Annotated in this window: 48 protein-coding genes (1 of these 48 running past the window's edge); 21 read left to right on the top strand and 27 right to left on the bottom strand. The window is 68.8% G+C overall.

Annotation, left to right across the window (positions count from 1 at the left end; all coding sequences use genetic code 11):
- Together QZ814_RS15265 and QZ814_RS15260 are read left to right on the top strand one after the other, a co-directional pair.
- Positions 1–1,278 carry the 3' portion of a helicase HerA-like domain-containing protein gene (locus QZ814_RS15265; RefSeq protein WP_294333911.1) on the top strand. The gene continues 321 nt to the left of window position 1, outside the view, so 1,278 of the gene's 1,599 nt are visible here — the last part of the coding sequence; the start codon falls outside the window, past its left edge; the stop codon is at positions 1,276–1,278.
- A 290-nt stretch (positions 1,279–1,568) separates the two neighbouring features.
- Positions 1,569–3,515 carry an oligopeptide transporter, OPT family gene (locus QZ814_RS15260; protein ID WP_294333910.1) on the top strand — a complete coding sequence of 649 codons (1,947 nt, stop codon included), beginning with the start codon at positions 1,569–1,571 and terminating at the stop codon, positions 3,513–3,515.
- A gap of 156 nt (positions 3,516–3,671) precedes the next feature.
- On the opposite strand, the gene QZ814_RS15255 is transcribed toward QZ814_RS15260, so the two are convergent.
- From QZ814_RS15255 to QZ814_RS15245, 3 genes are all read right to left on the bottom strand, one after another.
- Entirely contained in the window at positions 3,672–5,105 is a 1,434-nt protein-coding gene (locus QZ814_RS15255; protein ID WP_294333906.1) for a mannitol dehydrogenase family protein, read from the bottom strand.
- Between the two features lie 32 nt (positions 5,106–5,137).
- Positions 5,138–6,118: a retroviral-like aspartic protease family protein gene (locus tag QZ814_RS15250; RefSeq protein WP_294333903.1), complete on the bottom strand. Its 981-nt coding sequence runs from the start codon at positions 6,116–6,118 to the stop codon at positions 5,138–5,140.
- A 74-nt stretch (positions 6,119–6,192) separates the two neighbouring features.
- Positions 6,193–8,604 carry a ligase-associated DNA damage response DEXH box helicase gene (locus QZ814_RS15245; protein WP_294333900.1) on the bottom strand — a complete coding sequence of 804 codons (2,412 nt, stop codon included), beginning with the start codon at positions 8,602–8,604 and terminating at the stop codon, positions 6,193–6,195.
- 96 nt (positions 8,605–8,700) lie between these two features.
- Between QZ814_RS15245 and QZ814_RS15240 the strand changes: the two genes are divergently transcribed.
- Positions 8,701–10,107: a M20/M25/M40 family metallo-hydrolase gene (locus QZ814_RS15240; RefSeq protein ID WP_294333897.1), complete on the top strand. Its 1,407-nt coding sequence runs from the start codon at positions 8,701–8,703 to the stop codon at positions 10,105–10,107.
- A 3-nt stretch (positions 10,108–10,110) separates the two neighbouring features.
- Here QZ814_RS15240 and recF read toward each other — a convergent pair whose 3' ends face one another.
- Complete coding sequence (recF, locus tag QZ814_RS15235) at positions 10,111–11,178, bottom strand: DNA replication/repair protein RecF (protein WP_294333895.1); 1,068 nt, start codon at positions 11,176–11,178, stop codon at positions 10,111–10,113.
- A 75-nt stretch (positions 11,179–11,253) separates the two neighbouring features.
- Here recF and QZ814_RS15230 point away from each other — a divergent pair, with 75 nt between their 5' ends.
- Together QZ814_RS15230 and QZ814_RS15225 are read left to right on the top strand one after the other, a co-directional pair.
- Positions 11,254–12,057, top strand: a complete 804-nt coding sequence (locus QZ814_RS15230) for a hypothetical protein (RefSeq protein ID WP_294333892.1) — start codon at positions 11,254–11,256, stop codon at positions 12,055–12,057.
- Positions 12,054–12,794, top strand: a complete 741-nt coding sequence (locus QZ814_RS15225; protein ID WP_294333889.1) for a hypothetical protein — start codon at positions 12,054–12,056, stop codon at positions 12,792–12,794. The genes QZ814_RS15230 and QZ814_RS15225 overlap by 4 nt, the downstream gene beginning before the upstream one ends.
- Here QZ814_RS15225 and QZ814_RS15220 read toward each other — a convergent pair.
- The 3 genes from QZ814_RS15220 to QZ814_RS15210 form a co-directional block, all read right to left on the bottom strand.
- Positions 12,791–13,555, bottom strand: coding sequence for a Coq4 family protein (locus tag QZ814_RS15220; protein ID WP_294333886.1), 765 nt, complete (start codon positions 13,553–13,555; stop codon positions 12,791–12,793). The genes QZ814_RS15225 and QZ814_RS15220 overlap by 4 nt on opposite strands.
- A 262-nt stretch (positions 13,556–13,817) precedes the next feature.
- Positions 13,818–14,930: a DNA polymerase III subunit beta gene (gene dnaN, locus QZ814_RS15215; RefSeq protein WP_294333884.1), complete on the bottom strand. Its 1,113-nt coding sequence runs from the start codon at positions 14,928–14,930 to the stop codon at positions 13,818–13,820.
- A 148-nt stretch (positions 14,931–15,078) separates the two neighbouring features.
- On the bottom strand, positions 15,079–15,699 hold the full coding sequence (locus QZ814_RS15210) for an outer membrane beta-barrel protein (protein WP_294333882.1): 621 nt from the start codon (positions 15,697–15,699) through the stop codon (positions 15,079–15,081).
- 268 nt (positions 15,700–15,967) lie between these two features.
- Here QZ814_RS15210 and QZ814_RS15205 point away from each other — a divergent pair, with 268 nt between their 5' ends.
- The 3 genes from QZ814_RS15205 to QZ814_RS15195 all read left to right on the top strand — a co-directional run bounded on the left by QZ814_RS15205 (position 15,968) and on the right by QZ814_RS15195 (position 18,416).
- Positions 15,968–16,615, top strand: a complete 648-nt coding sequence (locus tag QZ814_RS15205; protein ID WP_294333880.1) for a histidine phosphatase family protein — start codon at positions 15,968–15,970, stop codon at positions 16,613–16,615.
- A complete protein-coding gene (locus tag QZ814_RS15200) occupies positions 16,612–17,067 on the top strand; it encodes a hypothetical protein (protein WP_294333879.1) in 456 nt (151 codons plus the stop codon). Before QZ814_RS15205 ends, QZ814_RS15200 begins: the two co-directional genes overlap by 4 nt.
- Before the next feature lie 209 nt (positions 17,068–17,276).
- A complete protein-coding gene (locus QZ814_RS15195) occupies positions 17,277–18,416 on the top strand; it encodes a GNAT family N-acetyltransferase (RefSeq protein ID WP_294333878.1) in 1,140 nt (379 codons plus the stop codon).
- A gap of 40 nt (positions 18,417–18,456) precedes the next feature.
- Here QZ814_RS15195 and QZ814_RS15190 read toward each other — a convergent pair whose 3' ends face one another.
- From QZ814_RS15190 to ppc, 5 genes are all read right to left on the bottom strand, one after another.
- On the bottom strand, positions 18,457–18,684 hold the full coding sequence (locus tag QZ814_RS15190; protein WP_294333876.1) for a DUF6434 domain-containing protein: 228 nt from the start codon (positions 18,682–18,684) through the stop codon (positions 18,457–18,459).
- An 85-nt stretch (positions 18,685–18,769) separates the two neighbouring features.
- Positions 18,770–20,458: a hypothetical protein gene (locus QZ814_RS15185; protein ID WP_294333874.1), complete on the bottom strand. Its 1,689-nt coding sequence runs from the start codon at positions 20,456–20,458 to the stop codon at positions 18,770–18,772.
- Between the two features lie 9 nt (positions 20,459–20,467).
- The gene (locus tag QZ814_RS15180) at positions 20,468–21,985 is read right to left on the bottom strand and encodes a hypothetical protein (RefSeq protein WP_294333870.1); all 1,518 of its coding nucleotides are present in this window, start codon (positions 21,983–21,985) and stop codon (positions 20,468–20,470) included.
- On the bottom strand, positions 21,982–23,679 hold the full coding sequence (locus QZ814_RS15175) for a hypothetical protein (protein ID WP_294333867.1): 1,698 nt from the start codon (positions 23,677–23,679) through the stop codon (positions 21,982–21,984). Before QZ814_RS15175 ends, QZ814_RS15180 begins: the two co-directional genes overlap by 4 nt.
- An 80-nt stretch (positions 23,680–23,759) precedes the next feature.
- Positions 23,760–26,426: a phosphoenolpyruvate carboxylase gene (gene ppc, locus QZ814_RS15170; protein WP_294333863.1), complete on the bottom strand. Its 2,667-nt coding sequence runs from the start codon at positions 26,424–26,426 to the stop codon at positions 23,760–23,762.
- 114 nt (positions 26,427–26,540) lie between these two features.
- Here ppc and QZ814_RS15165 point away from each other — a divergent pair, with 114 nt between their 5' ends.
- The 3 genes from QZ814_RS15165 (at position 26,541) to QZ814_RS15155 (ending at position 28,181) form a co-directional block, all read left to right on the top strand.
- The gene (locus tag QZ814_RS15165) at positions 26,541–27,344 is read left to right on the top strand and encodes an oxygenase MpaB family protein (protein ID WP_294333861.1); all 804 of its coding nucleotides are present in this window, start codon (positions 26,541–26,543) and stop codon (positions 27,342–27,344) included.
- Between the two features lie 79 nt (positions 27,345–27,423).
- Complete coding sequence (locus tag QZ814_RS15160) at positions 27,424–27,867, top strand: hypothetical protein (protein WP_294333859.1); 444 nt, start codon at positions 27,424–27,426, stop codon at positions 27,865–27,867.
- On the top strand, positions 27,864–28,181 hold the full coding sequence (locus tag QZ814_RS15155) for a transcriptional regulator (RefSeq protein WP_294333857.1): 318 nt from the start codon (positions 27,864–27,866) through the stop codon (positions 28,179–28,181). Before QZ814_RS15160 ends, QZ814_RS15155 begins: the two co-directional genes overlap by 4 nt.
- Here the strand turns inward: QZ814_RS15155 and QZ814_RS15150 are convergent.
- A complete protein-coding gene (locus QZ814_RS15150) occupies positions 28,165–28,830 on the bottom strand; it encodes a YoaK family protein (protein ID WP_294333856.1) in 666 nt (221 codons plus the stop codon). The genes QZ814_RS15155 and QZ814_RS15150 overlap by 17 nt on opposite strands.
- 81 nt (positions 28,831–28,911) lie before the next feature.
- Here QZ814_RS15150 and QZ814_RS15145 point away from each other — a divergent pair, with 81 nt between their 5' ends.
- The gene (locus tag QZ814_RS15145) at positions 28,912–29,544 is read left to right on the top strand and encodes a trimeric intracellular cation channel family protein (protein ID WP_294333854.1); all 633 of its coding nucleotides are present in this window, start codon (positions 28,912–28,914) and stop codon (positions 29,542–29,544) included.
- 4 nt (positions 29,545–29,548) lie between these two features.
- Here the strand turns inward: QZ814_RS15145 and QZ814_RS15140 are convergent, their stop codons facing one another.
- Both QZ814_RS15140 and QZ814_RS15135 read right to left on the bottom strand, forming a co-directional pair.
- On the bottom strand, positions 29,549–29,881 hold the full coding sequence (locus QZ814_RS15140; protein ID WP_294333853.1) for an HNH endonuclease signature motif containing protein: 333 nt from the start codon (positions 29,879–29,881) through the stop codon (positions 29,549–29,551).
- Entirely contained in the window at positions 29,881–30,939 is a 1,059-nt protein-coding gene (locus QZ814_RS15135) for a mannose-1-phosphate guanylyltransferase/mannose-6-phosphate isomerase (RefSeq protein WP_294333852.1), read from the bottom strand. The genes QZ814_RS15140 and QZ814_RS15135 overlap by 1 nt, the downstream gene beginning before the upstream one ends.
- A 157-nt stretch (positions 30,940–31,096) precedes the next feature.
- On the opposite strand from QZ814_RS15135, the gene QZ814_RS15130 reads away from it, so the two are divergent.
- Genes QZ814_RS15130 through prsR form a run of 3 tightly spaced genes read left to right on the top strand, consistent with a single transcriptional unit; the run spans position 31,097 to position 35,873 of the window.
- Positions 31,097–32,485 carry a TIGR03013 family XrtA/PEP-CTERM system glycosyltransferase gene (locus tag QZ814_RS15130; RefSeq protein ID WP_294333849.1) on the top strand — a complete coding sequence of 463 codons (1,389 nt, stop codon included), beginning with the start codon at positions 31,097–31,099 and terminating at the stop codon, positions 32,483–32,485.
- On the top strand, positions 32,485–34,524 hold the full coding sequence (prsK, locus tag QZ814_RS15125; RefSeq protein WP_294333846.1) for an XrtA/PEP-CTERM system histidine kinase PrsK: 2,040 nt from the start codon (positions 32,485–32,487) through the stop codon (positions 34,522–34,524). Before QZ814_RS15130 ends, prsK begins: the two co-directional genes overlap by 1 nt.
- Positions 34,521–35,873 (top strand): PEP-CTERM-box response regulator transcription factor, encoded by a 1,353-nt coding sequence (gene prsR, locus QZ814_RS15120; protein WP_294333842.1) that lies wholly within the window; start codon positions 34,521–34,523, stop codon positions 35,871–35,873. The genes prsK and prsR overlap by 4 nt, the downstream gene beginning before the upstream one ends.
- 54 nt (positions 35,874–35,927) lie before the next feature.
- Here the strand turns inward: prsR and QZ814_RS15115 are convergent, their stop codons facing one another.
- The gene (locus QZ814_RS15115; RefSeq protein WP_294333840.1) at positions 35,928–36,605 is read right to left on the bottom strand and encodes a cytochrome c family protein; all 678 of its coding nucleotides are present in this window, start codon (positions 36,603–36,605) and stop codon (positions 35,928–35,930) included.
- A gap of 102 nt (positions 36,606–36,707) precedes the next feature.
- On the opposite strand from QZ814_RS15115, the gene QZ814_RS15110 reads away from it, so the two are divergent.
- The gene (locus tag QZ814_RS15110; RefSeq protein ID WP_294333838.1) at positions 36,708–37,598 is read left to right on the top strand and encodes a prephenate dehydratase; all 891 of its coding nucleotides are present in this window, start codon (positions 36,708–36,710) and stop codon (positions 37,596–37,598) included.
- A gap of 144 nt (positions 37,599–37,742) precedes the next feature.
- Here the strand turns inward: QZ814_RS15110 and nudC are convergent, their stop codons facing one another.
- From nudC to QZ814_RS15095, 3 genes are read right to left on the bottom strand one after another with little or no spacing between them, the layout of a single operon-like run.
- Positions 37,743–38,612: an NAD(+) diphosphatase gene (gene nudC, locus QZ814_RS15105; protein WP_294333836.1), complete on the bottom strand. Its 870-nt coding sequence runs from the start codon at positions 38,610–38,612 to the stop codon at positions 37,743–37,745.
- A complete protein-coding gene (locus QZ814_RS15100; RefSeq protein ID WP_294333833.1) occupies positions 38,609–39,880 on the bottom strand; it encodes a serine hydrolase domain-containing protein in 1,272 nt (423 codons plus the stop codon). The genes nudC and QZ814_RS15100 overlap by 4 nt, the downstream gene beginning before the upstream one ends.
- The gene (locus QZ814_RS15095; protein WP_294333830.1) at positions 39,877–40,920 is read right to left on the bottom strand and encodes an A/G-specific adenine glycosylase; all 1,044 of its coding nucleotides are present in this window, start codon (positions 40,918–40,920) and stop codon (positions 39,877–39,879) included. Before QZ814_RS15095 ends, QZ814_RS15100 begins: the two co-directional genes overlap by 4 nt.
- Before the next feature lie 28 nt (positions 40,921–40,948).
- On the opposite strand from QZ814_RS15095, the gene QZ814_RS15090 reads away from it, so the two are divergent.
- From QZ814_RS15090 to smc, 4 genes are read left to right on the top strand one after another with little or no spacing between them, the layout of a single operon-like run.
- Positions 40,949–41,485 carry a DciA family protein gene (locus QZ814_RS15090; protein WP_294333828.1) on the top strand — a complete coding sequence of 179 codons (537 nt, stop codon included), beginning with the start codon at positions 40,949–40,951 and terminating at the stop codon, positions 41,483–41,485.
- A gap of 2 nt (positions 41,486–41,487) precedes the next feature.
- On the top strand, positions 41,488–42,183 hold the full coding sequence (locus QZ814_RS15085) for a thioredoxin domain-containing protein (protein ID WP_294333826.1): 696 nt from the start codon (positions 41,488–41,490) through the stop codon (positions 42,181–42,183).
- A gap of 24 nt (positions 42,184–42,207) precedes the next feature.
- The gene (locus QZ814_RS15080; protein WP_294333825.1) at positions 42,208–42,975 is read left to right on the top strand and encodes a thioredoxin domain-containing protein; all 768 of its coding nucleotides are present in this window, start codon (positions 42,208–42,210) and stop codon (positions 42,973–42,975) included.
- Positions 42,976–42,985: 10 nt separating this feature from the next.
- Positions 42,986–46,393, top strand: a complete 3,408-nt coding sequence (gene smc, locus QZ814_RS15075; RefSeq protein WP_294333822.1) for a chromosome segregation protein SMC — start codon at positions 42,986–42,988, stop codon at positions 46,391–46,393.
- Between the two features lie 319 nt (positions 46,394–46,712).
- Here the strand turns inward: smc and QZ814_RS15070 are convergent, their stop codons facing one another.
- The 5 genes from QZ814_RS15070 to truB form a co-directional block, all read right to left on the bottom strand.
- Positions 46,713–46,967 carry a hypothetical protein gene (locus QZ814_RS15070; protein ID WP_294333819.1) on the bottom strand — a complete coding sequence of 85 codons (255 nt, stop codon included), beginning with the start codon at positions 46,965–46,967 and terminating at the stop codon, positions 46,713–46,715.
- Between the two features lie 86 nt (positions 46,968–47,053).
- Complete coding sequence (locus tag QZ814_RS15065; RefSeq protein WP_294333816.1) at positions 47,054–47,491, bottom strand: hemerythrin domain-containing protein; 438 nt, start codon at positions 47,489–47,491, stop codon at positions 47,054–47,056.
- 160 nt (positions 47,492–47,651) lie between these two features.
- Complete coding sequence (pnp, locus tag QZ814_RS15060) at positions 47,652–49,997, bottom strand: polyribonucleotide nucleotidyltransferase (protein WP_294333814.1); 2,346 nt, start codon at positions 49,995–49,997, stop codon at positions 47,652–47,654.
- A 182-nt stretch (positions 49,998–50,179) separates the two neighbouring features.
- A complete protein-coding gene (gene rpsO / locus QZ814_RS15055) occupies positions 50,180–50,449 on the bottom strand; it encodes a 30S ribosomal protein S15 (protein ID WP_010544825.1) in 270 nt (89 codons plus the stop codon).
- A gap of 23 nt (positions 50,450–50,472) precedes the next feature.
- Positions 50,473–51,501: a tRNA pseudouridine(55) synthase TruB gene (gene truB / locus QZ814_RS15050; RefSeq protein WP_294333808.1), complete on the bottom strand. Its 1,029-nt coding sequence runs from the start codon at positions 51,499–51,501 to the stop codon at positions 50,473–50,475.
- 210 nt (positions 51,502–51,711) lie between these two features.
- Here truB and QZ814_RS15045 point away from each other — a divergent pair, with 210 nt between their 5' ends.
- Complete coding sequence (locus QZ814_RS15045; protein WP_294333806.1) at positions 51,712–53,982, top strand: TonB-dependent receptor; 2,271 nt, start codon at positions 51,712–51,714, stop codon at positions 53,980–53,982.
- 81 nt (positions 53,983–54,063) lie between these two features.
- Here QZ814_RS15045 and QZ814_RS15040 read toward each other — a convergent pair whose 3' ends face one another.
- From QZ814_RS15040 to infB, 3 genes are all read right to left on the bottom strand, one after another.
- Positions 54,064–54,648, bottom strand: coding sequence for a thymidine kinase (locus QZ814_RS15040; RefSeq protein ID WP_294333804.1), 585 nt, complete (start codon positions 54,646–54,648; stop codon positions 54,064–54,066).
- Positions 54,649–54,708: 60 nt separating this feature from the next.
- Positions 54,709–55,110 carry a 30S ribosome-binding factor RbfA gene (rbfA, locus tag QZ814_RS15035; protein ID WP_294333802.1) on the bottom strand — a complete coding sequence of 134 codons (402 nt, stop codon included), beginning with the start codon at positions 55,108–55,110 and terminating at the stop codon, positions 54,709–54,711.
- A gap of 347 nt (positions 55,111–55,457) precedes the next feature.
- Positions 55,458–57,083, bottom strand: a 1,626-nt coding sequence (gene infB / locus QZ814_RS15030) for a translation initiation factor IF-2 (RefSeq protein ID WP_294333798.1), incomplete at its 5' end; no start/stop codon positions are given.

Here is a 57,083-nt window from a genome sequence, read left to right as displayed (position 1 = left end):
GGCGAACAGGGCCACCCGATCCGCGCCACCGTTTCCGAAATGGGGCCGCTGCTGCTCGCCCGGCTGATGGACCTCAACGAGGTGCAGGAAGGGGTGCTGACCATCGCCTTCCATGTTGCCGATGCCGAGGGGCTGCTGCTGCTCGACCTCGACGACCTGCAGGCGATGCTCGCCCACTGCGCGGAGCGGGCCGAGGAACTGAGCACCACCTACGGCAATGTCTCGAAGCAGAGCGTCGGCGCGATCCAGCGCCAGCTGCTCCAGCTGCGGTCCCAGGGCGGCAGCCATTTCTTCGGCGAGCCGGCGCTCAGCATGCAGGACTTCCTGGCGCACGACGACACCGGCCGGGGCGTGATCAACATCCTCGCCGCCGACAAGCTGATGGCGAGCCCACGGCTCTACGCCAGCTTCCTCTTGTGGATGCTGTCCGAGCTGTTCGAGACGCTTCCCGAGATCGGCGATCCGGACAAGCCGGTGCTCGTCTTCTTCTTCGACGAGGCGCATCTGCTGTTCGACGATGCGCCCAAGGCGCTGCTCGACAAGATCGAGCAGGTGGTGCGGCTGATCCGCTCCAAGGGCGTCGGCGTCTATTTCGTGACGCAGAACCCGATCGACATTCCCGAGGATGTCGCCGCACAGCTCGGCAACCGCGTCCAGCATGCGCTCCGCGCCTTCACCCCGCGCGACCAGAAGGCGATCCGCGCCGCCGCCGAGACGTTCCGGGCCAGCCCCGGCCTCGACGTGGCGACCGCGATCACCGAGCTGGCGGTGGGCGAGGCGCTGGTCTCGCTGCTCCAGGCGGATGGCGCGCCGGCGCCGGTATCGCGCACGCTGATCCGGCCGCCCGCCTCGCGCGTCGGCCCGCTGGCGGCGGACGAGCGGAAGGTGCTGATCGAGACCGATGCGATCGGCGCGAAATACGACACCGCCATCGACCGTGAATCCGCCGAGGAACTGCTCGCCGCCAAACGCGCCGAGGCAAGCGCCGCCGCCGCCGAGGCTCAGGCGCGCGACGCCGCCGAAAAGGCGGCCGCCGCCCAGGCAAAGGAAGATGCCCGCCGTGCCAAGGAAGAGGAGCGCGCCCGCATCGCCGCCGAACGCGAGGCCGCGAACAACCCGCTCAACCGCGCGATCCGCTCCGCCACGCGCTCGGCCTCGTCGGCGGCCGGGCGCGCGGTGGCGAACGAGGTCAGCAAGGCGGTGTTCGGCAGCAAGGGCGGCGGCGGTGTCCTGGGCCAGGTGGTGCGCGGCGTGCTGGGCGGGCTGTTCCGCGGCTGATCCGCGGGAAAGGCCTGTCTTTTCGCGGCCGCCGGTGCCACCATGACGGCAATGCGATGGCGAGGGTGCCCATGCTGATCCCGAACGACTGCGGCCGAAAGCCGCGGGGACGGTGGTTGCGCGCGCCCTCCTCCCCGCCCCGCGTCATCCCCGCGAAGGCGGGGATCCATCGGCGCTGGTCTGTCGGTTCTTTCCCCGACCGGCACGGCGAATGGATTCCCGCCTCCGCGGGAATGACGATGGTTTTTTCGGGCGCGACCGCCCTCCCCCCCATTCGGAGCCTCTAGCGCATGGCCACTGCCCCTGCCCGCGCGCCGCTTGAACTCACGCTGCGCGGCGTGCTGCTCGGCGGCGCGATCACGCTGCTGTTCACCGCCGCCAATGTCTATCTCGGCCTCAAGATCGGCCTGACCTTCGCCACCTCGATCCCCGCCGCGGTGATCTCGATGGCGATCCTGCGCTTCTTTCCCGGCTCGACCATCCTCGAGAACAATATCGTCCAGACCGTCGCCAGCGCGGCGGGGACGCTCGCCGCGATCATCTTCGTGCTGCCGGGCCTGGTGATGATCGGCTGGTGGAACGGCTTTCCCTATGTGCAGACCGCCGCGATCACGATGTTCGGCGGCATTCTCGGCGTGATGTTCTCGGTGCCGCTGCGCCGCGCGCTGGTCGTCGATTCGCCCGACCTGCCCTATCCCGAAGGCCGTGCCGCCGCCGAAGTGCTGCAGGTCGGCGCCGGCAGCCGCGAAGGCGCCGAGGAAAGCGCGCGCGGGCTGAAGGTGATCGTCGTCAACGCGGTCGCCTCGGCCGGCTTCGCGCTGATCACAAGGATGAAGCTGGCGGCCGAAGAGGGCGCGGTCTTCTTCAAGGCGGGCGCAGGCTCGACCGGGATCATCGGCGGGCTGCAGTTCGCGCTGATCGGCGCGGGGCACCTGATCGGCCTCACCGTCGGCATCGCCATCCTCGTCGGCGTGGCGATCGGCTGGTGGATCGCGCTGCCGATCCTCAGCGCCGGGATGCCGGGCGCGGCGGAGGCGGTGGCCAACACCGTGTTCCGCAGCGACGTCCGCTTCCTCGGCGCCGGCACGATCGGCATGGCGGCGATCTGGACCTTGCTCAAGATCATCGGCCCCGTGATCGGCGGCATCCGCTCGTCGCTCGCCGCATCTGCCGCCGCGCGCAGCGGTGCCGAAGTGCCGATCGGCGAGCGCGACCTGCCGATCGGGATCGTCGCCGTCGTCACGCTCGGCATGCTGCTGCCGATCGGCTGGCTGTTGTGGAGCGTGCTGGCAGGCGGTCCGCTCTCCGCCTCGGCGGGGCTGCTGGTGGCGGGCTCGCTGGTGTTCGTGCTCGTCGTCGGCCTCGTCATCGCCTCGGTGTGCGGTTACATGGCGGGCCTGATCGGCGCGTCGAACAGCCCGGTCTCGGGCATCGGCATCCTGTCGGTCGTCGCTGCCTCGCTGATGCTGGTCGGCATGTTCGGGCGCCATCTCGAGCCCGGTACCACCCAGGCGCTGATCGCCTATGCGCTGATCGTCACCGGCATCGTGTTCGGCGTGGCGACCATCTCGAACGATAATCTCCAGGACCTCAAGACGGGCCAGCTCGTGGGGGCCACGCCGTGGAAGCAGCAGGTCGCGCTGCTCTTCGGCGTGGTGTTCGGCAGCCTGGTCATCCCGCCGGTGCTGAGCGTGCTCAACGCCTCGTTCGGCTTTGCCGGCGTCGCGGGGGCGAGCGCCGATGCGCTGCCCGCCCCGCAGGCGGCGCTGATCTCGTCGCTCGCCAAGGGCGTGCTGGGCGGGGATCTGCGCTGGGACCTGATCGGCATCGGTGCGCTGATCGGTGCGGGCGTCATCCTGGTCGACGAGGTGCTGGCCCGGACCTCGAAGCTGCGCCTGCCGCCGCTGGCGGTGGGCCTCGGCATTTATCTGCCGATGGGCGTGACGCTGACCGTGGTAGTCGGCGCGGTGATCGGCTGGTTCTACGACCGCGCCGCCGAACGCGCACGCGACCCCGAGTTCGTCAAGCGGATGGGCGTGCTGATGGCAACCGGCATGATCGTCGGCGACAGCCTGTTCGGGGTGCTATACGCCGGGATCGTGTACGAGACGGGGAGCGAATCCCCGCTCGCGCTGGTGGGCCCGGGCTTTGCGGGCGTGGCACTGGCCGGGGGCACGGCGCTGTTCCTGGCGATTACGGCCGGGCTGTATCTCTATACCAAGCGCCAGGCGCGGTGACCTGAAAAGATCTTTCCCCGGAGGGGGAGGTGGCGCGCGCAGCGCGACGGAGGGGTGTCGACGCTGATGTGTCGGGCACCGTCCCAGCGCCAACACCCCTCCACCACCGCCTGCGGCGGCGGTCCCCCTCCCCCTCCGGGGGAGGATCTTTAAGCCTCACCCCGCCAGCAATTCGCCCAGCTTGCCGGCCTGGATCGCGGCATATGCGGATGCCACAGCCTCCCGGTACTGCGCATCCTCCGCCACCCGCGCAGGAAACACCTGCCGCAGCGCCAGCACAGCCTCTACCGGCGCCGCATCGGTCGCGGCCGTAGCGAGGACATCCGCCAGCGGATCGGTGATCGACTCGCCCGCCTTGGCCTTGTTGCCGAGGAACGCGATCCACGCCGCCACCGGCACGGCCAGCCGCTCCACCGAGCGGCCGGCATCGAGCGCCGCCGCAGTGGTATCCAGCAGGCGATAGGGGAGCTTCTGCGAGCCGTCCCAGGCAATCTGCGACAGCAGATGGCGGATCGCCGGGTTGCGGAAGCGGTCGAGCACCGCATCGACATAGCCGGGCACGTCCAGCCCATCGACCGTGCCGAGCGAGGCCGCGATATCGTCATGCGCCAGCCGGGTCACGAAGCCGCCCAGTGCCGCGTCCGACATCGCTTCGAACACGGTCTCGTGGCCGAGCACCAGGCCGATATAGGCAAGGCTCGAATGGCTGCCGTTGAGCACGCGCAGCTTGGCCTGCTCATAGCCGCGCACATCGCTGGTCAGCGTCACGCCGGCCGCGGCGAGGTCCGGGCCGTCGGGCATGTCGAAGCGCTGCAGCACCCATTGGGTGAAGGATTCGCGCTGCACCGCGCCCTTGTCCTCGACGCCGAGATCCCCCGCCACGTTGGCAAGGAACGCCGCGTCGCTCGCCGGGGTGATCGAATCGACCATCGAATCCGGGAAGGCGACGTCCGCCGCGATCCAGTCGGCGAGATCGGAATCCCAGGCCCGCGCCAGCGCCACACATGCGGCGCGGAGCTTGCCGCCATTGCCGGTCATGTTGTCGCAGCAGAGCACCGCGAACGGCGCCACCCCGGCGGCGCGGCGATCGGCGAGGCCGGCGACGATCCAGCCGATCACGCTCGCAGGTTCCTCCGGCCGCGTTAGATCGTGGACGATGTCCGGATGGCCCAGGTCGAGCGTGCCGTCTCCGCCCAGGCAATAGCCTTTCTCGGTCACCGTGCTGGTGGCGATCCGCACCTCCGGGCTGGCGAGCAGCGCGCGGAGCCGCGCCCCCTCGCCCGGCCCGATCGCCTCCGAATGCGCGGCGATGATGCGGGTGGAGGGCTCGCGATCGATCACCGCCAGCGTGTAGAGCCCGTCCTGCGCCTTCAGTGCATCGGTGGTGGTGCCGCTGCGCAGCGACACCGCCGCGATGCCCCAGCGCGGATCGCGGTCCAGCACCTTGTCGAGGAAGGCCGCCTGGTGGGCGCGATGGAACGCGCCGGGGCCGAAATGGACGATGCCGGTACGGATCGCGGCCGGATCATGGCCGGGGCGGAGGATGCCGGCGGGGAGACCGGCGAGCGAAGCGCGCGAAAGCGGTGTCATGTGGTCAGGCCAATCAGACCCGACGGATAAAGTCAATCGCGTCCCGCGGATCCCGCGGAGGGCGGCAGCAGCGGCGAGGTATAGTCCGGCCGTCGCGTATGGAATCCGCGCGGCATGAAGAACCGCACCTGCCGATTGGGAAAGTCGATCTCTACCCTGCGGAAACTGCGCATCGCGTCCATGCCGAGCATGATCGCCGGTCGCCGGGTCAGTCCGAAACGCTTGAACGGCTCGGCCTCGGCAAACGCGATCGGCAGCGTGTCGAAGGCGACGTTGCTCACCCGCATCGACGGCACCTGGCCATATTGCGCCTGGGTCTTGCCGCCATCGACGCTGGTCAGCTCGATCGTCTGCAGCACGCCGACATTGCGGCCGACCTTCCGGCGCAACGCCTCGTTGCCCATCGTCACCTGCGAGCCGGTATCGAGCACCACCTGCACGCGCAGATTGGCGTAATAGGCATCGGTGACGATCAGCTGGCCGAACTGGTCCTTGGCGGAAACGACGATCTCGTCGGGATCATGCTTTTCGTTCTTCTTGCGCTTGACGCTGGGGCGCACCGCCATGGTGCCGGTGTCGAAGTCGATCGTCACCTGGTGGTCGCGCAGCGTGTCGATGCCGAGCAGTCCGGCCGCGCCGATATTGCGCGCCTCGAAGGCCGGCGCGACGATCCGGTGGGTGGTGCCGATCGACTCAATGGTAAGATCGGGCACGATCACCGTGCCGACGCGGCTACGCCCCGTCATCGACGTGACGGTGACCTCTGCCCCCGCCGTCAACCCCAGCCGGCCGGCAAGCTCGTGCGACACCACGGTGCGCTCTGCACCGGTATCGATGATGAAGTTGTACGGCCCCTGCTTGCGGATCGCGACCGGTACGGTGAGCCGCGCACTGGTCTCGCCCAGCGCCAGCTGGATCGCGTCGGGCTGTGCCGCCGCGACGGTTTCGGGATCTGGGCGCGGCTCGATCGGTCCACTGCCGAGCAGGCCGAGCGGCAGCCCCCAAAAGATCAACGCAGACGAGACTCCAACCATGTAGCAAATCTACGCCTATCCATGTTGCGCAGCAATCCCGCAAAAGAACGGGGTCAGTCGAGCCGCATCGCCTCGGCAGCAATCGCCTCCGCCTCTTCGAGCAGCGCATCTTCGGTGGTGCCCTGCGCCACCGACTCGCGACCGATCATGATCAGCACCGGGACTGCCATGGGACTGACCCGCTCCAGATCGACATGGAGCATCCGCTCGCCCGCCTCGTCGAGCAGCCGGGCGAGGCGGCCGACATCGGTCATCTTCGCCCGCGCATCTTCCCAGGCGGCGCGGAGCAGCAGATGGTCCGGCTCGTATTTGCGGAGCACGTCGTAGATCAGGTCGGTCGAGAAGGTGACCTGCCGCCCGGTCTTCTTCTTCCCCGGATGCTGGCGCTCGACCAGCCCGCCGATGATCGCCACTTCGCGGAAGGCGCGCTTGAGCAGCGCCGAGCCCTGCACCCAGTCGACGAACTCGTGCTCGAGGATATCGGGCGAGAAGAGCGGGCGCGGATCGGTGACCTTCTCCAGCCCATAGACCGCCAGCGCATAGTCATTGGCGACGAAGCCCAAGGGCTTGAGCCCCAGCGCCTCCATCCGCCGCGTCACCAGCATGCCGAGCGACTGATGCGCGTTCCAGCCCTCGAAGCTGTAGATGACGAGGTGGTGGCGGCCTTCGTGCGGGAAGGCCTCGACCAGCAGCTGGCCCGGCGCGGGCAGCGCCGAGCGTCGATCCTGCGTCTCCAGCCATTCGCGCACATCCGCCGGGAAGCGCACCCACTGGCTGCGATCGAACAGGAAGCTGCGCACGCGATCGGCGAGGTTGGCGGTGATCGCCAGCCGCGCGCCCATATAGCTCGGCACCCGCGCCTGCTTGGCCGTGGCGCGGACGATCAGGTCGGTGGCCTCCACCCGCTCGACTTCCAGCGCCAGGCCGGCGAAGAAGAAGGTGTCGCCGGGCGATAGCGAGGCGGCGAACCCCTCCTCCACCTTGCCCAGCCGCCTGCCGTTCTTGAAGCGCACCTCCAGCATCGGCGATTCGACGATGATGCCGGCATTGAGCCGATGCTGCGCAACAAAATTGGGCTGGGTCACCCGCCAGACGCCGTCCTTGCCCTGAGTCAGCCGCTTGAACTTGTCATAGGCGCGCAGGCTGTAGCCGCCATCGGCGATGAAGTTGAGGACGCGATCGAACACCTCCTCGGTGAGCGCCGAATAGGGCAATGCTGCACGCACCTCCTGCAGCATGTCGACCGCCCGGAAGGGAGCGGCGCAGGCGCAGCCCATGATGTGCTGGGCGAGCACGTCGAGCGCGCCGGGGCGGAAGATGTCCGGGTCCAGCTCGCCGGCTTCCACGGCATCCAGCGCCGCACGCGCCTCCAGATATTCGAAGCGGTTGCCGGGGATCAGCACCGCTTCGCTGGCCTCGTCGAGCCGGTGGTTGGCGCGACCGATCCGCTGGAGCAGGCGGGAGGAGCCCTTGGGCGCCCCCATCTGGATCACGCAATCGACATCGCCCCAGTCGACGCCGAGGTCGAGGCTGGCGGTGGCGACCAGCGCCCGCAGCCGTCCGTCCGCCATCGCCTGCTCGGCCTTTTGCCGCGCCTCCAGGCTGAGGCTGCCATGGTGGACGCCGATCGGCAGCTTGAGGTCGTTGACCTTCCACAGCTGCTGGAAGACCAGCTCCGCCAGCCCGCGCGTGTTGCAGAAGACGATCGTCGTCTTGTGCGTCTCGATCTCCGCCATCACCTGCGGGATGGCATAGATGCCCGAATGTCCGGCCCAAGGCACGCGGCCCTCGGGCAGCAGGATCGCGATATCGGGGTCGGCGCCCCTTTCGCCCTGCACCAGCGTCACCGAATCGATGTCGCCATAGGGGGCGAGCCAGGCGCGATAGCCGTCCGGATCGGCAACCGTGGCGGAAAGGCCCACCCGGCGGAACCCGGGCGCCAGCCGTTCCAGCCGGGCCAGCGCCAGCGCCAGCAGGTCGCCGCGCTTGCCGGTGGCGAAGGCGTGGATCTCGTCGATCACCACCGTCTTCAACCCCGAGAACATCGTCAGGCTGTCCTCGTAGGAGAGCAGCAGGCTGAGCGATTCGGGGGTGGTCATCAGCACCTGGGGCGGGCGGGCGCGCTGGCGGACCTTCTTTTCGTGCGGCGTATCGCCGGTGCGCGTCTCGACCCGGATCGGCAGGCCCATCTGTTCGATGGGGGTGAGCAGGTTGCGCTGCACGTCCACCGCCAGCGCCTTCAGCGGCGAGATGTAGAGCGTGTGCAGCCCCTCGGCCGGCGCCTCGATCAGATCGGCGAGCGTCGGCAGGAAGCCCGACAGCGTCTTGCCGGCACCCGTAGGCGCGACGAGCAGCGCATGCCGCCCCGCCCGTGCGGCGGCGAGCATGTCCCACTGGTGCCGCCGCGGCGCCCATCCGCGCGCGGTGAACCAGTCGGCCAGAGGTGCGGGGAGATCGGCGGGCACCGCCCCTATGTAGGGAGCCTTTCGGCTGCTGGGGAGGCGCTTCCCTTTCGGGCGCGCGCATGCTCCATTGCTTGCAGGGCAACAGGGGAACACCAGATGAAGTCGCTTCTCGCCGCCACCGCCGGGCTTGCACTCGCGATCGCGGCACCGGCCGCCGCGCAGACCCGGCCGGACCAGGCCAAGTTCTTCGAACTCTACAAGGAACTCGTCGAGACCAACACCGTCGTCAATGTCGGCAGTTGCACCCAGGCCGCCGAGCAGATCGCCGCGCGGATGAAGGCTGCCGGGTTCAAGGACGATCAGCTGACCCTGTTCGCGACGCCCGACCATCCCAAGGATGGCGGGCTGGTCGCCGTCTATCCGGGCACGTCGAGGAAGGCCAAGCCGATCCTGCTGCTCGCGCATATCGACGTGGTCGCCGCCAAGCGCGAGGACTGGACCCGCGATCCGTTCAAGCTGGTCGAGGAGAACGGCTATTATTATGCCCGCGGCACCAGCGACGACAAGGCGATGGCCGCAACTTTCGCGGACACGCTGATCCGCTTCCAGCAGGCGGGGTACAAGCCCAAGCGCACGGTCAAGCTGGCGCTGACCTGCGGCGAGGAAACGACCTGGGCGTTCAACGGCGCCGAATGGCTGTCGAAGAACAAGCGCGACCTGATCGACGCCGAATTCGCGCTCAACGAAGGCGGCGGCGGCAAGTCGGACGGGCATGGCAAGGTCCTCGTCCAGAGCATGCAGGTCGGCGAGAAGGCGGTCCAGAACTACCGGCTGGAGACGAGCAACCCCGGCGGCCACAGCTCGATTCCGGTGCGGGAAAACGCGATCTACGCACTGGCCGACGCGCTGGTGAAGATCCGCGACCATGAGTTCCCGCTGGAGCTCTCCGACACCACCCGCGCCTATTTCGCCAAGGCCGGCGCCGCGCGCGACGATGCGATGGGCAAGGCGATGGTTGCCATCGCCGCCAATCCGGCCGACAAGGCGGCCGAGACGCTGCTCAACACCGATCGCATCTACCATTCGATGCTGCGCACCACCTGCGTCGCCACGCTGCTCGAAGGCGGCCATGCCAACAACGCGCTGCCCCAGCGGGCGGCGGCCAACATCAACTGCCGCATCTTCCCCGGCCATAGCAGCGAGGAAGTCCAGAAGGCGCTGACGGCCGCGATCGGCGATGCGAAGGTGACGGTCACCATGGTCCCGCCGGTTCGCCCGCTGGCCAAGCCGCCGGCGCTCGACCCGAAGGTGGTGGGCCCTGCGGAGAAGCTCGTCGCCAGATATTTCCCCGGCGTGCCGATGGTGCCGACGATGATGACCGGCGCCACCGACGGCATCTTCCTCGCCGCGGTGGGCATCCCGACCTATGGCGTGCCCGGCGCCTGGGGGGACCCCGACGGCAACGGCGTCCACGGCCTCAACGAGCGGATCGAGGTGCGTTCGCTCTATACCGGTCGCGACTATCTGTTCGACCTGGTGAAGGCCTATGCCGAACAGGAGTGACGTTCAGGCGCGTTCGATCCTGCCGCCCTCCACCCGGTAGCGGGTGGCGGTGGCGGGCACGGCCTCGAACAGCGCAGGCTCGGTACCGGTCATCCACACCTGCCCCCGGCCTGCCAGCCGGTCGAACAGCGCCGCGCGGCGCCCGGGATCGAGATGCGCGGCGACCTCGTCGAGCAGCAGGATGGGCGGGCTGCCCACACGGTCCGCGACCAGTTCGGCATGCGCGAGGACGATGCCGAGCAGCAGCGCCTTCTGCTCGCCCGTCGAGCAGAGATGCGCGGGTTGCGCCTTGTCGAGATGGGTGACGGCCAGATCGGCCCGGTGCGGGCCGGTAAGCGTGCGTCCGGCCGCGGCATCGCGGCGGCGGCCTTCGCGCAGGGCGATGGCGAGCGCGGCTGCATCGCCCTGCCCCCCCTCCAGCTTGAGCCCGGCCCGCGCAAACGGTCCTGCGGGCTGATCGGCGAGACGGCCGCCCAGCGCCGCCACCGTCTCGCGGCGCGCCGCATCGATCGCGGCGCCATGCTCCGCCATCCGCGCCTCAAGGGCATCGAGCCAGGCCGGGTCGGGCGGCATCTCGTCGGCCAGCAACCGGTTGCGTTCGCGCATCGCGGCTTCGTAGCGGGTCGCTTCATGGGCATGGCGCGGATTCAGCGCCAGGGTCAGCCGGTCGAAGAAGCGGCGGCGCTCGCCCGGCGCTTCGAGGAACAGCCGGTCCATCGCAGGCGTCAGCCACAGGACCACCAGCCACTGGGCAAGGCTCGTCGCGGCGGCCGTGGCGCCGTTGACGCGGACGACCCGACGCTCGGGCGCGTCAGCACGGGTGCCGGTGCCGATCTCGGCGGCATCCAGCGTCGCGGCGATACCGAATCCGCCGGGGCCGCCCTGGCGCGCCATTTCGCCCAGCGGGGCGCCGCGCAGACCGCGCCCGGGCGCCAGCAGCGACACCGCCTCCAGGATGTTGGTCTTGCCCGCGCCATTCTCACCACTCAGCACCACAAAATCGTCGCCCGGGGTCAGCAGCGCGTCGGCATGATTGCGAAAGTCGGTGAGCAGGAGACGCTTGACGGCCATGCATGGGGCTGTAGCGCAGCACCTTGCCGACGAACACCGCTTGGCCGATAGTTCGCGGCGAAGGGATAGAAACACATGCTCCGCAAGACTCTCACGATTACCACGCTCGCGCTCGTCGCGGCCTGCTCGAAAGCGCCCGAAGACGTGACCGCGCACTATGCCGCTGCCGGTGGCCGCGGCCAGATCACGGTGAAGGCGGCCGCCAATGGCGACGCCAAGCTGGAAGCCGGCCCGCAGACGCTGATCCGCAAGGGCGGCACCGATTACGTCGTCATCACCGACGGCAACGACAAGTTCGCCGCCAGCTTCGCCGACTTCGTCGCCGCTACGCAGGACATCGCCAAGGAAAAGGGCATGAAGCCCCAGGCGCTGCCGCAGGACCCCGAATATGAGGCGGTTCAGGTCGGCGAGGAAAAGGTCGGCGACCAGAAGGGCACGATCTGGAGCGTCCAGCCCAAGGGCAACCCGCAGGGCGATTCGATCCGCATCGTGATCAGCGATGATTCGCGCCTGAAGAACGTCGCCCAGGCGATCGGCATGCAGACCCGCCTGACCAGCGCACGCATGTCGACCATGTTCACCAGCGTGCCCAAGGCCGAGAAGACGCTGGAAGACGTGATCGCCAAGGGCGCGGTGCTCCGCCTCGGCGAAGCGCTTACCCTGCAGGACGTGAAGCCGGGCGCGATCCCCGCATCCGAGTTCGCGCTGCCCAAGGTGCTGGACCGCGCGGCGCTCCGCCAGCGGATCCAGGAACAGGCCAACAAGGCGCTCGAGGCCGCCAAGGCTGCCGGCGACAAGGCCGGTGCCGCTCCGGCGCCGGGCGATGCGCCCGCCCAGGCTCCTGCCCCTGCACCGGCGGCAAGCCCCGCCGCCAAGTGACGTTCCGCCGCCTCGCGCGCGGACTGCCGATTCTGCTGGCGCTGGCCCCGTGGCCGGCGCTGGCGGACGTCACCGCGACCTACAAGGCCGGCATCGACCGGCTGACCGTGGAAGTGGCCGACAACGGCGATGCGCGTGTCCAGATCGACGACGTCATCTATGTCCGGCACGGCGGCGAGGAATATGTCACGTTCGGCAAGTTCGCGGGCATGGCGATCTCCGGCCGTCGCGACGACATGCTGGAATTCCTCCGCGTGATGTTCCGCGCGGCTGGGAAGACGCCGGCGCCGCCTGCACCGGCCGGGGCCGCGCCGCGGCTCGAACCGCTGGGCGCGACCGATGTCCTGGGACTGAAGGGACAGATCTGGCGGATCTGGCCCGCGGGCAAGAGGGACCCCGCCGACAGCATCGAGGCCGCGTTCACCGACTCGCCCAGGCTGGCGCCGGTGAATCGTGCGCTGCGATCGGCGGCTACCGGCTTTTTCGATACATTCGCCCCCCTGGACAAGCGCGGCCGGTTCAGCGCGGCCCTGACGGCGATGGCGGAAAAGGGCGCGCCGCTGATGATCGGCGATGCCAAGACCGTTCAGTTGCTCGCGGTCAACTTCGGCCCGATCGCCCCCGCGCGCTTCGCCGTCCCCAAGGATCTGTCCAGCCCCGAGGAGCTGCGATCGATCGCGAGGGAGATGGAGGAGAAGCGGCAGGAGGAAAAGCGGAATTGGGGCGAGACCCGTTAAAGCGCCCCGATCCCTGCCTCGGCCAGCCTAGCCTGGGCGATACGATACTGGTTCGGCTCGGCGATCCCCAGCCGCGCCCGCACCGCCTCCAGCGGCTCCTCCAGGAGCTGCTCATAATCCTCGCCGTGCAGCCAGCTGGCGCGCTTGCCGTGACGATAGCCTTCCCAGATCGCCTTCACGCAATCGAGCCGGCCAGTGGTGCGGATGCTCTTGAGCGCCCCGCCGATCGCGATGAAGCCCCAGCCGGTACCGCCGGTCTGCGCATAGGAGAAGGCGACGAGGCATAGTTCCCCTAGATGCTCGTCGGCCTTGTAGCCGGTCAGCACGTGCCACAGGTCGTGGATATCGCGCTCGCGCCGGCCCATCCAGGCATAGGGATGCTCGACCTCGATGCCCTGGAAGCCGCCCTCGACCATGCTGACCTGGACCAGCCCGTCGGCCGAATAGCCGGTCGAATCGAGGAAGTCGCGATAGGCAGCACCCAGCGTGCCGGGGGCGAAGCCGTCGATCCAGCTGCGATCGGCCAGCCGCTGCGACAGCTCGAGCCGGCGATAGGCGAGCTTGCCGCCGCCGGGCACGGTGAGCAGCTTGCGGTAGTTGCGCTGGCTGACGTCGCCGTTCAGCGCCCGCATGATCCGGAAGACCTGTTCGGTATCGTCGCCATCGTCGAGCAGCCGGCGCAGCGCAGCGAGCGCCACCCCCCATTCCCGTTTGAGCGGGATACCCGGATTGATCGGTGGTTGCGGTGCCTGAGTCGCCATGCGGTACCCGTATAACTGACACGATTGTCAGTAGCAGATGCGCCGCCCTATTTCAATCGCGGTTTGGCGCCCTCCTGAGGCGGACGACGGATCCAGGGAGATCCGCCGCCCGACCCAAGTCCCGGAAGTGCGACCCTCGGGGCTTGGGACCGGTATGGCGCAGAGGACATCACCGGCAAAGCCGGGGAAAGCGCGGGGGCCGCCGGAAAGCGGCCATCAACCATTGCAAGCCCCTGTTCGTAAACATTTATCCGATGCGGGATCAGACCCGCATCGGCATCAGTACGTAGAGCGCCGGGGAGGTATCATTCTCGCGGATCAGCGTCGGCGCGGCGGCATCGGCCAAGTGCACCTCGACGAGGTCGCCCTCGATCTGGCCGAGAATGTCCATCAGGTAGCGGCTGTTGAAGCCGATCTCGAACCCTTGCGCAGCATAGTCGCCCGGCACTTCTTCCGCCGCGACACCGTTCTCGGGGCTGGTCACCGAAAGCACGACCTTGTCGCGCTCCAGCGTCATCTTGACCGCACGGGTCTTCTCGGTGGCGATGGTCGAGACGCGATCGACGCCCTGCATCAGGCTCTTCGGATCGAGCTTGAGCAGCTTGTCGTTCGCGGTCGGGATGACGCGGCTGTAATCGGGGAAGGTGCCGTCGATCAGCTTCGAGGTGAGGATCGCCTGGCCCAGGTCGAAGCGGATCTTCGAAGGCGACAGCGAGACGCCCACCGAACCGTCGACCTCGTCGAGCAGCTTGCGCAGCTCGGCCACGCACTTGCGCGGCACGATCACGCCCGGCATCGCGTCCGCCCCATCCGGGCAGGGCACGGTGACACGGGCCAGCCGGTGGCCGTCGGTCGCCGCCGCGCGGAGCAGGCGGTTGGCATCGTCGGTCACGTGGAAGAAGATGCCGTTCAGATAGTAGCGCGTCTCCTCGGTGGAAATCGCGAAGCGGGTCTTGTCGATGATCTGCTTGAGCGTTTCGGCCGGCAGCTCAAACGTCGTCGGCAGCTCGCCCTCGGCGATCATCGGGAAGTCGTCGCGCGGCAGCGTGCCGAGCTGGAAGCGGGCGCGGCCCGCGACCACCGTCAGCTTGCCCTCGGCCGCGGTGAGCACCACCTGCGAGCCCTCGGGCAGCTTGCGGACGATGTCGAACAGCGTGTGCGCGGACACTGTCGTCGCGCCGACCTGGTCGACCGCGGCGGGGATCGTCTCGTCGATCTGCAGATCGAGATCGGTCGCCATCAACCGGATCGTGCCGCCCAGCTGCGCATCGATCAGCACGTTGGACAGGATCGGAATCGTGTTGCGCCGCTCGACCACGGACTGGACGTGGCTCAGGCCCCTCAACAGAGTTGCGCGTTCGATCGTCGCCTTCATGTACCTCAAACCCCCGGGCCGTCGCCCTGCTTTCTACCCGGCGCGACCCGGCCGGTGACAATGCGCCATGACGTACCCTTAACGCGAAAAAGGGCCGGAGCAACCCGCTCCGGCCCCCTTTTCCACAAGCAGAACGCCTTTTCGGCGATCAGAAGCGGACGCCGATGCCGGTGATGATCTGGTGGCGCTCCGGATCGACGCCGTTGGCCTGCGAGCCGTAATTGGAATAGCGATACTCGGCCTTGGCGAACACCGCGTCGGTCAGCTTGAACTCGGCACCCGCGCCGAGACGCCAGCCGTCGTAATTGTCGCGCTGGCGCAGCGACAGCGCCGGCGTGCTGTTGGGCGAGTCGTAGTCCGTGATGAACTGGGCGTTGGTGTAGCCCGCCTTGGCATAGATCAGCGTGCGCGGCGTCGCGAGGAAGCCGAGGCGGCCGCCGACATAGAGGTCGCGGCCCGCCTTCACGCGCAGCCGGTCGCCCTGCGTCAGCACGTTGCTGCTGCGATCGCTGATGCTCGAGCCGGTCACTTCGCCCTCGACGCCGAACACGGTGCTGCCGCGCTGGATGTCATAGCCGATATTGCCGCCAAAGGTGACGCCGTCGCGCGACGCGTCATAGGACGACTTGTCGTTCACATGGTCCCAGCCGGCGATGATCTCGGCGTGCGAGCCGTTGAACGCCTGGTCGGGCCCCTGGCTCTGCGCCAGCGCGGGGGCGGCAACGGCGGACGACGCGATCAGGGCGGCGATGAAAAGCTTGGTACGCATTAGGGTTACTCCTCACTGAAACCGCACCGACAGGGCGCGGCCTGACGCCGGCCGCAGGCCCGGGGGCCTCGGCCGCTTGCGGGATCGGCAACCGGGGGGCGTCGGCCATCACCATGGCCGGGTGCGACACGCTGCCCTCCTCGTTCGCCTCTCCCGCAGGCTCTGCGAGCGAAACGACCGATGCACCCGCGCCGCTGACGCTCGGATGAACGAATCTGGGCCGAAATGGGACATTGCGTTTCGCGTCGTTTCGGCGGAGAGCCGCGCCATGGCCAGCACGCGACAAGGCCGCGACTTCATTGCGCGGCACGGCGAAACGGTGTTCAACATTGCCCGGCGGATGCAGGGCGACCATCCGCACACCCCGCTGACCCGCGCTGGCTTCGCCCAGGCCGATGCGATGGGCGCGGCGCTTCGGGAATTGCTGGGGCCGAAGCCGAAGCTGACGCTCTGGTCGTCGAGCGCCGGCCGTGCATTGCAGACGCTGGCGATCATCGCCGAGCATCTCGAGCTCGACTGGCACCAGGTACGCACCGACGACCGACTGGTCGAGATCGGCATGGGCGACTGGAGCGGGCGCTATTATGCCGATCTGGAGCGCGAGATCGGCACCTTCCTCGACCGCGAGCACGGTCTCTACACCCGCGCGCCGCAAGGCGGCGAATGGTATGATGCGATCGCCGCGCGCGTCTCGGGCTGGCTCGCCGATACCGACGACGATCCGGGCGACCGGCTGGTGATCCTGCACGGCATGTCGGGCCGCATCCTGCGCGGGGTGATGACCGGCCGCGACGTGCTGCCCCAGTTCGATGCGCCGGTGGCGCCGGACCTGCCGCAGGGATCGATCGTCCGGATCGAGGACGGCGTGGAGACAGTGGTGCATCGCGGCACCGGGCGCGGCGCGGCCCCGGCATGATCCTGGCGCTGGCGCTGCTCGCTCTGGTGCCCCCGCGCGAGACGATCGGCATCTACGAGCATTGGGGCGCGTTTCGCGACACCGCGCCGACGCGCTGTTTCGCGGTGGCGCGGCCGAGCAACAAGGCCCGGCGCGGGGAAGCGTTCGTCAGCATCGCCAGCTGGCCGGGGCGCGGGGTGCGGCACCAGCTCTACGTCCGTCTCAGCCGCGCGCGGGCAGATCATGCGCGCGTGATGCTGGTGGCCGGCGAGCGCCGCTTCGAACTCACCGCAAGCCGCCACGACGCCTGGGCACCGGACGCGCGCACCGATGCGGCGATCGTCGCGGCGATGCGCGATGGCCGGGCGCTGAGCGTGGAGAGCGTCGATACCGGGGGCGCGCCGTTCGTCGACGGCTATGCCCTGCAGGGCGCCGCCAGCGCGATCGACGCAGCGACGCTGGCGTGCCTGTAGCCCGGTAGAGCGGGAAGGCATCCGAGCCTGCGCCCCCCTCCCGCCTGCGGGAGGGGTCGGGGGAGGGGCTGCTACCAATCGACACTTCTTCCACGTCAGCCCCTCCCCTAGCCCCTCCCGCAAGCGGGAGGGGAACATGGCGGAAGGAGAACGACCAACCTGACCGCAAAACCACTGGCACCTGCCGCGCCAGCCACTATCTTGGCGCCGTGCGAACCCCGACCGTCTCCGCCCGCCTTGCCGATGGTGTCGCCTCGATCCCGGCGGCGGAGTGGGACGCCTGTGCGGGCGCCGACAACCCGTTCCTCAGCCATGCCTTCCTCTCGATCCTCGAAGCCTCGGGCTCGGCGACGGCGGAGACGGGCTGGCAGCCGCTACCGATCGTGGTCGACGGGCCGGACGGCACCCCTGCCGCGATCGCGCCGGCGTATGGGAAGAGCCACAGCCAGGGCGAATATGTGTTCGACCATAGCTGGGCCGATGCCTGGGAGCGCGCCGGCGGGCGCTATTACCCCAAGCTGCAGGTCGCGGTGCCGTTCACGCCCGTCCCCGGCCCCCGGCTGCTGCTGCGCGACCCCGAGCAGGCGCCTGCGCTGATCGCCGCCATCGAGGCGGTGGTGGACCAGCACAAGCTCTCGTCCGGCCATGTCACCTTCGTCGACGAAGCGCAGGTGCCGCTGTTCGAGGCGGCCGGCTGGCTGATCCGCACCGGCACCCAGTTCCACTGGCACAATCAGGGCTATGCCAGCTTCGACGACTTTCTCGGCGCACTCGCCAGCCGCAAGCGCAAGGCGATCCGCAAGGAACGCGCCGCGGCGGTCGAGGGCCTTACCGTCCGCCACCTGACCGGCGCCCAGATCAGCGAGGCGCATTGGGACGCCTTCTGGGCCTTCTACCAGGATACCGGCAGCCGCAAATGGGGCCGGCCCTATCTCACCCGCCCCTTCTTCTCGATGCTCGGCGAGGCACTGGGTGACAAGGTGCTGCTGATGCTCGCCGAGCGCGACGGCCGCCCGATCGCCGGCGCGCTCAACCTGATCGGCGGCGACGCGCTGTACGGCCGCTATTGGGGCTGCACGGAGGACGTGCCGTTCCTCCATTTCGAGCTCTGCTACTATCAGGCGATCGACGCCGCGATCGCGCGCGGCCTGCCCCGCGTCGAAGCCGGCGCGCAGGGCGAGCACAAGCTGGCACGCGGCTATGTGCCGGTGACGACCTGGTCAGCCCATTACCTCCCCGACCCCGGCTTCCGCCGCGCCGTCGCCGACTTCCTGGTCCGCGAGCAGCAGGCGGTCGAGCGCGAGCAGGAATATCTGGAAGAGCTGACGCCGTTCAGGAAGGCGGAGTAGGCGTCTGTTCCGGGGCCGACGCGGCGCCAGCCGCGGGGTCTCAGCGGGATGGGCTATGCAGCCGGCGACGCTTCCACTCGTCGGCCGCCTCGCCCATGGTCTTCGGGGTCCCATCCTTCAGATAGGCCATGAAGTCTCTGTCGAACTTGAAGGCAGGGCCACAGGCTTCGGTGAAGAATCGCCGTACATTCTGGGTGTTGCGGTACGCGTGATCCACCTCGGTGGTAGGGTGAATGGCGCCTCCATGCCAGTCGAATCCAGAACCCATTTCACCCCCCGTGTCAGCGCAGAGAACCCGGCCAGCGTGCAGTCGTCGATCGTCCATGCTTCGGACACGGCACCGACGAGCGCCATCAAGACGGCGGCGCGGTGCCATTCCCCGGCAGTTCCCCCGCCGCCTCGGCCTCGCGGATCAGCACCGACTCGGGCCGCGGGATCGGCAGATCGCCGGGGTTGAGGCCCGGGCCGGGGACGCTGTGGTCGACCCGGTACAGCACGCTCGGCCCGTCGCGCCACAAGGGGATCAGCCCCTGCTCGTAGCGCGGGTCGAACGCCGGCGGGCGGATCAGCCAGACATAGTCGAAGGCGTCGCGCGGAAAGATCGCCAGGCTGCGCGCGATCGGGCGCCACCATTCGCGCGGGCACTGGACGTTGGTGACGATCTCCGACGGATCGTGCGCGAAGCGCTTCGCCGCGCGGTAGCGTACCGTCAGCAACTGCCCGCCCGCCATCGACCATTGATCGTTGGTATAGGCCAGCCGCCGCTCCAGCGCGAGCGCGGGCACGTGCTGGAGGCGGGTCATCTTCCATTCGTTATAGCAGGTCTCGCCGACAAAGCTGACCAGCCGCGCGCCCACCGGCAGATGGTCCAGCGCCTTGAGCTCGCGGTCATAGACCTGATCGTAGAGGTAGAAGCTCCACGCCGTCGCACCGATGCGGGCGAGGAAGAAGCTGAGGCCGAGCACCGCGACGGTGGTCGCACCCCGCATCGAAAGCCCCGGCTTGGGCCGGATCGCCAGGATTGCGATCGCGATCAGGAACGGCACCAGCCGCATGTCGGCATAGGCCGATCCGAACACCACGCGCGGCAGGAAGATATAGACCAGCAGCAGGAACAGCGCGGAGAGGCCGAGGTTGCGCGAATACTGGATATTGGGGTCGCGCACCGCCTTGAGGATCAGCAGGAAGATCACGCCGACGCTGGCGAGATCGAACAGCTGCCACCGGTCGCGGAACACCTGGGTCACCCACAGCGTCTTGGCGCGCCAGTTGAACCAGTCGAAGGTCTGGCCGGAAACATGCTCGCCGCCGCGCCAGATGATCATCAGCACCGCCGGGAGCGCCAGCACCAGGCACTGCACACCGGCGAAGAAACAGGGGGCGATCCAGCCGTTCCTGAAATCCTTGTACCAGGGCAGGTCGCGGTTGCGGCGCGCGTCGTGCTGGCGGATCAGCTCCGCCGAGAAGGCGAGCACGCCCAGCACCCCCCAGCCGAAGGTGTGCGCGATCCAGATCAGCACCGAAATCGGCACGAACACCATGGAGCGGAAGCGGAACTTGCCGAGCCGCCCCAGCCGCAGCCACCAGCCGAACGCCAGCATCGCCAGCCCCATCGAGAAGGCGAAATTGACGAAGCCGAAATGGAAGGGGAAGGAATAGGCGAGCGGCAGCGCGAACAGCGCGGTCGCCGGGATGCGGCCATGCACCTCGCGCGCGATCATCAGGAAGCCCGCGACCGTCATCGCCGGGATGGTGATGACGAGCAGCTTCACCGCCAGTTCGAGCGGCAGGCCAAGCTTGACCAGCGGGATGATCGCCAGATCGATCCCGAGATTGCCCATCAGCTGCCAGCGGAAATCATACCAGTCGCGCAGCCAGGGCGTGCTGTCATAGGCGAACTGCACCCGGTAGCGGCCCATATGGCCGGGCAGGTCGACGAGCGGCGGAATATCCGGCCATAGCAGCGGCACCATCGCCACCAGCGTCGCGAAGAGCACGAACCAGCGTGTCTGCCACCAGTGCAGCCGAACTCCTTTATCCATCGCGCCGCTTTAGTGCGGCGAAGGGCCGGGCGACAAGCGCTTATGGTCGATCCGGTAGAGCGCGTCCCCGCCAACGGCCCAGACGGGGGTCATGCCGGCAAGGCGGCGGGGGTCAATTGCCGGGGGGTGGATCAGCCAGACATAGTCAAAGGCCGCGCGGGGCAGCGTCGCCAGCGACTCGTCGAGCGTCAGGAATCCGGGCTCCAGCGTGCAGGGGGCCGCCAGCACCATCTGCGAGGGGTCGCTGTCGAACCCGGCCATGGCGGCAGGGACATGGATCGTCAGCGGCGAACCGCCGCCCAACCGCCACTGATCGTTCGAGAAGGCGCGCCGCTCGGCCAGCGCGAGGCCGGGCAGATGGTTGAGCCGCTGGTGCTTCCAGGGCTGGCCGCAGCGTTCGCCGACAAAGCTGACCAGCCGCGCGCCCTGGGGGATATGGTCGAGCGCGGCCAGGCGCTGGCGCCAATCGGCATCGTAGAGCGCCAGGCTCGCGGTCGTGCCCACGATCCGGACCAGGAAGAAGCCGAGCGCGATCCCGGCGATCGTGGCGCGGCGGCGTTCGGTCATCCCCGGCCTGGCCTGCAGCGCAAGCAGGCCGAGCAGGAAGAGATAGGGCACCAGCCGCATATCGGCATAGGCCGAGTTGAACAGCATGAAGGGCAGCAGCACGAAGGCCGCGAGCACCAGCAGGAACGCGCGGTGGAGGCGCGGTTCCAGCCGGGTGTCCGGGTCGCGCCAGCCCTGGTAGAGCAGGCTCACCAGCACCGCGACCGAGACCAGGTCGAGCAGCTGCCAGCGATCGCGTACCACCGAGACCAGCCAGCCGATCTTGGTGCTCCACACGAAGAACGGGCCGGTCATCCCCGCGCCGGTGCCGTCGCGCCAGAGCAGCAGCAGGATCGCCGGTGGGGCGAGCGGCAGCAGGCGGAGCGCCACGCGCTTCCAGTCGCTTAGCTCGGCACCGAGCACGAACAGCCCGAGCATCGCCCAGCCGACGACATGCGCGAGCCAGATCGCGAGCGCGATCGGCACGAACACGGCGGCGCGCAGCCGATAGTGCTCCCGCCGCCCGAGCCGCAGCCACAGCGCGAAGGCGTTGAGCGCCAGCGCCATCGCCAGCAGGTAGTTTACGAAGCCGAAGTGGAAGGCGTAGTTATAGGCGAGCGGCAGCGCGGCGATCGTCCAGGGGGGGACGCGGCCATGCACCTCGCGGGCGATCCACAGCGTGCCGGCGACGGTGAGCATCACCGTGGCGATCACCACCGCCTTCACCGCCGGCAGCAGCCCCAGCACGGGGCCCAGCGCCCGCACCGCGAGGTCGACGCCGAGATTGCCGACCGGCATCCAGCGATAGCGATACCAGCCGGAAAGCGGCCCGGCCTCGCCGTCCAGCATCACCCGGAAGCGGCCGAGATGGCCCGGCAGATCGGTCAGCGGCGGGACGGCAGGCCAGAGCAGCGGCACCGCGCTGAGCAGCACCGCCGCCAGCGCGAACCACCGCGTCTCCCACCAGCGCTTGGGGCTCAATGCGTCGTCCCGCGTCCGACCAGCCGATAGACCATCGGCGCCTCGCCCGGGCGCGACACCTGCGCCAGCCAGCCCGGCACCTGCCCGGCGTGCAGCGCGCCGGCGAGGCGGTGGGCGTCGTTGCCCGCGCTGCCCAGTTCGCCGAGGCCATCGGGGCAGAGCGCGACATAGTCTACGCCCCAGCGCCGGGCAGTCGCCTCCGCCTGCGCGGGCGGACTCAGGAACAGGTCGAGCATGGCACGATTTCCTTGGGTGTTGCGATGATAGGGGCCGGCGAGGAAGCGATGCCGGGTGGCGGGAAGCAGGAAGCCGCTGAGGTCGATCGGCGCGGCGACGAGCCCGGGCGGCAGCGCCGCGACGCGGGCGAGCGCGGCGGGGGCAGTGCAACCGGGTCCGGCAGCGGCGATCGCCTTGGGCGCGAGCGCGTCGCCGAGAAAGGCGTAGACCAGCCCCGCCGAGGCCAGCCAGGCGGCGGCGAGCGGCAACGGTCCGCGGGCCCGCGCGGCGGCGATCATCGCGGCGAGCGCGGGGGCGGCCAGCACGGCGGCGGCATAGGCCCCGCGCAGCTGCGTCAACGCGACGAGGACCGCGACGCTCTGGAATCCGGCGAGGATGGCGGCGTCGGTAGTGCGGGTTCGCCAGGCGTGCCACAGGCCCGCCCCCAGTCCCACCAGCGCCAGACCGAGATAGGCGGTGCCGTGCCAGCCGGGCGCCGACAGCACCGATTGCGCCTCCGCCACCTGTGCCAGCCACAGGCGCGCGAGCGTCGGATCGACCGCACCATAGGGATGCAGGCACGCAGGCGAGACCAGCGCCGCCGCGCCGATCGCGAGCGCGCCGGCGGTCAGCATCACGTCGAAGCGGCGCTTGCGGCGCGTGGTGGCGAAGCCGGCGACCGCCATCGCGGCGGGTGCCAGCGCCACCAGCATGGCAGCGCGCCAGAGGATCGCGGTGAAGCCGTCGCACGCAGGATAGGCCCATCCGCTCGACGCGAACACCGGCCGCCCCGCCGCCAGCGCAAGCAACAAGGCGGTGGCATAGCCGGTCATCCGTGCCTGCGCCCCTGCATCGCCGCGCCACCAGCGCAGCGCGATGGCGAGCCCGCCCGCGGCGAGGAGCGGCGCGGTTTCCAGCCCCACGACCAGCGACAGCATCGTCGCGAGCCCCGCGACCGCGCCGCCCTGCAGCGAGCCTCGCCCGAGCGTCGCCCATAGGAGTGCCAGGACCAGCACCATCTGCAGATTGTGATGGTCGATCCGGCCGGGGAAAAAGAGCGTCGTCGCCGGGAAGGCGAGCGCGGCGATCACCGCCGCCATGCTGCCCGAAATGCCCAGCCGCCGCGCGATCGCGGCGACGAGGATCAATGCGACCGCGAACCACAGCACCGGCACCACCGCCACCGCCGCAACGGTGGCGACATGGCTCCCGACCATCGGCGTCAGCAGCAGGATCAGCCCGGCGGGCAGCAGGTCCGCGAGGCGCGACCAGTGCATCTCCAGCCCCGGCGGGGGGCCCAGGCGATGCTGGGCGAGGTCGGCGAAGGGCTGCCCGCCCAGCCAGTCGCGGACCTGCTGGAGGCGCATGCCGTCATCGGTATCGGGCAGCCGCAGCGCCGCCAGCGGCGCCTGGTCGCGCACGATCCAGGCGAGCCCGAGCAGCAACGCCAGCACCAGCGCGACGATCGAATCGCGCACGGCGTTGCTAGGCTGGCCCGGTCCCATGCGACCGGGCTACGCCACCATGGTTAATGGGGCGTTGCACCCCGGCTCCGGCACTATCCGCTGTTGCGAAGCGCGGTGGCGATCGCGTTGATCGACAGGAGGATTCCCTCGCCGATCCGGGGATCGTCCTCGCCCGCGCGGTGGCGCTTCATCAGCTCGATCTGGAGCAGGTTGAGCGGCTCGATATAGGGCAGGCGGAGCCGGATCGAGGTATCGAGCAGCGGGTGCTTTTCGAGGAGCCGCGTCTGGCGGGTCACCTGCAGCAGCGCGTCGTGCGTCTGCTGCCAGCCGCTCTCGATCCGCCCGAAGATGCCGTCGCGCAGCTCGCCGTCCTCGACCAGCGCGGCATAATGGCTGGCGATCCGCATGTCGGACTTGGCGAGCACCTGCTCCATATTGTCGAGCGTCGCGCGGAACAGCGGCCAGGCGCTGGCCATCTCGCGGAGCAGCCCCTTGTCCTCGAACGCCTCCAGCGCCGCGCCGACGCCGTACCAGCCCGGGAGCATCACCCGGGCCTGCGCCCAGCTGAACACCCAGGGGATGGCGCGCAGATCCTCGATCGCGTCGCTTTTCTTGCGGCTGGCCGGGCGCGAGCCGATCTTGAGCCCGGCGATCTCCGCGATCGGCGTCATCTGGCGGAAGAAGGTGGTGAAGCCCGGCGTCTCGTAGACCAGTCCGCGATAGCTGCGGAACGCGGTCTCCGAGATCCGGTCCATCGCCGCGGCGAAGCGCTCGGCATCGGCCGGCGCGAGCTGTTCCGGCTCCAGGCTGGCGAGCAGCGTGGCCGAGGCCATCGCCTCGAGATTGGTCATCGCGCTTTCGAGGCTGCCATATTTGGCGGCGATCACCTCGCCCTGCTCGGTGATGCGGATGCGGCCCTGCACCGTGCCCGGCGGCTGGGCGAGGATCGCCGAGAAGCTCGAGCCGCCGCCGCGCCCCACCGCGCCGCCGCGACCGTGGAACAGCTGCATCGCCAGCCCCGCCTGCTCGAACACCGGCTTGAGCGCGGTCGATCCGCGGCTGAGTTGCCAGGTCGAGGTGAGATAGCCCCCGTCCTTGTTCGAATCGGAATAGCCGATCATCACTTCCTGGTGCCCGCGCGCCGCGGCGATGGCGGCGACTTCGGGCAGGCCGAGCCAGGCTTCCATGATCGGCGGCGCGGCTTCGAGGTCGGCGATCGTCTCGAACAGCGGGATCGCCATGATATGGGCCTGCGGCGTCTCCCCCGGCACGTAGAGGCCCGCTTCCTTCAGCAGGATATGGACCTCCAGCAGGTCGGAGACCGACTGCGCCATCGAGACGATATAGTGTCGGATGCAGTTGCGGCCGTAGCGCGCATGCGCCGCCGCTGCCTCGCGGACGATGGCGAGCTCGGACGCGGTCTCCTCGGAATAGCTCGCATAGGGACTGGTCAGCGGCCGCGCATTGGCGAGTTCCCGGCGCAGCAGGTCGATGCGCGCCGGCTCGTCGAGCGCGGCATAGTCGTCGCACACCCCGGCGGACTTGAGCAATTCCGCCACCACCCGTTCGTGGATCGCGCTGTTCTGGCGCATGTCGAGCGTGGCGAGGTGGAAGCCGAAGGTCTCGACCGCGCGGATCAGCCGGCCGAGCGCACCGCCGGTCGCGAGCGGTCCGCCATTGGCGAGCCCGCGGGCGATGGCGACCAGATCCTCGCGAAATTCGGACGGATGGCCATAGGGCGTGGCGGCGATCGGCGAGGGCCGGCCGGGCAGCTTGCCGACCAGCGTCTCATGGGTGGCCGAAAGGCGCGCATAGATGCCGGTCAGCGCGCGGCGATAGGGTTCGTCGCTGCGGCTCTTGCCGGTATCGCCACTGGCCTCGGCGAGCCGCAGCACCGCCTCCGGTACCTCGGCATGCTCGGTCGAGATCGACAGCTCGGCGCCGAGCGCGTGAACCGACTCGAGATAATGGTCGAGCACCGTCTCCGCCGCGCGGGCGAGGGCGAAGCGCATCGATGCGGCGGTGACGAAGGGATTGCCGTCGCGGTCGCCGCCGATCCAGCTGCCGGGGCGCAGGAAGCTCGGCGCGCGGTCGCCCAGCGCGCGGTCCCAGCGGGCGTACAGCGCCGGCAGCACCGGCAGGAACACGTCGCGGAAATAGGACAGCGCCGTCTCGACCTCGTCGGGCACGCCCAGCTTCTCGCGGCGCAGCACGCGGGTCTGCCAGAGCAGCGCGATCTGGCGGAGGATCGCCTCCTCCACCTGGTCGCCGTCGGGCGTCTCGGTCACGCCCTGGTCGCGCAACCGCATCAGCTCGGCGATGCGGTTCTTGTGGTCGATCATCGACTTGCGCCGCACCTCGGTGGGGTGGGCGGTGAGCACGGGGCTGACCAGCGCCTGCTCCAGCAGCGCCATCACCGGCTCGCGGCCGATGCCGGCCTTGGCCAGCCGCTCCAGCACCGCGGCAACATCGGCATCCTTTTCGGTGGCGACGCCCTGGCGATCCTCGGCGAGGTTGGCGAGCATCGAGAACAGCATGAAGCCGCGGACGAAATCGAGCGTCTCGTCGAGGGTCAGCCGGTCGAGCCCGGAATCGATCGCGCTCGCCCCCGCCACGCCCCGGTGCCGGTCGACCGAGGTCGCGCGGATATATTCGATCCGCTTGAACAATTCCTCGCCGCCATAGGTACGAATGACGTCGCCGAGCAGCCGGCCAAGGAAGCGGATGTCGGGGTTGTTGGTGATTGCGATGCTGGCCATGGGCGCGATTGCTGCACTGCAAAGTGAAGACGGTCAACTTGTTCGCGCTACCACAATGCCTAGCTTAAGCGCATGGATTTAGTTGCATTTGCAACCCACAGCGTACGGCGCGCAATGATCGGCCAAATTCGTGCCGTGTTCAACGACACCGCGCGCGGCGAAAAGCCCGTCGAACGCAGCGCCGACGGGCTGTTTCCCCCCGACTCGGTGATTTGGCGCGTCCATGGCGACGTGACCACGATGATGGTCGGCGGGGTCACCGCACTGCTCCTCCAGATGCTCCATCCCGCCGTGCTGGCAGGGGTGTGGGACCATTCGCAGTTCCGCCACGACATGCTCGGCCGCCTGCGCCGCACCGCCCGCTTCATCGCCCAGACCAGCTATGCCGAGCGCGGCGAGGCGCAGGCGGCGATTGCGCGGGTGCGAAGCATCCACCACCAGATCCACGGCATGCTGCCCGATGGTACGCCGTACCGTGCCGACGATCCCCGGCTGCTCGCCTGGGTGCATGTGACCGAGGCGGTGAGCTTCCTCGACGGCTGGATCCGCTACGCCGAGCCGGCCATGTCGCGCGCCGACCAGGACCGCTATTTTGCCGAGTTCGCGAAGGTGGCCGAGGCGCTGGGCGCCGATCCGGTGCCGCACAGCCGCGCCGAGGCGATGGCGCTGATCACGACCATGCGCGGCGACCTTCGCTACGACGCGCGGACCCGCGAGATCGCGCGGCTTCTGCTCGAACAACCCGCGCCGAATCTTGCGACCAAGCCCTTCCAGGCAATGACCTTCGCCGCCGCGATCGACCTGCTGCCCGGTTGGGCGCGGCAGATGCACCGGCTCTCCACGCCGCCGCTCGCGGCGCCGGCGGTGCGCCTCGGCACCCGCGGCGTGGCGGAGACGCTGCGCTGGGCGTTTCGCTGATTTTCCACCTCGGAAAGTTTTCACTTTCCAAATCGGCAAATCACGTTATCTCTTTCCACATCGGAAAGGGAGAATCGCCATGTCCAGTATCGCCGAAGCCCACGAGGCGCTGGCCCACATTCAGACCAGCCGCGCGCAGCTTGCCCGCATCGCCCACTGCCCGCCCGCGCGCCACCTGGCATTCGCGGCGCTGGAGGCGGGGGTCGTCGTCTCACCCGCCGCTGCGCCGTACCAGTTGCTCGCCCTTGTGCCGGTCCTGGTAGGTCTGGTGCTGATCGTGCGCTGGGATCGCCGCCGGCTCGGCATGTTCATCAACGGCTATCGCCGCGGCCGTACGCGCCAGGTGATCGCGGCCTTCCTGCCGGTCCTCGCCGCGCTGTATGCCGCGAGCGCCTACTGCGTCCTGGCCAAGCATCTGGTCTGGCCCTCGCTGCTGCTCGGCGTCGTCATGTTCGGCGTCGCGACCTGGATCAGCATGGTCTGGCAGCGCGTCTTCGTCCGCGAACTCGAGGCGGGCCTGTGAAGGCGCCCGCGTTCGACCCGGTGATCCACCCGCCGACCCGGCTGCAGATCATGGCGGTGCTGACCAACGTGCAGGAAGTCGAGTTCGCCGCGCTGCGCGATCTCACCAGCGTAAGCGACTCGGTGCTGTCGAAACATCTCTCGGCACTGGCCGAGCCGGGCTATGTCAAGCTGCGCAAGGCCGCGGCCAATGGTCGGCAGCGGACCTGGGCCTCGGTCACCCGCGCGGGGCGCGCCGCGTTCGAACAGCACGTCGCGGCATTGCAGGCGCTGGTGACGAATGTGCCGGTCGCCCCGGTCAGCGCACCAGCGTGAGGTTCGGGCGCGGCCGGGTCATGCTCGCCAGCAGCAGCGTCAGCACTGCGGCGAAGACCGGCGCCAGCCACAGCGCGTTCCAGCCCCAGCGGAACTGGCTCGCCGCGCCGATCACCACGCCGCTGACGAAGCCGAGCCACAGCGCCAGATAGCGCAGCCAGCCGAAGCGATCGGCATCGCCCATCAGCGCGCCGGCGAGCTTCTGCCCGAGCTTGACCAGCGAGCCGGTCATGTAGGTGAGGCCGATCGTGACTTCGCCGTCGCGGTGGAACACGCCGTTCTCCGTACCCATCGCGGCGGCGAGCAGCAGCAGCACCTGCGGCCCCGGCATCAGCGTGGCGACGGCGGCGGCCAGGGCCAGCAGCAGCGTCACGACCGCCATTACCACCGGCTGGTGGCGATGCGGCCGGGCGCGGGCGAGGATGGTGGAGAGGATCACCCCCGCCACGAAGCTCATCACCAGCGATGCGGCCATGGCCGCATCGTGCACGGAGCCGCTGCCCAAGCCTACGCCCAGACGCGTGGAATTGCCGCTCATGAACGAGGCGAAGAAGCCGCCCAGGCTGGTGAAGGCGAGCGCATCGACGAAGCCGGCGAGCGCCGCCAGGAGGATCGCAAGGGCGATCAGCGGTGACTCGGTACGTTGCATGGCCCCTCTTTGCCCCAAGCGGCACCGACACGCCAAGGCCTGCGTTTGACTTGGCCGCCGCGGCCACGGCAAACGGAGGGCATGAACAGTTCGGTTGCCGCCCAGATCGGTCCCATCCTCCCTTGGCTCGACCTGTTCGGGATCGCGGTGTTCGCCGCGACCGGGGCGCTGGCGGCGACCCGGCACCAGCAGACGATCGTCACCGCTACCTTTTTCGCGCTGATCACCGGGGTGGGCGGCGGCACGGTACGCGACCTGCTGATCGGGGCGCCGGTCTTCTGGGTGCACGACGCGACCGTCGCGGCACTGTGCCTGGGCATGTCGGCGATCGTATGGATCACCCCCCAGCGCTGGTGGAGCGACCGCACCTTCGCCTGGCTCGACGCGCTGGGGCTGGCGGCCTATGCCGCGTTCGGCGCCGCCAAGGCGCTGGGCTATGGCATCCCGCCGGTGCCTGCGGCGGTGATGGGGGTCGTGACGGCGTGCGTCGGCGGCATCATCCGCGACGTGCTGGCGGGCGAGCCGTCGATCCTGATGCGGCCCGAACTCTATGTGACGGCGGCGGCGCTGACCGCGTCGGTCTATGTGGTGCTGAGCCTGCTCGGATTGCCGCCTTATGCGGCGGGCCTCGTCGCCGCGGCTGCCGGCTTTGCGCTGCGGGCCGCCGCGATCGTCTTCCAGTTGGGGCTGCCGACCTACCGGGGCAATCGCTGACCGTTCATCGCTTGCGGCGCGTCGGCGCGTGAAAGTCCGGCGGCTTGTCGGCGATCCAGCCGAGGAAGCGCGCGATGTCCTCGCGCTCCGGCAGTTGGTCCAGCGTCGGGTAGAGGCGGGCCAGATCGGCGTTGCTGGCGCTGGCGTGGATTGCGCGGTGGCAGATCGGATGGAGCGGCACCGTCTCGCGACCGCCCTCGCTCTTCGGCACGACATGGTGCCATTCCACCCGGCTCCCCAGCGGCCGACCGCACAAGGCACACGATGCGGGTGCCGGCTCCCGGGAAAGCGATTCCAGCGCCGCGAGTGCGGCCTTGTGCCGCACCCGCCCGCGCATCAGTCCTTCATCGCGTCGATCAGCTTCTTCACTTCCTGGCTGCGGCCGCGCGGCAGCACCAGCACATCGGCGCCCGAGACGACGACGATCAGGTCCTTCACGCCGACCAGCGCGACGCGCTTGCCGGGCTCGCTCTGCACCAGGCAGTTGGTCGCCTCGATCGCGACCACGTCACCGCGCACCACATTGCCGCCGGCATCGGGGTTGCTGATCGCGTGCAGCGCATCCCAGCTACCCACGTCGCTCCAGCCCATCGAGACCGGCACGACGGCGACGCGCGGCGCCTTTTCCATCACCGCATAGTCGATCGAATCGGACGGGCAGGCGGCAAAGGCCGTCGCATCCGGAAAGATGCGGGCGCCCTCACGCCGGGCGCTGTCCATCGACTGCTGCGCGGCTACCAGCATCTCCGGCGCGAACACGCTCAGCGTGCCGAGGTACATGTCGGCGCGGAACAGGAAGATGCCGCCGTTCCAGGCATGGTCGCCCGAGGCGAGCATCGCCTCGGCACGGTCGCGCGGCGGCTTCTCGACGAAGCGATCGACGCGGTAGACGCCGGGCGCCAGTTCCTCCTCGCCGATCTTGATCCAGCCATAGCCGGTCTCGGGCGAATCGGGGGTGATGCCGAAGGTGACCAGCCAGCCTTCGTTGACCAGCGGCAGCGCCGCGTCGATCGCGGCGTGGAACGCGTCGACATCGCCGATCACATGGTCGGACGGCATGACGAGGATCGGTTCGCTGCCGCCGCCGGCTGCCATCGCGGCGAGCGCGATGGCCGGCGCGGTATTCCGGCCGATCGGCTCGAGAATCAGGGCCTTCACCGCGAGATCGACCTGGCCCAGCTGCTCCTCGACCAGATCGGCATGGAAGGCGTTCGCAACGACGATCGGCGGCGTGAAGCGCGCACCCGATGCGCGGCGCGCGGTGAGCTGGAGCATCGTTTCCTCGGCAGTCAGCGACAGCAGCTGCTTGGGCCGCTCCGGCCGCGACATCGGCCAGAGGCGCGTCCCCGAGCCGCCCGAAAGAATGACAGGCGTGATCGGCTTCGTATCCGGCATGCGGAAAAGGCTCCCTGGTTCGGTTCCGTAGAATAGCTGGGCAATTGGTGCATGTGAAACAAGGGTCGGCCGAAACGGTTGCGACACGACGCAAATTTGATGCGGAGACGGGGGCTTGGCCGTTTCGTTTACTCTTGTGCGCTATCTCGGTCGGGCCATGATCCGCCTGTTCAAGCATTATGTTCCCAACACCGTGCTGCTGCTCGGCCTGCTGGACGTGATCCTGCTGATAACGGCGGGCGAGCTCGGCTGGCAGTTGCGCGCGCACCAGATCGCCTTCGATGCAGGTCCGGTGATCGATCGCATCCCCCAGCTGGCGAGCTTCACGCTGGTGATCGAAACCGCGATGATAGGCCTCGGCGTCTACGGCGCCGAGTCGCTGCAGTCGCTCCGCCATGCGCTGGTGCGGCTGCTCGTCTCGATCGCGCTCGGCGTGCTGGGCTTGAGCGTGCTCTATTTCCTGCTGCCGCCGATCGGCTTCTGGCGCTCCAACCTGCTGTACGCCGCCGTCGCCGCACTGGTGCTGCTGCTGATGATGCGGATCCTGCTCGGCAAGACGCTTGGCAGCCAGGCGTTCAAGCGGCGGATCGTCGTGCTCGGCGCCGGCCCCCGTGCGGCGCGGCTCAAGCAGCTCGCCAGGACGCCGGGCTCCAACTTTGCGGTCGTCGGCTATGTCGCGATGAGCGAGGCCAATCGCGTGATCCCCGAGGCGATCGCCCGCGACGCGATCTACAACCTCGCCGACCATGTCGTGCTGCTCAACGCCAGCGAAGTGGTGCTGGCACTGGAAGAACGCCGCAACGCGCTGCCGCTGAAGGACCTGCTGCGGATCAAGACCACCGGCGTCCATGTCAACGAGATATCGACCTTCCTCGAGCGCGAGACCGGCCGCGTCGACCTCGACAGCGTCAACCCCAGCTGGCTGATCTTCTCCGACGGCTTCTCCTCGGGCCGGATGATGTCGGGCCTGTTCAAGCGGCTGTTCGACATCGCCGCCAGCCTGATCCTGCTGGTGGTCGCGATGCCGCTGGTGCTGGTCACCGCCGTGCTGATCAAGCTGGAGAGCCGCGGCCCGGCGCTCTACCGCCAGCGACGCGTCGGCCTCTACGGCCAGCCCTTCCACGTCCTCAAGCTGCGCTCGATGCGCCAGGATGCCGAGGCCCCCGGCGAGGCGGTCTGGGCCGAGAAGGACGATCCCCGCATCACCCGGATCGGCCGGATCATCCGCAAGATCCGCGTCGACGAGCTGCCGCAATGCTGGAGCGTGCTCAAGGGGGAGATGAGCTTTGTCGGCCCGCGCCCCGAACGCCCCCAGTTCGTCGAGGATCTCGAACAGGTCCTGCCCTATTATGCCGAACGGCACATGGTGAAGCCGGGCATCACCGGCTGGGCGCAGATCAACTATCCCTATGGCGCCTCGATCGACGACGCGCGCCAGAAGCTTGAATACGACCTGTTCTACGCAAAGAACTATTCGCCCTTCCTTGACCTGCTGATCCTGCTGCAGACCGCGCGCGTCATCCTGTTCCCCAGCGGCGCGCGCTGATGCTCACGCCCGCGCTCAGCCTGTGGCTGCACGCGCTCGCCGCGCTGCTGTTCGCGCTGCTGCCGCTGGCGGCGCTGCGCACCGGCGGCGACGCCCTGCCGCGCCGTGCCCTGGCCGGCGCGCTCGGCCTCACCGCGCTGGCCGCGCTCGCCACCGCCGGCATCGGCGCGGACGAGATCGTCACCCACGCCACCGAAGCGCTGTGCACGCTCGGCTGGCTCGCCTTCCTGCTGCTGCTCCACCGCCGCGCCGGCGAGCCGCGCCCGCCGCTCGCGCTCGGTACCGTCTACGGCGTGATCGCGCTGGTGACGCTGGCGGCACTCGCGCTCGACGGCATCGCCGCAGCGCCGGGCGAGATCGCGGACAAGGCGGCCTCGGTCGCGCTGCTGCTGCACATGCTGGTCGCTGTGGGCGCGCTGGTGATGGTTCAGGCGCTCTACGCCGCGCTCGCGCACAGCGCCGGCGCCGGCCTGCGCTGGAGCGTGGCGGCGCTCGGCGGATTGTGGCTGGCCGAGCTTGCCGTCCGCACCCTCGCCTATCTGGGCGTGCCGACCGACGGCCTGCTCCTCGTCGCGCACGGTGCCGCGCTGGTCTGCGTCGCCGCCGCGATGGGCCTCGGCCTCCAGCGGCGCGGCGACTGGCGGGTGCGGATGTCGCGTACCGTCGCCTATCAGTCGCTGACCCTGGTTGCGGTCGGCGCCTATTTCGTGCTGCTCGCACTGGCGACCAGCGCACTAGCGACCTTGGGCGGACCGCATGCCCGGCTGCTCCAGACCGCCTTCGTGTTCGGCGCCACCGCCGCGATCCTCGGGCTCGTCTCCAACAGCGGCTTGCGCGGTTGGGTCAAGGTCAAGCTGGCCAAGCACCTGTTCCGCCATCGCTATGACTACCGCGCCGAATGGATGCGCTTCACCGAGACGCTCGGCGCACCCGGCGCCGCCCCGCTCGACCAGCGGATCGTCCGTGCCCTCGCCGACCTCACCGCCTCCCCCGCCGGGCTGTTGCTGGTCGCGGAAGACGGCGGGCTGGTGCCGGGCGCCGGCTGGCACTGGGACCGCGCCGGCCTGCCCCATGCCGCCGATCCCGTGCTGTTCGCGCATCTGGAAACGTCGGGGCGGATCATCGAGGTCGATGCCGTCCGCCTCGGGCTTGCCGAGGGCGGCGACGCCGATGCGACGCCTGGCTGGATGCGCAACGCAGCCCATGCCTGGGTGGTGGTGCCGCTGCTCCATCGTGGATCGCTCGTGGGCGCGATCCTGCTCGCCCGCCCCCCGCTCGCCCGTCGGCTCGACTGGGAGGATTTCGACCTCCTCAAGGCCGCCGGCCGGCAGGTGGCGAGCTACCTCGCCGAGGCGCGCGCACAGGAAGCGCTGGCCGAGGCGCAGCGCTTCGACGAGTTCAACCGCCGCTTCGCCTTCCTCCTCCACGACATCAAGAACCTCGTGAGCCAGCTCGCCCTGACCGCTCGCAACGCCGAGCGCCACGCCGACAACCCCGCCTTCCGCGCCGACATGATCGCGACGCTGCGCGATTCCTCCGATCGGCTGAACGCGCTGCTCGCCCGGCTGGGCCAGCACCATCGCGGCCGCAGCGAGCCGGCCCGCCCGACCGCGCTGCTGCCGCTGCTCGAAGGTCTCGTGGCCCGCCAGCCCGCGCAGGTCCGGCTGGAAAAGGCCGCGCCGACGACCGCGCTGGCGCAGCCGGCGGCGCTCGAACAGCTGCTTGTCCATCTGATCCAGAACGCCATCGAAGCCAGCCCGGCCGACGCACGCGTCACCCTTGCCCTGGCCTTGGACGGCGACGCCGCACAGATCGACGTGATTGATCGCGGCTGCGGCATGTCGCCCGGCTTCGTGCGCAGCCGCCTGTTCAAGCCCTTCACCTCCTCCAAGCCCGGCGGCTTCGGGCTCGGCACCTTCGAGGCGCAGCAGCTCGCACAGGCCATGGGCGGGCGGATCGAGGTCGAGTCGCGCGAAGGCGAAGGCACCCGCTTCCGCGTCGTGCTGCGCGCCGCGCCCACCGTGGAGGCGGCGGCATGAGCGAGGATCTGCCCAAGCTCCTCATCGTCGAGGACGATGCCGGGCTCCAGCGGCAGCTGCGCTGGGCCTATGAGGGCTATACCGTGCTCGCCGCGACCACCCGCGAGGAAGCGATCGCACTGCTGCGCGCGGAAGAGCCGCCGGTGGTCACCCTCGACCTCGGCCTGCCGCCCGATCCCGACGGCACCAGCGAAGGCTTTGCGACGCTGGAGACGATCCTGCGGCTGGCCCCGGCCACCAAGGTGATCGTCGCCTCGGGCCATTTCGAGCGCGAGTCGATGCGCCGCGCGATCGAGCTGGGTGCGTGGGACTTCTACCAGAAGCCGATCGACATCGACGCGCTGGGGCTGATCGTCGCCCGCGCCTTCCACGTCCATGCGCTGGAAGCGGAGAATCGTCGCCTGGCGGAGCGCGCCGAGGCGACGGCCGTCCTCGGCGGCATGATCACCGCCGCGCCGGAGATGCTGAAGGTCACCCGCACGATCGAGCGCGTCGCCGGCGCCGACGTCTCGGTGATGCTGCTCGGCGCCAGCGGCACCGGCAAGGAACTGCTTGCCCGCGGTCTCCACGAATCGAGCCCGCGCAACAACGGCAGCTTCGTCGCGATCAACTGCGCGGCGATCCCGGAGACCTTGCTCGAATCCGAGCTGTTCGGCCACGAGAAGGGCGCGTTCACCGGGGCGGTGAAGACCACCGAGGGCAAGATCGAGCTCGCCCAGGGCGGCACGCTGTTCCTCGACGAAGTCGGCGACATCCCGCTGCCCTTGCAGGTCAAGCTGCTGCGCTTCCTGCAGGAGCGGGTGATCGAGCGGATCGGCGGGCGCAAGCCCATCCCGGTCGACACCCGCATCGTCTGCGCGACACACCGCGACCTCGACGCGATGGTGGCCGAGGGCCGGTTCCGCGAGGATCTCTATTACCGCCTCGCGGAGATCGTGGTGCGCATCCCCTCGCTCGCCGAGCGGCCGGGCGATGCCGGGCTGCTCGCCCGCCATTTCCTTGCGCGCTATGCCGAACAGATGAAGGCCGGGCCGAAGAGCTTCGCCCCCGATGCGCTGGCGGCGATCGACGCCTGGGGCTGGCCCGGCAATGTCCGCGAGCTGGAAAACCGCATCAAGCGCGCGGTGATCATGGCCGAGGGCAAGACGGTCCATGCCGAGGATCTCGACCTCGCGCCGGGCGATGCCGCGGCGATCAACCTGCGCGCGGTGCGCGAGGCGGCGGACCGCCAGGCGATCCGCCACGCGCTGGCGCGGAGCGACGGCAATGTGTCGGCAGCCGCGCGGCTGCTCGGGATCAGCCGGCCGACGCTATACGATCTGCTGAAGGCGTATGACTTGCAGGGGTGAGGCCCAATTCCCCCTCTCGCTCGCCGGAGGGGGAACTAGACGGGCGACGTCACCTTACTTCTTCTTCTCGGCCTGCACCGCCGCCTGCGGATCCTTCGACGGCGCGCCAGAGGCCGGCGTGGCCTGCTGGACGTTGACCGACACGTCGGCACCCTCGACCGCGCCGTTGCTCTGCACCCCGGCATTGTCCGGTGCCGACCCCGCAGCCGGCGCGGCGGGGAGCGGCAGGTTCGAGCCCTGCTTGTTGAGGTACAGGATCACGTCGGCGCGCAGCTGGGGGTCCGAAATGCCGGCGAAGGTCATCTTGGTACCGGCCGCGAACTTGCGCGGGTTGGTGAGCCAGGCGTCCATCTTGTCGAGGTCCCAGTTCCCGCCCACGCCCTTCAGCGCGTCGGAGAAGGCGAAGCCGCCCTTGCCCTGGCCGATCGGTTCGCCGAGGGTCGCATAGAGGTTCGGGCCGATGCCGTTGGCGCCGCCCTGGGTGATGGTGTGGCACGAGGCGCACTGCTTGAAGCCGCTTTCGCCCTTGGCGACATCGCCCTTGGCGAGACGCACCGGGAGGGGCTCGGCCGCCGCGGCGCCGCCGGCCGCTTCTTCCGCCGCTTCGACGACATAGCCGGGACGTTCAGGCTTTTCGGAATGGAAGTATTTCGCGCTACCGATCGTAAGACCCAAGGCGATGATGCCGCCCGCCAGTGCCCAACCCGCGATCGTATTGAAGCGATCCTGCATCCATCCGCTCCCACCTGTGCTTTGTGTCATCTTTAGAGCGGCCCCGGCGACAAAGGCAAGCAGACTTGCGGCGGAGTTCTACGGAGGCTAGCGCCGCCCCTCATGGAGAATTTCGCCGCCCCCGCCCGTCCGATCGTCGCCCGCATGCTGGCCGAAGCCGAGGCGGACCCGGCGCGCGCGGTCGCCTATCAGGGGGCGCCGGGTGCCAATTCGCATGTCGCGGTGCGCGAGGCGTTTCCGGACGCACTGCCGCTGCCCTGCTTCTCGTTCGACGACGCGATCGATGCGGTGAAGGAAGGCCGCGCCGACCGGGCGATGATCCCGATCGAGAATTCGCTCCATGGCCGCGTCGCCGACATCCACTTCCTGCTGCCCGAATCCGGTCTCTCCATCATCGGCGAGCATTTCCTCGCCATCCGCCACACGCTGATGGGCACCGGCACGATCGACGCGGTGCGCGAGGCGATGAGCCACCCACAGGCGCTCGGCCAGTGCCGCCACTGGCTGAAGGCGCACGGCATCGCCCAGGTCGCCTATCCTGATACCGCGGGTGCCGCGGCGATGGTGGCGGAGCTGGCCGATCCCAAGGTGGCGGCGCTGGCCCCCGCCCATGCGGCGGAGCTCTACGGGCTCAATGTCCTCGCCAGCGACATCGCCGATGCCGCGCACAACATGACGCGCTTCGTGGTGCTCTCCCGCGAGGCGCCGGGGGTAACCGGCGACGGCCCGTTCATGACCTCGCTGATCTTCGAGGTGAAGAACATCCCGGCGGCGCTCTACAAGGCGCTGGGCGGCTTCGCGACCAACGGCGTCAACATGACCAAGCTGGAAAGCTACCAGCGCGAGGCGAGCTTCGCGGCGACCGAATTCTATGCCGACATCGTCGGCAGCCCCGACGAACCGGCCGTGCTGCGGGCACTGGAGGAGCTGGGCTTCCACACCAAATGGGTGCGGCTGCTGGGGACCTACCCGCAGGCGCGCGCGCGGCCGTAAAAGATCCTCCCCCGGAGGGGGAGGGGGACCGCCGCCAAAGGCGGTGGTGGAGGGGTGTCGCGGCTGAAGCCACCAAAGCGGTGATACCCCTCCGTCAGGCCTTCGGCCTGCCACCTCCCCTTTCAGGGGAGGATTTGGATGCGGTTATTCCCCCTCGGCCCAGGCCTTGAGCAGCGTGTACGCAATCGCATAGGCGGGCGGCGCGAGGAACGGCGCCGCCGGATCGCGGTCCAGCGCCTGGCGTACCTGGGCGCGATCGAACCAACCGGCATGTTCGAGCTCGTGCACGTCGATCGCGATGTCCTCGTCGAGCGCCTCGCCGATGCACGCGATCATCAGCTGCGAGGGGAAGGGCCAGGGCTGGCTGGCGATGTAGCGCACCGCGCCGACATGCACGCCCGCTTCCTCCAGCGTCTCGCGGCGGACCGCATCCTCGATGCTCTCGCCCACTTCCAGGAAGCCGGCGAGCGCGGAGTAGCGGTGCGGCGGCCAGCTCGGCTGGCGGCCGAGCAGCACCCGATCGCCGCGTTCGGCGAGCATGATCACCACGGGGTCGACGCGCGGATAATGCTCGGTCCCGCAGTTTGGACAGAGCCGGCCCCAGCCGGCGCGAAAGATGTCGCTGGGCGTACCGCAGCGGGCGCAGAAGCCATGCCGGGCATGCCAGTCGATCAGGCTGCGCGCGGCGGCATAATTGGCGGCATCCTCCGCCCGGAAGGCGTCGAGGATCGCCGACAGCTCGGGCGGGCGGCCGGGCGGCAGCGGCGTACCGGGCGCCAGCGTCTGCACGAACCGCGGCTCGCCCGCGATAAAGCCGAGGAACAGCAACGGCTGGGTCGCGGCATCGAGCCCGGTCCAGACCAGCCGCCCCTCCTCGTCGAGCGTCGGCACCAGCCCGTCCATCACCAGCAGCCGCGCGCGCGGATCGGCGAGGGCGGCGGCCAGCAGCTCGGGTTCGTGGCGGACGCGGTCGTCGCGGTCGAGCGTCCCGCCGGTAAAGCCGGGCGCGATCACTTGGCGAGATCGGCGTAGACGGCGGCGCGTACCGGCACCTTGAGGCCGAGTTCGGCGAGCAGGATGTTGACCATCATCGTCGCGCGCACCTGGTTCTTGGGGTCGACCCAGGCGAAGGTGCCGGCCGCACCCGACCAGCCATAGGTGCCCTTGGCCGCGCCGCCCGACTGGTCGGCGAGGAACACCGAGCCGCCGGCGCCGAAGCCCATCGGTACGCCGGTATCGCGGGCCATCACCGCCAGCATCGTCTTGTCGACACCCGGCGGCAGCAGGTCGGACATGGCGAGCGCCACCGTCTCGGGCTTGAGGATGCGCACGCCGTCCAGTTCGCCGCCATTCTGCAGCATGTGGAGGAAGCGGTCATAGTCGCGCGCCGACATCGCCAGACCGGCGCCGCCATAGGGGAAGCTCGGCTTCTTCAGATAGACCGAGGTCGCACCGGGATCGATCGGCAGGCGCGTGGTGCCGGTGACCGCATATTCGGTGGCGAGACGCCCGGCCTCCCCGGCCGGCACCGTCCAGTAGCTGGAGGTCATCTTGAGGGGAGCGAGGATGCGCGTGTTGACGAAGCTGTCGAACGGCATCCCGCTCGCCACCTCGATTACCCGGCCGAGTATGTCGAGGCCGATCGAATAGCTGAACTTGGCGCCCGGCTCGGCGATCAGCGGCAGCGTCGCGGTGCGGTTGGCGAACTCCTCGAGCGTCGCCGGGCGGACCGGCCGCGCGGTGGCCTCGAACGAATCGCTGACCTGCGCCGGGTTGATGCCCAGCCGGTTATACTCGTTGAGCAGCGGCCCCTTGGTGATGATGTTGTAGCCGAGGCCCGCGGTGTGGGTGAGCAGATTGCGCACCGTGATCGGCTTGGTCGCCGGGCGGCTGGTCAGGTCCTTGTTCGGATCGACCAGCACCTTCATCTCCTTGAACGCCGGGATGAAGTCGCTGATCGGCTGGTCGAGCTTGAGCTTGCCTTCCTCGATCAGGATCATCGCGGCGATGCCGGTGATCGGCTTGGTCATCGAATAGACGCGCCACAGCGTATCGGCATTCACCTGGGGGGCGGTCGGCTCATATGCCATGCGGCCTTCGGTCACCACCGTCATCGGCGCCTGGCCCTTGGCGTAGGTGATCACGATGCCGGGCACCTTGCCCGAGGCGACCGTCTGGCGGGCGAAGGTCTGGACCTGGCTGGGAGCCGTCTGGGCCTGCACCAGAGGCGCCTGGAGCAGCGTCATCGCCCCGATCAGTCCGAACACTCGCTTCGCCGTCATCGCAGTCTCCGTATCGCTTTGGCCGCCTTGGCGAAGACGGTGGGCAGGCCTGCCGACTCGATGTCGGCGACCGGCCACCATTCGCCCGGGGGTGCGCTTGCATGGCGGGGGATTGTTGCAGTCGCAAGCGCCACCTCCAGCTCGAAATGGGTGAATCCGTGGCGGACGGTTTCGTTGAGCATCCGCCAGTCGGCGGCGGCCGGCGCCTCGACCATGCCGGGCGGCGTGTCCGCCCAGGGGCCGGTGGGCAGCGCGCGCATGCCGCCGAGCAGGCCCTTGTCCGGGCGCCGGACCAGCAGCACCGCATCGTCCCGCTCCAGCCAGAACATCGTGCCATGGCGCTGCGGCTTGGGCGCCTTCCTGGCCTTGACCGGATAGGCCTCGGGATTGCCCTCGGCCCGCGCCTTGCAGCCGAAAGCGATCGGGCAGAGCAGGCATTTCGGCGCGCGCACCGTGCAGATGCCGCTGCCCAGATCCATCATCGCCTGGGCGAAGTCGCCGGCGCGGGCATCGGGGGTGATCGTGTCGGTGAACCGCCGGATCATGGGGCGAGACCCCGGCAGCGGATCGGCGATCGCGAACAACCGCGACACCACCCGCTCGACATTGGCATCGACCACCACCGCCCGCCGGCCGAACGCGATCGCAGCGATCGCGGCGGCGGTATAGTCGCCGATGCCGGGCAGCGCCCGCAGCCCCGCCTCGGTGTCGGGCAGCGCGCCCAGACGTGCGACTTCCCGGGCACAGGCGAGCATGTTGCGGGCACGGGCATAATAGCCTAGCCCCGCCCAGGCAGCCATCACATCGGCATCCTCGGCCGCCGCCATCGCGGCGAAGCTCGGCCAGCGCGCGGTGAATTTCTCGAAATAGGGAATGACCGTCGCAACCTGCGTCTGCTGCAGCATCACCTCGGAAAGCCACACCTTGTACGGCGCGGTCGCGTCGGCACCGGGCGGCGCCCGCCAGGGCAGGCGGCGGGCATTGGCGTCGTACCAGGCGAGGAGCGCGGCGGCGATCGATTCAGGAGCGTTGTCGGGCACGCCCCGCCTATGGCATGGGGGACCCAGTATGACGAAGCCCCCCCGTGCCACCACCCGCCAGCCGCGCCCGGCGCCGCAACGCTCGAACCGCGTGCGCGCCGTGTCCGAACTGCTGCCGGACGTGGGCGGCGCCGCCTTTCGCAAGTTCGGCTTCGTCCAGCATTCGGTGGTCAGCCGATGGGCCGAGATCGTCGGCGAGCGCTATGCCCGCGTCTCTTCCCCCGAATCGATTCGCTTCCCGCGCGGCAAGCGCGAGGAAGGCGTGCTGGCGCTCACCGTCTCGGGCGCCTTCGCGCCGATGATGCAGCACATCGCGCCGGAGATCATCGACCGGGTCAACCGCTTCTTCGGCTACCCCGCCGTCGCCAAGCTGACGATCCGCCACGGCGACCTCCGCCCCGCCGCCGCCAAGCCCGCGCCGCCGCCGAGCCTTAAGCCGCTTTCCGAAGCCATGGGCGACAGCCTGCGCGGCATCGCCGATCCGGAGCTGCGCGCGGTGCTCGAATCGCTTGCCGCGGGTGTCGCGGCACAGGACGAAACCCCGGTATTCGGCCGGATCGATTGAGAATGATGCAGCGACTCCTCTCCCTGTTCCTCGCCCTGGTGCCACTCTTCGCACTCGGCGCGGCCCCCGCCCCGCAGCCCAACTGGCTGACCACCGTCGTCGCCACGCCCGAGGGCGGCTATCGCCAGGGCAATCCCAACGCGCCGATCAAGCTCATCGAATATGGCTCGCGCGGCTGCCCGACCTGCTATGCCTTCGCGACCGACGGCATGAAGCCGCTGCGCGATCAGTATATCGCCACCGGCAAGGTGAGTTACGAGTATCGCGACTTTCTGGTGCACGGCGCACCGGACCTGGCGCTGGCGCTGCTCAACCAGTGCGTCGGCACCGCGCGCTTCTTCCCGGTGCTCGACGCGATCTACGCCAACCAGCCCAAGTTCGAGGAACGACTGATCGCGCTCAGCAAGCAGGAGGCGACGCTGAAGGCGTGGGAGAAGCTGCCGCCCGCGCAGATCGCGACCAAGTTCGCCGACGCGCTGGGCATGGTCACCTTCCTGAAGACGCAAGGGCTGCCCGAGGCCAGGGCCCGCCAGTGCCTCGCCGATCCCAAGGCGATCGCGCGCATCGCCAAGACCTATGCGGACGGCGCGAAGCTGCACGGGGTGAACGGCACGCCGACCTTCTTCGTCAACGGCCGCCGGGTGAGCGCCATCACCTGGCCCTATCTCGAATCCGAACTCCGCGCCGCCGGCGCCTGACCCTTTGTGAACCCGGAGAACCCCATGCGTTTCGCCTTAGCGCTTCTACCCATCCTGGCGCTCGCCGCCTGTAACGGCGGCACCAAGGCCGGCGGCACCGGCGGCAACACGAGCGCCGCCGTGCAGTCCTCCGCCCCGGTCGCGTCGGTCGCTGCGCCGGCCGGCAAGCAATGGACCGACGTGATCGAGAAGACCAAGGACGGCGGCTTCCGCCAGGGCAATCCCAACGCGCCGATCAAGCTGGTCGAATATGGCTCGCGCATGTGCCCGTTCTGCGCCCAGTTCGACGCGACCGGCGTCGAGCCGCTGCGCCAGAACTACATCAAGACCGGCAAGGTCAGCTATGAATATCGCGACTTCCTGATCCACGGCCCGCCCGACATGTCGCTGGCGCTGCTCAACCAGTGCGTGCCGACCGAAAGCTTCTTCGCGATGCTGGACCAGATCTATGCCGGCCAGGAAGAGTTCGAGAAGAAGATCATGGCGCTGCAGCAGACCAATCCGCAGGTGCTCGAGCAGCTCCAGCAGATGTCGCCGCCCCAGGCCGCCGCGGGCTTCGCCCAGGCGCTGGGCATGATCGACTTCATGAAGCAGCGCGGGCTGCCCGAGGCGCAGGCCAAGGCGTGTCTCGCCGACCAGAAGAAGATCGAGGAGATCGCCAAGGTCTATGCCGACGGCGCCAACGTCTACAATGTGAACTCGACGCCGAGCTTCTTCATCAACGGCCAGAAGACCGAGGCCGACACCTGGGCGAAGCTGGAGCCGCTGCTGCAGCAGGCCGGCGCCCGCTGATCGACGCACCATGCAGATCAAACGGCTGCGGCTGACGGGCTTCAAGAGCTTCGTCGACCCGGCCGATCTGCGGATCGAACCGGGGCTGACGGGCATCGTCGGCCCCAATGGCTGCGGCAAGTCCAACCTGCTCGAAGCGTTGCGCTGGGTGATGGGCGAGACCAGCGCCAAATCGATGCGCGGCGCCGGCATGGAAGACGTGATCTTCGCCGGCACCGCCACGCGGCCGCAGCGCGACTTCGCCGAAGTGGCGGTGGTTGCCGACCTGCCCGAGCAGCAGGACGAGCTGGAAATCATCCGCCGCATCGAGCGCGGTGCCGGATCCGCCTATCGCATCAACGGCCGCGACGTGCGCGCCAAGGACGTGGCGCTGGCCTTTGCCGATGCCGCGACCGGCGCGCATTCGCCCGCGCTGGTCAGCCAGGGGCGGATCGGCGCGATCATCGCTGCCAAGCCGGGCGAGCGCCGCGCGATGTTGGAGGAAGCCGCCGGGATTGCCGGCCTCCACGTCCGCCGCCGCGATGCCGAGCAGAAGCTGCGCGCGACCGAGACCAACCTCACGCGCCTAGACGAATTGATCGGCGAGCAGGAGCAGCGCGCCGCCGCGCTCAAGCGCCAGGCGCGGCAGGCCGAGCGCTACCGCGAACTCTCCGACCGCATCCGCGTCGCCGAAGGGCGGATGATCTTCGCCCGCTGGCGCGATGCGGCGGCGGCGGCGGACAGCGCCAGGAAGGAAGCGGCCGAGGCCGAGTCGCTGGTCACCCAGCGCACCGCCGCCCAGGCCGAGGCCGAAGCCGCGCAGCTTCGCGCGGCGGAGGCGGTGGCCACGCTCCGCGCCGAGGCGCTGCGCTTGCGCGACGCTGCCAGCGATGCCCAGCACCGGCTGCAGACGCTGCGCAACGCCCGCCACGGTGTCGAACGACGGATCGCCGAACTGGCCGAGGCGAGCCGGCGGCTGGAGACAGATCGCGCGCGCGAAGCGGCGCTCGCCCGCGACGCGGCGGAAGCCATCACCCGGCTCACCGCCGAACAGGCGACGCTGGAGGCGCGGATCGCCGATACCGGCGCACGGGTGCCGATGCTCGAATCGACCCTGGCGGACGCCGAGCGGAGCGCGCGCGATGCCGAAATCGCCCTTTCCCAGGCGCTCGCCCAGCAGGCGAGCGAGGCCGCCGAAGTCCGCGTCGCCGACGCCGCGCTGTCGGCCGCCCGCGCGCGAGTCGAACGCAGCCAGCGCGACCAGGCCCGGATCGAGGCGGAAGCCCGTGCGCTGGGCGATGCCGCGCCGCTCCACGCCGAACGCGCCCGCGCCGCCGGGGCCCGCGCCGAGGCGCAGCACCAGGCCGAAGCCGCCCGCGACGCGCTCGCCCGCGCCGATGCCGACGAGCGCGCGGCGATCGAGGCGCGCAACGGTGCCCAGGCCGCGCGCGCCACCGCCCATGCCGAACTCGCCCAGATCGACAGCGAGGCCGCTGCGCTCGCCAAGGCGACCAGGCCTTCGGGCAAGGACCGGCTGCTCGATCGGCTGACCGTCGCGGCCGGCTACGAACGCGCGCTGGCCGCCGCGTTGGGCGACGATCTCGAAGCCGGGCTGGATGCTGCCGCCGAACGGCATTGGGGCGGTGCCGAGGCGCTTCCTTCCGATCCCGCCGCGCCGTCCGGTACGACACCGCTGGCCGAGCATGTCACGGCGCCCCCCGAGCTCGCCCGCCGCCTCGCACAGGTGCTGGTGGGCGAGACCGATAGCGGCGTGCCGCTTGCGGTCGGCCAGCGACTGGTGACGCTGGCGGGCGTGCTGCGCCGCTGGGACGGCTATCGCGCGCGCTCGGGCGGCGCGGCGGCGGCGGAGCGGCTGGAACGGGTCAACCGGCTGGCGGCGCTGGAGCGCGCCCGTCCCGCGGCGCAGGCTGCGTTGGAATCCGCCGCCGCCGAACTCGGCCGGATCGAAGCCGCCATCGCCGAGGCGCGCCGCACCGCCGCCGAAAACCGCAAGCGGCTCGACCATGCCGAGCTGGCGTCCCGCGAGGCGACCCGCGCCGAGGATCGCGCCGCCGCCCAGATCGAGCGGCTGGAGGCGCAACGCGCCGATCTCGATACCCGCCGCGCCCGTATCGGTGCCGAGGCCGAGGAAGCCCAGGCCGAGTTCGCCCGTGCCGAAGCCGCCAAGGTGGCGCTTCCCGACGGCGCCGAGACGCGCGCCAAGGTCGCCGACCTGTCGCGTGCGGCGGATCAGGCCCGCGCGGCGGTGGCGAGCGCTCGCGCCGAGCGCGCGACGCTGGATCGCGAACTGGCGCAGGCCCGCGAACGCCTCGCCGCCGCCGCTGCCGAAGCGAAAAGCTGGTCCGCCCGCGCCGCCGATGCGGCGCGCCGCTCGGCCGAAATGGATGCGCGCGCCGCCACGCTGGCGCAGGAGCGCGAGGCGATCGCAACCCGCCCCGCCCAGATCGCCGCGCAACTCGCCGAGGCCGAGGCCGGCAACGAGGCGATGAAGCGCGACTCGGCCGCCGCCCAGGCTGCCGAGCGCGATGCCGAAGCGACGCTGCGCAGTGCCGAAACCGCCCTCCGCACCACAAGCGAGTTGCTCTCCGAAGCGCGCGAGCGCCGCGCCGGCGCGGCCGCGCGCGCCGAGAACCAGGACCTGCGCCGGGTGGAAATGGGCCGCGTCTCGGGCGAGCGCTTCGAATGCCCGCCGCCGTTGCTCCCGGTGCGCCTCGCCTTCGAGGCCGATACGGTGCGCAGCCCGCAGGAGGAATCGGCCGCGCACGAGAAGCTGAGCACCGATCGCGAGCGACTGGGACCGGTGAACCTCGTCGCCGAAACCGAACTGGCCGAGCTCGAAGCCGCCTTCGGCACCAATGCGAAGGAACGCGACGAGTTGCTCCAGGCGGTGCACCGGCTACGCGGCTCGATCGGCACGCTCAACCGCGAGGGGCGCCAGCGCCTGCTCGCCGCGTTCGAGGCGGTCGACCAGCATTTCCGGCGGCTGTTCACCACGCTGTTCAACGGCGGCCAGGCGCATCTGGCCCTCATCGATTCGGACGATCCGCTGGAAGCGGGGCTGGAGATCCTCGCCCAGCCGCCGGGCAAGAAGCTGCAGTCGCTCACCCTGCTCTCGGGCGGCGAGCAGGCGCTGACGGCGGTCGCACTGATCTTCGCGCTGTTCCTCACCAAGCCCTCGCCGATCTGCGTCCTCGACGAAGTCGACGCGCCGCTCGACGACGCCAATGTCGACCGCTTCTGCGACCTGCTGGAAGCGATGACTCGCGAGACCGCGACGCGCTACCTGATCGTCACCCACAATGCGGCGACGATGGCGCGGATGCACCGGCTGTTCGGCGTGACGATGGTGGAGCGGGGCGTGAGCCGACTGGTGTCGGTGGATCTGGGCGGCGCGACGAGTTTGCTGGCGGCGGAGTAGGGCGAGTGGTCCGATATGCGGCGTCTCCCGGCACACTGCCGGATGGCGCCGATATGGGCTCACCAGCGGATTGCCGGTCTTTCCACCAGCCGTCACCCCAGCGGAAGCTGGGGTCTTGTAGGGCCGGGCGAGATCGGCGCCGCGCATCTGCAACCTCGAATTGGCGACCGCGCCCCTTGCTCACAACCGCGCGCAGTCACCTGCTAAGGCGACAGCGCGGTCGCATCAGATCTGGAGGATCCGTTCAGCCGTAACCGCGCCTCGCATTCGGTGCGCAAAGCATCCACAATCGAGGCTGACGGTAGGTTGTGGCGTCCCGTCAACTCGCGGGTGGGTATGCCTGGAAATGTCTCGCGGCGACTGTTGAAAGTACGAAGAATACGCCGACGCCGAAAAGCATTCCTGCGTAACTCCGGTCTATTTCCAGATAGCGACTCGCAACGAACATACCGAACGCTGCACCGATAATGGCCTGCCGAGCGAGCGGCGGCATATATTTCGCCCGCATCACCATCAGCACGGCAATTCCAACCCCACCGAGAGCCACGATAAAACTCAACACGTCGCTGACCATCACACCGCCACTCGCTATTTCAGGATCATGCCAGCCCGTCCGCCGTATCGGTCACGGGAAAGCGAAGAGCCATGGCGCCGTACGCCTCAGTGCGTCGTCGGCATCGCCGGTTCGCCCTGCAGCGCCGCGGCGACCAGCAGGCTTTCCTCCAGCTTCACCCGATTGCGCAGGCGCGGCAGCATCGCCCGGCTCGCCTCGGCGAAGCCCTTGCGGTCGGCGGCGATCTGGTCGGGGGACCAGAACTGCAGATAGTCCTGCCAATTGGCCTTCAGCCGCTCGAACTCCTCGCGGACCTGATCGACCTTGGCGCGCGACAGGCCGGGCTTCGCCGACAGCGCTAGTTCGTAGATGGTGACATCTTCGCGGGCGAGATGATCGGCGACGCAGTGAAGCAGGTGATCGAGCGCGGTGGAAAGCTGGCCCGGGGTCGCGTCGGTTTCGAGCAGGCCGGACAGGCGTCGCGCGAGGATGTCGATCATCTCGTGATCGTGCCGCAGTTCGGCGATCGTCGTCGTTGCCATCATCGTTCCGCCCTCACCCGTACTCGTCGCGAAGCTCCGCTTCCGTTTCCCCCGTAAAGCTACGTAGCGCACCTTGCGATTCAATGAAACAGCTGAAACACGATTGTAAAAAAGGGGCCCGGCAGCGCCGGACCCCCTCTTCTGTTCTGCGGGATCGCAGCGATCAGTCGCGATCGCCGGTCAGGAACGCCGGCAGACCGATGTCCTCGCCGCCTTCGTCCTTGCCGCCGTCCCGGCCGCCGCTACGCGGCTTGTCGCCACGGTCGCGGCGCGGGCCACGCTCGCCGCGCTCGCCACCGCGCTCGCCGCCACGGCCGCCCTCGCGACGGCGGTCGCCGCCACGGTCGCCGCGATCCCCACGATCGCCGCGCGGCTCGCGCGGTTCACGTGCGGGACGCGAGTCTTCCAGCTCGGCGCCGGTCTCCTGGTCGACGACGCGCATCGACAGGCGGACCTTGCCGCGCGGATCGATCTCGAGGACCTTGACCTTGACTTCCTGGCCTTCGCTCAGGACGTCGGAGACCTTCTCGACGCGCTCGTTCTTGATCTCCGAGACGTGGACGAGACCGTCCTTGCCGCCCATGAAGTTCACGAACGCACCGAAATCGACGAGGTTGACGACCTTGCCGGTGTAGATCTTGCCGACTTCGGCTTCCTCGACGAGGCCCTTGATCCACTTGATCGCGGCTTCGATCTGCCCCGGATCCGACGAGCTGACCTTGATCACGCCCTCGTCGTCGATGTCGACCTTGGCGCCGGTGGTGGCGACGATCTCGCGGATCACCTTGCCGCCGGTGCCGATCACTTCACGGATCTTCGACTTGTCGATCGTGAAGGTCTCGATGCGCGGCGCGTGCGCCGACAGCTCCGAGCGGACTTCGCCCAGCGCCTTGTTCATCTCGCCCAGGATGTGCGCGCGACCGGCCTTGGCCTGGTTGAGCGCCGCCTCGAAGATCTCCTTGGTGATGCCGGCGATCTTGATATCCATCTGCATCGTGGTGATGCCCTCGGACGTGCCGGCGACCTTGAAGTCCATGTCGCCGAGGTGATCCTCGTCGCCCAGGATGTCGGACAGGATCGCATAGTCCTTGCCCTCGAGGATCAGGCCCATGGCGATGCCCGAGACCGGACGCTTGATCGGCACGCCGGCGTCCATCATCGCGAGGCTGCCGCCGCACACCGACGCCATCGACGACGAGCCGTTCGACTCGGTGATGTCGCTGGTCAGGCGGATCGTGTAGGGGAAGTCTTCCTTCGACGGCAGCACCGGGTGCAGCGCGCGCCATGCCAGCTTGCCATGGCCGACTTCGCGACGGCCCGGCGCGCCGAAGCGGCCCACTTCGCCGACCGAATAGGGCGGGAAGTTATAGTGCAGCATAAAGTTCTGGTAGCTGAGGCCATTCAGGCCATCGATCATCTGCTCGGCGTCCTTGGTGCCGAGGGTGCAGGTGGCGATGGTCTGGGTCTCGCCGCGGGTGAACAGCGCCGAGCCGTGTGCACGCGGCAGGAAGTGCGTCTCGGCCTCGATCGGGCGGATCTGGGTGGTGGTGCGGCCGTCGATGCGCTTGCCGTCCTTGAGGATGGCGGTGCGGACGATCTCGGCTTCCAGCTTCTTGGTCAGCTTGATGCCGGCCATGACGTCCTGCGGGCTCAGGCCGTCCTCGGTGAACTGCGCCTTCGCCTTGGCACGCGCCTCGTTGAGCGCGTTCGAACGGGCCGACTTGTCGGTCAGCTTGTAGGCGGCGGCGATGTCCTTGCCGATCAGCTTCTTGATCTTGTCCTTGAGCTTCGCATTGTCGTTCGATGACGCGATTTCCCACGGATCCTTGGCGGCCTGCTCGGCCAGCTTGACGATCGCCTTGACGATCTCGCGGCAGGCGTCGTGCGCGAACAGCACGGCGCCGAGCATGACTTCTTCCGAAAGCTCCTTGGCCTCGGATTCGACCATCATCACCGCGTCATAGGTGGCGGCGACGACGAGATCGAGCTCGCCCTCGGCGACCTGCGCGTCGGTCGGGTTGAGGATGTACTCGCCGTTCAGGTAGCCGACGCGCGCCGCGCCGATCGGGCCCATGAAGGGCACGCCCGACAGGGTGAGCGCTGCCGAGGCGGCGATCATCGAGAGGATGTCGGGCTCGTTCTCGCCGTCATAGCTCAGCACCTGAGCGATGGCGTTGATCTCGTTGTAGAAGCCTTCCGGGAACAGCGGGCGGATCGGGCGGTCGATGAGGCGGGAGACGAGCGTCTCCTTCTCGGTGGCGCCGCGCTCGCGCTTGAAGAAGCCACCCGGGATGCGACCGGCGGCCGAGAATTTTTCCTGATAGTGGACGGTCAGCGGGAAGAAGTCCTGGCCTTCCTTCACCGACTTGGCAGCCGTGACCGCGCACAGCACCACGGTTTCGCCGAGGGTCGCGATCACCGCGCCGTCGGCCTGGCGGGCAACCTTGCCCGTTTCGAGAGTCAGCGTCTTGCCGCCCCACTCGATCGATACAGTCTTCTTGTCGAACATGTCGTTTCCTTCACTCCCCGGTGCCAATCACGCGGGGGGCCTATGCGTGAGCCGTATGTGGCTCGTGGGACCGACCGTATTGCCGGATCCCCCGTTCGTACCCCGGCGCCATTCGCCGGGTACCGCCGATGCGTTATCGCACCGGAATGACAAAAAGGCGACCCGAAGGTCGCCTTTCCGTGTTACTTGCGAAGACCGAGCTTCGCGATGAGATCTGCGTAGCGCGCCTGGTCCTTCTTCTTCAGATAGTCCAGCAGGCTGCGGCGCTTGTTGACCAGCATCAGCAGACCGCGGCGCGAGTGGTTGTCCTTCGCGTGGGTCTTGAAGTGCTCGGTGAGGTTGGCGATGCGCTCCGAGAGGATCGCGACCTGCACTTCGGGGCTGCCGGTGTCACCCTCGTTGCGGGCGTGTTCCTTGACGAGCGCTTCCTTGCGCTCCTGCGTGATCGACATGGCGTTTCCTTCGACATCTAAGGCTACAGGTTGAAGCCGCGGACGACCCGGATGCTTCCGGCTTCCGCCTCTACCAGCGCGACGGGGGTGTCCCCGAGCAGCGCGAAATACAGGCCATCGTCTTCGGCAATCCCGACCAAGACCCGCCCCTGGCGGAGCAGCCCTGCCTGATCGGGGGTGAGGGATAGAGCCGGGATGTCGTCCAGCCCCGCCCTCAGCGGCAGGCAAATGTCTTCAAGGCGCCGCTCCTTAGCGGCATCCGCCAAAGAGTCCAGCGAAATCGCCTGATCCAGGGTGAAGGGACCGGCCTTGATCCGACGGAGATAGGTGACGTGGCCGACGGTGCCAAGGGCGCGAGCGATGTCGCGGGCGAGGCTGCGGATGTACGTGCCCTTGGAGACATGGGCGCGCAGGGTGATGTCCTGGAGCAGTGCGCCCGCCGATACGCCCCCCGCCCGCACATCCTCCGCGCCGTCATCCCGGCGAAAGCCGGGATCCATTGGGGTCAGCGTTCCGGTTCCTGCCGCAGGCGGAGTGGCGAATGGATCCCGGCTTTCGCCGGGATGACGGGCAGTGGGTGGGGGCACCACTTCCAGCCCATAAATCGTCACCGCCCGGCTCTTCAGCACCACCGTCTCGCCGGCGCGCGCCAGGTCATAGGCCCGCTCGCCATCCACCTTGAGTGCCGAATAGGCTGGCGGCACCTGCTCGATCGGGCCGGTGAAGCGCGGCAGCACCGCCTCCAGCTGGGCCAGCGTCGGGCGGACGTCGGACTCCGCGATGCACTTCCCCTCGGCATCGAGCGTATCCGTCTCCACACCGAACTGAATCGTGAAGTCGTATACCTTGTCGCTGTCGAGCATCCGCCCCGCGAGCTTGGTCGCCTCGCCCAGCGCGATCGGCAACACGCCCGTCGCCAGCGGATCGAGCGTGCCGCCATGGCCGACCTTCACCTTGGCATAGCCCCCCTCGCGCAGCGCACGCTTGACGGCGCTCACGCCCTGGGTGGAGCCGAGGCCCAGAGGTTTGTCGAGGAGGATCCAGCCATGCATCGCCGCGCCATAGGTGGCGCTGGCCCGGCGCGCAAATCACGACATAATTGCAACAGGTGGAATCAAACCGTGCCAGCAAACGATCACACCGCTTGATGAGGGTGACGTTTCCGCTACAGGCCCGCGCAAAATCAGCGACACCGACAAGAAACAATCGTGACGTAGCCCGGGAGAGGATGCCCCATCATTGCACGGGGACTCGATTCCACCATGACCACATCCGCTCTTCTCCGCGTCCTGCTGCTCGGCAGCGCCGCGCTCACCACGCCGTCCGCGCTCGCCGCGACGGCGCATACCGACACGCCGGCCGTCCAGGGTGCCCAGGCCGACGACACCGCGCCGCAGCAGCAGACCGGCGAGATCGTCGTCACCGCGCAGCGCCGCACCGAAGCCGCCAAGGACGTGCCCGTCGCGGTCACCGCAATCAGCGGCGAAAAGCTCGACGTGCTCAATTCCTCCGGCCTCGACATCCGCTTCCTGGCCTCGCGCACGCCCAGCCTGCAGATCGAAAGCTCGTTCGGCCGCACCTTCCCGCGCTTCTATATCCGCGGTCTCGGCAACACCGATTTCGATCCCAACGCCGCCCAGCCGGTGTCGGTGGTGTACGATAACGTCGCGCTCGAAAACCCGATGCTCAAGGCGTTCCCGGCGTTCGACCTGGCGCGCGTCGAAGTGCTGCGCGGTCCCCAGGGCACGCTGTTCGGCCGCAACACCCCGGCCGGCGTGGTGAAGCTCGAATCGCAGCGCCCGACCGACAAATATGAGGCGCAGGGCAGCGTCAGCTGGGCGACCTACAACACGATCAACGCCGATCTCGCGCTCAACGCGCCGCTCGGCAACGGCTTCGCGCTGCGCGTCTCGGGCCTCGTTCAGCACCGCGACAATTGGGTGGTGAACGACAGCACCAGCGCAGTCAGCGTCGCCAATCGCAAGCTCGAAGGCTATACCGATCGCGCCGGCCGCGTGCAGCTGTCCTATACCAGCGGCGACTTCAACGCGCTGCTCAACGTCCATGGCCGCGACCTCGAAGGCACGCCGCGCGTGTTCCGCGCCGGCCTGTTCCAGCAGGGCTCGAACAACTTCTCGGCGGGTTTCGATCCCAAGCACGTCAAGCTCGACGGCTATACCAGCCAGTGGCTGGAGCAGTGGGGCAGCAACCTGCAGCTCGACTATCATTTCGAGGGGCTGGGCACGCTCTACTCGATCACGTCGTACGAGCGCGCCAAGGTGCAGAGCACCGGCGACGTCGATGGCGGTGACACCTACACCTTCCCGGCGCTGGGCCTGAACAACGCGCTGTTCCCCTCGAACACCGGCGGCATCACCAGCCCCAAGGAGTTCAGCCAGGAACTGCGCTTCGCCACCGACCAGTTCGGCGCCTTCCGCGGCCAGGCGGGTCTGTATTATTTCGACCAGAACCTGAACTACAGCGAATATGGCTACCCGCTGGGCGGCGGCGCGCAGAACCAGAATATCGGCCATGTGAACATCAACGAGAATTTCGGCGTGTTCGCCTCGGGCGAATACAAGGCGACCGACGCGCTGACCCTGCGTGCGGGCGTCCGCTATTCGCATGACCGCAAGAACGACGTGATCACCGGCTTCGGCCCGCTCACCGCCGGCCTGACGCTGCCGGTGCAGACCAAGGTCAAGGGCGAGGCGGTGACCTGGGATGCCAGCGCCACCTATGCGCTGACCCCCGACGTCAACGTCTATGCGCGCTTCGCGACCGGCTATCTCGGCCCGGCGATCCAGGACCGCGTGACCTTCGGGTCGGTGCCGACCACGGCGGGCAAGCAGTTCACCAAGTCGGCCGAGGCCGGCGTCAAGGGCTCGTTCCCGGCCAAGGGCCTGAACTATGCCCTGACCGGCTACTGGTTCCGCACCGACGACCTGCAGCTGACCGCGGTCGGCGGCGCGACCAACTCGACGCGACTGCTCTCGGCCGATCACGTCAACGGCTATGGTGTCGAGGCCGAGTTCGGCTATCGCCCGGTCCGCGGCCTCGATCTGACCGCCAGCGGCAGCTACAACTTCACCCAGATCCGCGATCCCAAGCTCGCGGTGGGCGTGTGCGGTTCGCTCTGCACCGTCACCGACCCGACCACGACGATCGGCGGCCAGAAGGTCGCGCTGATCGACGGCAACCCGCTGCCCCAGGCGCCGCGCTGGGTGCTGAACGCCACGGCCCGCTACGGCGTGCCGCTGGCCAATGGCGGCGAGGTCTATGTCTATACCGACTGGGCCTATCGCAGCTCGGTGAACTACTTCCTCTACACCGCGAAGGAGTTCCGCGGCCGCGCGCTGACCGAAGGCGGCCTGCGTATCGGCTACCGCGCGCCGCAGGGCTATGAGGTGGCAGCGTTCGCCCGCAACATCCTCAACCAGATCCGCGCGCAGAGCGCGATCGACTTCAACAACCTGACCGGCATGATCAACGAGCCGCGCATCATCGGCGGCGAGGTCCGGTTCCACTTCTGATCGGGAGCGCGGTGGGTTGGCTCCCGGCCGCGCAATCGGTTCCAAGGGCGTCGCGGGGCAACCCGCGGCGCCCTTTTCGTATCAGCCGATGGCGCCGCGGCGTTCGACGAAATGGCGGCGGCACAGCGCCACATAGCGGTCGTTGCCGCCGATCTCGCGCTGCGCGCCTTCCCGCACCGCACGGCCCTCGGCATCGACGCGGAGATTCATCGTCGCCTTGCGCCCGCACTCGCAGACCGACTTGATCTCGACCAGTGAGTCGGCAATCGCCAGCAACGCCGCCGCGCCTTCGAACAGCACGCCCCGGAAATCGGTGCGCAAGCCGTAGCAGAGCACCGGTACCTCGTCCTCGTCGCACACCGCGGCCAGCTGGCACACCTGCGCGGCCGAGAGAAACTGCGCCTCGTCCACCAGCACGCAGGCCAGCGGTGCCGCGAAATGGGCGTCCTGCACGATCGCGCGCAGGTCCGTGCCAGCGTCGAAGGGAATGGCATCGGCATGGATGCCTAGACGGGAATCGATCACCCCGTGCCCGGCGCGATCGTGGACGCCCGCGGTGAACAGCAGCGTGCGCATGCCGCGCTCGCGATAGTTGAAATCGGCCTGGAGCAGCGTGGTCGATTTGCCCGCGTTCATCGAGGCATAGTAGAAATAGAGCTTGGCCATCGGCGCATCACACCGAAACTGCCGCCAATGTCCAGTCCGCCGCGCATGCGGCGGGGCAGATCAGCCCTGATCGTCCTCGCCGAGATCGCGTGCCACATTGGGCGCGCGGAGCAGCTGGTCGATATGGCTGCCCTCGTCGAAGCTCTCGTCCGCCAGGAACTTGAGCTTGGCGGCATATTTCATCTTCACGCGGGTCGCGACCTCGCGCTGGAGGAAGGCGGTGTTGGTGCGCAGCGCCTTGAGCACCGCGTCCTCGTCCTTGCCGAGCAGCGGCTTCACGAACACCGTCGCGTGGCGCAGGTCGGGGGACATGCGCACTTCGGTCACCGACACCAGGTGCTTGGCCAGCACCTCGTCATGCACGTCACCGCGCTGGAGGATTTCGCTGAGGATATGGCGCACCTGTTCGCCCACGCGCAGCACGCGGACGGAGCGGGTTTCATCGGTGTCGTTCTGGCGCATCTTGTGATTCTGACCGGTTTTCGCTATGTAGAACAGGCTACGTTGTGAACTTGCAATAAGTCACTTCCTGAGCCCGGGTGTTCCAGCGCCCGGGCTCAAATCATATTGGGCTCCCGGCGTTCCAGCGCCGGGAGCCCGCACTGGTTATTTGCGGCTCAGCTCGATGAGCTTCACCACCAGACCGAGCAGCGCGACGAGGAATGTCGCAGAGCCCAACACCAGAACTGCTACGTTTTGAAGTTGCAAATAGATCACCTCCTTTCCGGCCGCAGGTGCGGCCAGAAAGGAAGCGCATCACAGGCTGGGCCACCCAGGAACAAAAGGTGTCCGTCGGTGGCCTTGCCCCATTACAGCGTACGTTCGCGCAGTTCGACTTCGTACGTCTCGAGATAGTCGCCGGCCTTGATGTCCACGAAGTTCTGCGTGAACGTCACGCCGCACTCGAGACCGGCGCGCACTTCGGCGACATCGTCCTTGAAGCGACGCAGCGAGGCAATCTCGCCCTGGTAGATGATGACGTCGTTGCGCGTGATGCGTGCCTTGAGCGCCTTGCGGATGAAACCGTCGACGACCAGCAGACCGGCGGCCTTGCCGTGCTTGCCCGCCGAGAAGACTTCCTTGATCTCGGCGCGGCCGACGACCGTTTCGAAGGCTTCCGGACCCAGCTCGCCCGCCATGCCGGCGCGGATCTCGTCGGTCAGGTCGTAGATGACGTCGTAGTACTTCAGCGCCACCTTGTTCCGCTCGGCGATCTCGCGCGCCTTGGCATTGGCACGGACGTTGAAGCCGATGATCGGCGCGCCGCTGGCGGCTGCCAGCGAGACGTCGCTCTCGGTGATGCCGCCGACGCCCGAGTGCAGGATGCGCACGCGGATATCGTCGTTGCCCAGCTTGCTGAGCGCACCCACGATCGCCTCGGTCGACCCCTGCGTGTCGGCCTTGACCACCACCGGATATTCGATCGCCTGCTTGTCCTTGAGCGCGGAGAACATGCTCTCCAGGCTCGCCGGCGCCTGCGTCGTGCGCTTCTGAAGCAGCACGCCCTGGCGATATTCGGCGACCTCGCGGGCACGCGCCTCGTTCTCGACCACCTGCATCGGATCACCGGCCGACGGCACGCCCGAGATGCCGAGCACCTCGACCGGCATCGCCGGGCCGGCTTCCTTGATCTGGCGACCCTTGTCGTCGATCATCGCACGGACCTTGCCGCTCTCCGCGCCGACGACGAACACGTCGCCCACGCGCAGCGTGCCGCGGTTGACGAGGATCGTCGCGACCGGGCCGCGGCCCTTGTCGAGCTTCGCCTCGATTACGGTGCCCTCGGCCTCGCGATCGGGGTTGGCGCGCAGTTCGAGCAGTTCGGCCTGGAGCTGGATTTTCTCGATCAGCGCGTCGAGGCCGATCTTCTTCAGCGCCGAGACTTCGACGTTCTGGACGTCGCCGCCCATCTCTTCGACGATCACTTCATGCTCGAGCAGGCGCTCGCGCACCTTCTGCGGGTTGGCGCTGTCGAGGTCGACCTTGTTGATCGCCACGATCATCGGCACGCCGGCCGCCTTGGTGTGGTTGATCGCCTCGATCGTCTGCGGCATCAGTCCGTCGTCGGCAGCGACCGCGAGGATCACGATGTCGGTCACGTCGGCACCGCGCGCGCGCATCTCGCTGAACGCTTCGTGGCCGGGCGTGTCGAGGAAAGTGATCTGCGACTTGTCCTTCATCGTCACCTGATAGGCGCCGATATGCTGGGTGATGCCACCGGCTTCCCCGCGCACGACATCGGTGCCGCGCAGCGCGTCGAGCAGCGAGGTCTTGCCGTGGTCGACGTGGCCCATGATCGTGACGACCGGCGGACGCGGACGCAGCGCCTCGGCCGAATCCTCGGTCGTGTCGAGCGCGAGATCGATGTCCGAATCGCTGACGCGAACGATGTTGTGGCCGAATTCGGTCACCAGCAGTTCGGCGGTGTCCTGATC

It is taken from the genome of uncultured Sphingomonas sp., from assembly GCF_913777625.1.
Classification (GTDB): domain Bacteria; phylum Pseudomonadota; class Alphaproteobacteria; order Sphingomonadales; family Sphingomonadaceae; genus Sphingomonas.
Note: the sequence above shows the minus strand (reverse complement) of the source record. Positions and strands in the feature narration are given on the sequence as shown.

Excerpts from the sequence above, each read along its gene's own strand:
- QZ814_RS15260 (WP_294333910.1), top strand. The coding sequence starts at position 1,569 with ATGGCCACTGCCCCTGCCCGCGCGCCGCTTGAACTCACGCTGCGCGGC.
- QZ814_RS15255 (WP_294333906.1), bottom strand. The coding sequence starts at position 5,105 with ATGACACCGCTTTCGCGCGCTTCGCTCGCCGGTCTCCCCGCCGGCATC.
- QZ814_RS15240 (WP_294333897.1), top strand. The coding sequence starts at position 8,701 with ATGAAGTCGCTTCTCGCCGCCACCGCCGGGCTTGCACTCGCGATCGCG.
- recF (WP_294333895.1), bottom strand. The coding sequence starts at position 11,178 with ATGGCCGTCAAGCGTCTCCTGCTCACCGACTTTCGCAATCATGCCGAC.
- QZ814_RS15230 (WP_294333892.1), top strand. The coding sequence starts at position 11,254 with ATGCTCCGCAAGACTCTCACGATTACCACGCTCGCGCTCGTCGCGGCC.
- QZ814_RS15220 (WP_294333886.1), bottom strand. The coding sequence starts at position 13,555 with ATGGCGACTCAGGCACCGCAACCACCGATCAATCCGGGTATCCCGCTC.
- dnaN (WP_294333884.1), bottom strand. The coding sequence starts at position 14,930 with ATGAAGGCGACGATCGAACGCGCAACTCTGTTGAGGGGCCTGAGCCAC.
- QZ814_RS15210 (WP_294333882.1), bottom strand. The coding sequence starts at position 15,699 with ATGCGTACCAAGCTTTTCATCGCCGCCCTGATCGCGTCGTCCGCCGTT.
- QZ814_RS15205 (WP_294333880.1), top strand. The coding sequence starts at position 15,968 with ATGGCCAGCACGCGACAAGGCCGCGACTTCATTGCGCGGCACGGCGAA.
- QZ814_RS15200 (WP_294333879.1), top strand. The coding sequence starts at position 16,612 with ATGATCCTGGCGCTGGCGCTGCTCGCTCTGGTGCCCCCGCGCGAGACG.
- QZ814_RS15190 (WP_294333876.1), bottom strand. The coding sequence starts at position 18,684 with ATGGGTTCTGGATTCGACTGGCATGGAGGCGCCATTCACCCTACCACC.
- QZ814_RS15185 (WP_294333874.1), bottom strand. The coding sequence starts at position 20,458 with ATGGATAAAGGAGTTCGGCTGCACTGGTGGCAGACACGCTGGTTCGTG.
- ppc (WP_294333863.1), bottom strand. The coding sequence starts at position 26,426 with ATGGCCAGCATCGCAATCACCAACAACCCCGACATCCGCTTCCTTGGC.
- QZ814_RS15165 (WP_294333861.1), top strand. The coding sequence starts at position 26,541 with ATGATCGGCCAAATTCGTGCCGTGTTCAACGACACCGCGCGCGGCGAA.
- QZ814_RS15160 (WP_294333859.1), top strand. The coding sequence starts at position 27,424 with ATGTCCAGTATCGCCGAAGCCCACGAGGCGCTGGCCCACATTCAGACC.
- QZ814_RS15150 (WP_294333856.1), bottom strand. The coding sequence starts at position 28,830 with ATGCAACGTACCGAGTCACCGCTGATCGCCCTTGCGATCCTCCTGGCG.
- QZ814_RS15145 (WP_294333854.1), top strand. The coding sequence starts at position 28,912 with ATGAACAGTTCGGTTGCCGCCCAGATCGGTCCCATCCTCCCTTGGCTC.
- QZ814_RS15140 (WP_294333853.1), bottom strand. The coding sequence starts at position 29,881 with ATGCGCGGGCGGGTGCGGCACAAGGCCGCACTCGCGGCGCTGGAATCG.
- QZ814_RS15135 (WP_294333852.1), bottom strand. The coding sequence starts at position 30,939 with ATGCCGGATACGAAGCCGATCACGCCTGTCATTCTTTCGGGCGGCTCG.
- QZ814_RS15130 (WP_294333849.1), top strand. The coding sequence starts at position 31,097 with ATGATCCGCCTGTTCAAGCATTATGTTCCCAACACCGTGCTGCTGCTC.
- prsK (WP_294333846.1), top strand. The coding sequence starts at position 32,485 with ATGCTCACGCCCGCGCTCAGCCTGTGGCTGCACGCGCTCGCCGCGCTG.
- prsR (WP_294333842.1), top strand. The coding sequence starts at position 34,521 with ATGAGCGAGGATCTGCCCAAGCTCCTCATCGTCGAGGACGATGCCGGG.
- QZ814_RS15115 (WP_294333840.1), bottom strand. The coding sequence starts at position 36,605 with ATGCAGGATCGCTTCAATACGATCGCGGGTTGGGCACTGGCGGGCGGC.
- QZ814_RS15110 (WP_294333838.1), top strand. The coding sequence starts at position 36,708 with ATGGAGAATTTCGCCGCCCCCGCCCGTCCGATCGTCGCCCGCATGCTG.
- QZ814_RS15100 (WP_294333833.1), bottom strand. The coding sequence starts at position 39,880 with ATGACGGCGAAGCGAGTGTTCGGACTGATCGGGGCGATGACGCTGCTC.
- QZ814_RS15090 (WP_294333828.1), top strand. The coding sequence starts at position 40,949 with ATGACGAAGCCCCCCCGTGCCACCACCCGCCAGCCGCGCCCGGCGCCG.
- QZ814_RS15085 (WP_294333826.1), top strand. The coding sequence starts at position 41,488 with ATGATGCAGCGACTCCTCTCCCTGTTCCTCGCCCTGGTGCCACTCTTC.
- QZ814_RS15080 (WP_294333825.1), top strand. The coding sequence starts at position 42,208 with ATGCGTTTCGCCTTAGCGCTTCTACCCATCCTGGCGCTCGCCGCCTGT.
- smc (WP_294333822.1), top strand. The coding sequence starts at position 42,986 with ATGCAGATCAAACGGCTGCGGCTGACGGGCTTCAAGAGCTTCGTCGAC.
- QZ814_RS15070 (WP_294333819.1), bottom strand. The coding sequence starts at position 46,967 with ATGGTCAGCGACGTGTTGAGTTTTATCGTGGCTCTCGGTGGGGTTGGA.
- QZ814_RS15065 (WP_294333816.1), bottom strand. The coding sequence starts at position 47,491 with ATGATGGCAACGACGACGATCGCCGAACTGCGGCACGATCACGAGATG.
- pnp (WP_294333814.1), bottom strand. The coding sequence starts at position 49,997 with ATGTTCGACAAGAAGACTGTATCGATCGAGTGGGGCGGCAAGACGCTG.
- rpsO (WP_010544825.1), bottom strand. The coding sequence starts at position 50,449 with ATGTCGATCACGCAGGAGCGCAAGGAAGCGCTCGTCAAGGAACACGCC.
- truB (WP_294333808.1), bottom strand. The coding sequence starts at position 51,501 with ATGCATGGCTGGATCCTCCTCGACAAACCTCTGGGCCTCGGCTCCACC.
- QZ814_RS15045 (WP_294333806.1), top strand. The coding sequence starts at position 51,712 with ATGACCACATCCGCTCTTCTCCGCGTCCTGCTGCTCGGCAGCGCCGCG.
- QZ814_RS15040 (WP_294333804.1), bottom strand. The coding sequence starts at position 54,648 with ATGGCCAAGCTCTATTTCTACTATGCCTCGATGAACGCGGGCAAATCG.
- rbfA (WP_294333802.1), bottom strand. The coding sequence starts at position 55,110 with ATGCGCCAGAACGACACCGATGAAACCCGCTCCGTCCGCGTGCTGCGC.